The 56,053-nt window shown below is 55.0% G+C and carries 61 protein-coding genes (2 of these 61 running past the window's edge); 38 read left to right on the forward strand and 23 right to left on the reverse strand.

Annotation, left to right across the window (positions count from 1 at the left end; genetic code table 11):
* On the reverse strand, positions 1-2,344 hold the 5' portion of the coding sequence (locus tag N655_RS0111380) for a carboxypeptidase-like regulatory domain-containing protein (protein WP_069955825.1). Its footprint begins 1,100 nt before the window's first position; 2,344 of the gene's 3,444 nt are visible here — the first part of the coding sequence; its start codon is at positions 2,342-2,344; the stop codon falls past the left edge of the window.
* 281 nt (positions 2,345-2,625) lie between these two features.
* Here N655_RS0111380 and N655_RS0111390 point away from each other — a divergent pair, with 281 nt between their 5' ends.
* Entirely contained in the window at positions 2,626-3,762 is a 1,137-nt protein-coding gene (locus tag N655_RS0111390) for a DUF7544 domain-containing protein (RefSeq protein ID WP_026443097.1), read from the forward strand.
* 55 nt (positions 3,763-3,817) lie between these two features.
* Here N655_RS0111390 and N655_RS0111395 read toward each other — a convergent pair whose 3' ends face one another.
* The 8 genes from N655_RS0111395 to N655_RS0111430 all read right to left on the reverse strand — a co-directional run bounded on the left by N655_RS0111395 (position 3,818) and on the right by N655_RS0111430 (position 10,342).
* Positions 3,818-4,168, reverse strand: coding sequence for an STAS domain-containing protein (locus N655_RS0111395; protein WP_026443098.1), 351 nt, complete (start codon positions 4,166-4,168; stop codon positions 3,818-3,820).
* Positions 4,169-4,187: 19 nt separating this feature from the next.
* On the reverse strand, positions 4,188-4,628 hold the full coding sequence (locus tag N655_RS18550; protein WP_044934523.1) for an ATP-binding protein: 441 nt from the start codon (positions 4,626-4,628) through the stop codon (positions 4,188-4,190).
* 243 nt (positions 4,629-4,871) lie between these two features.
* The gene (locus tag N655_RS0111405) at positions 4,872-5,630 is read right to left on the reverse strand and encodes a cytochrome c oxidase subunit 3 (protein WP_026443099.1); all 759 of its coding nucleotides are present in this window, start codon (positions 5,628-5,630) and stop codon (positions 4,872-4,874) included.
* Positions 5,631-5,655: 25 nt separating this feature from the next.
* Positions 5,656-7,383, reverse strand: coding sequence for a cytochrome c oxidase subunit I (locus N655_RS0111410; protein WP_238324692.1), 1,728 nt, complete (start codon positions 7,381-7,383; stop codon positions 5,656-5,658).
* Positions 7,347-8,168: a cytochrome c oxidase subunit II gene (locus N655_RS0111415; protein ID WP_238324693.1), complete on the reverse strand. Its 822-nt coding sequence runs from the start codon at positions 8,166-8,168 to the stop codon at positions 7,347-7,349. The genes N655_RS0111410 and N655_RS0111415 overlap by 37 nt, the downstream gene beginning before the upstream one ends.
* A gap of 14 nt (positions 8,169-8,182) precedes the next feature.
* Positions 8,183-8,899, reverse strand: coding sequence for a pyridoxal 5'-phosphate synthase glutaminase subunit PdxT (pdxT, locus tag N655_RS0111420; RefSeq protein WP_490327959.1), 717 nt, complete (start codon positions 8,897-8,899; stop codon positions 8,183-8,185).
* Positions 8,856-9,806, reverse strand: coding sequence for a pyridoxal 5'-phosphate synthase lyase subunit PdxS (pdxS, locus tag N655_RS0111425; RefSeq protein WP_026443103.1), 951 nt, complete (start codon positions 9,804-9,806; stop codon positions 8,856-8,858). Before pdxS ends, pdxT begins: the two co-directional genes overlap by 44 nt.
* Before the next feature lie 89 nt (positions 9,807-9,895).
* On the reverse strand, positions 9,896-10,342 hold the full coding sequence (locus tag N655_RS0111430) for a PaaI family thioesterase (protein WP_044934526.1): 447 nt from the start codon (positions 10,340-10,342) through the stop codon (positions 9,896-9,898).
* Between the two features lie 137 nt (positions 10,343-10,479).
* Between N655_RS0111430 and miaB the strand changes: the two genes are divergently transcribed.
* From miaB to N655_RS0111445, 3 genes are read left to right on the forward strand one after another with little or no spacing between them, the layout of a single operon-like run.
* Positions 10,480-11,850 (forward strand): tRNA (N6-isopentenyl adenosine(37)-C2)-methylthiotransferase MiaB, encoded by a 1,371-nt coding sequence (miaB, locus tag N655_RS0111435; RefSeq protein WP_238324694.1) that lies wholly within the window; start codon positions 10,480-10,482, stop codon positions 11,848-11,850.
* A 13-nt stretch (positions 11,851-11,863) separates the two neighbouring features.
* Positions 11,864-12,349 carry a bifunctional nuclease family protein gene (locus N655_RS0111440; RefSeq protein ID WP_026443106.1) on the forward strand — a complete coding sequence of 162 codons (486 nt, stop codon included), beginning with the start codon at positions 11,864-11,866 and terminating at the stop codon, positions 12,347-12,349.
* Positions 12,350-12,404: 55 nt separating this feature from the next.
* A complete protein-coding gene (locus N655_RS0111445; protein ID WP_026443107.1) occupies positions 12,405-13,925 on the forward strand; it encodes a lipopolysaccharide biosynthesis protein in 1,521 nt (506 codons plus the stop codon).
* A gap of 37 nt (positions 13,926-13,962) precedes the next feature.
* On the opposite strand, the gene N655_RS0111450 is transcribed toward N655_RS0111445, so the two are convergent.
* A complete protein-coding gene (locus N655_RS0111450) occupies positions 13,963-14,376 on the reverse strand; it encodes a hypothetical protein (RefSeq protein WP_026443108.1) in 414 nt (137 codons plus the stop codon).
* A 224-nt stretch (positions 14,377-14,600) separates the two neighbouring features.
* On the opposite strand from N655_RS0111450, the gene pyrE reads away from it, so the two are divergent.
* The 25 genes from pyrE (at position 14,601) to flgL (ending at position 32,513) form a co-directional block, all read left to right on the forward strand.
* Positions 14,601-15,200, forward strand: a complete 600-nt coding sequence (pyrE, locus tag N655_RS0111455; RefSeq protein ID WP_044935793.1) for an orotate phosphoribosyltransferase — start codon at positions 14,601-14,603, stop codon at positions 15,198-15,200.
* Between the two features lie 73 nt (positions 15,201-15,273).
* On the forward strand, positions 15,274-15,621 hold the full coding sequence (locus N655_RS0111460; protein WP_026443110.1) for a FliM/FliN family flagellar motor switch protein: 348 nt from the start codon (positions 15,274-15,276) through the stop codon (positions 15,619-15,621).
* Between the two features lie 24 nt (positions 15,622-15,645).
* Complete coding sequence (locus tag N655_RS0111465) at positions 15,646-15,912, forward strand: flagellar biosynthetic protein FliO (RefSeq protein WP_026443111.1); 267 nt, start codon at positions 15,646-15,648, stop codon at positions 15,910-15,912.
* Positions 15,909-16,610, forward strand: coding sequence for a flagellar type III secretion system pore protein FliP (gene fliP, locus N655_RS0111470; protein WP_026443112.1), 702 nt, complete (start codon positions 15,909-15,911; stop codon positions 16,608-16,610). The genes N655_RS0111465 and fliP overlap by 4 nt, the downstream gene beginning before the upstream one ends.
* Complete coding sequence (locus tag N655_RS0111475; RefSeq protein ID WP_026443113.1) at positions 16,610-16,879, forward strand: flagellar biosynthetic protein FliQ; 270 nt, start codon at positions 16,610-16,612, stop codon at positions 16,877-16,879. The genes fliP and N655_RS0111475 overlap by 1 nt, the downstream gene beginning before the upstream one ends.
* Positions 16,880-16,882: 3 nt before the next feature.
* Positions 16,883-17,677, forward strand: a complete 795-nt coding sequence (locus N655_RS0111480; protein ID WP_026443114.1) for a flagellar biosynthetic protein FliR — start codon at positions 16,883-16,885, stop codon at positions 17,675-17,677.
* Positions 17,674-18,774 carry an EscU/YscU/HrcU family type III secretion system export apparatus switch protein gene (locus N655_RS18555; protein ID WP_044934529.1) on the forward strand — a complete coding sequence of 367 codons (1,101 nt, stop codon included), beginning with the start codon at positions 17,674-17,676 and terminating at the stop codon, positions 18,772-18,774. Before N655_RS0111480 ends, N655_RS18555 begins: the two co-directional genes overlap by 4 nt.
* Complete coding sequence (flhA, locus tag N655_RS0111490; RefSeq protein ID WP_026443115.1) at positions 18,774-20,888, forward strand: flagellar biosynthesis protein FlhA; 2,115 nt, start codon at positions 18,774-18,776, stop codon at positions 20,886-20,888. Before N655_RS18555 ends, flhA begins: the two co-directional genes overlap by 1 nt.
* Positions 20,889-20,923: 35 nt before the next feature.
* Positions 20,924-21,802: a FliA/WhiG family RNA polymerase sigma factor gene (locus tag N655_RS18560; protein ID WP_238324696.1), complete on the forward strand. Its 879-nt coding sequence runs from the start codon at positions 20,924-20,926 to the stop codon at positions 21,800-21,802.
* Positions 21,775-22,758, forward strand: a complete 984-nt coding sequence (locus N655_RS0111500; RefSeq protein WP_026443116.1) for a flagellar motor switch protein FliM — start codon at positions 21,775-21,777, stop codon at positions 22,756-22,758. Before N655_RS18560 ends, N655_RS0111500 begins: the two co-directional genes overlap by 28 nt.
* A gap of 17 nt (positions 22,759-22,775) precedes the next feature.
* Positions 22,776-23,507, forward strand: a complete 732-nt coding sequence (locus N655_RS20345; protein WP_238324697.1) for a FliM/FliN family flagellar motor switch protein — start codon at positions 22,776-22,778, stop codon at positions 23,505-23,507.
* Positions 23,495-24,385 carry a cyclic di-GMP-binding domain-containing protein, MshE-related gene (locus tag N655_RS0111510; RefSeq protein ID WP_026443117.1) on the forward strand — a complete coding sequence of 297 codons (891 nt, stop codon included), beginning with the start codon at positions 23,495-23,497 and terminating at the stop codon, positions 24,383-24,385. The genes N655_RS20345 and N655_RS0111510 overlap by 13 nt, the downstream gene beginning before the upstream one ends.
* Before the next feature lie 55 nt (positions 24,386-24,440).
* The gene (locus tag N655_RS0111515; protein WP_026443118.1) at positions 24,441-24,824 is read left to right on the forward strand and encodes a response regulator; all 384 of its coding nucleotides are present in this window, start codon (positions 24,441-24,443) and stop codon (positions 24,822-24,824) included.
* Between the two features lie 34 nt (positions 24,825-24,858).
* Entirely contained in the window at positions 24,859-25,344 is a 486-nt protein-coding gene (locus tag N655_RS0111520) for a chemotaxis protein CheX (RefSeq protein ID WP_026443119.1), read from the forward strand.
* 71 nt (positions 25,345-25,415) lie between these two features.
* Positions 25,416-26,147, forward strand: coding sequence for a flagellar hook-basal body protein (locus N655_RS0111525; protein ID WP_026443120.1), 732 nt, complete (start codon positions 25,416-25,418; stop codon positions 26,145-26,147).
* Between the two features lie 18 nt (positions 26,148-26,165).
* Entirely contained in the window at positions 26,166-26,714 is a 549-nt protein-coding gene (locus N655_RS18570; RefSeq protein ID WP_432757646.1) for a flagellar hook-basal body complex protein, read from the forward strand.
* Between the two features lie 5 nt (positions 26,715-26,719).
* On the forward strand, positions 26,720-26,953 hold the full coding sequence (locus N655_RS21200) for a flagellar basal body rod C-terminal domain-containing protein (protein ID WP_432757654.1): 234 nt from the start codon (positions 26,720-26,722) through the stop codon (positions 26,951-26,953).
* Between the two features lie 6 nt (positions 26,954-26,959).
* Entirely contained in the window at positions 26,960-27,403 is a 444-nt protein-coding gene (locus N655_RS0111535; RefSeq protein ID WP_026443121.1) for a flagella basal body P-ring formation protein FlgA, read from the forward strand.
* A gap of 35 nt (positions 27,404-27,438) precedes the next feature.
* Complete coding sequence (locus N655_RS0111540; protein ID WP_238324698.1) at positions 27,439-28,113, forward strand: flagellar basal body L-ring protein FlgH; 675 nt, start codon at positions 27,439-27,441, stop codon at positions 28,111-28,113.
* Between the two features lie 42 nt (positions 28,114-28,155).
* Positions 28,156-29,244: a flagellar basal body P-ring protein FlgI gene (locus N655_RS0111545; protein ID WP_044935797.1), complete on the forward strand. Its 1,089-nt coding sequence runs from the start codon at positions 28,156-28,158 to the stop codon at positions 29,242-29,244.
* The gene (locus N655_RS0111550; protein ID WP_026443124.1) at positions 29,241-29,576 is read left to right on the forward strand and encodes a hypothetical protein; all 336 of its coding nucleotides are present in this window, start codon (positions 29,241-29,243) and stop codon (positions 29,574-29,576) included. Before N655_RS0111545 ends, N655_RS0111550 begins: the two co-directional genes overlap by 4 nt.
* Positions 29,577-29,620: 44 nt before the next feature.
* A complete protein-coding gene (gene flgM, locus N655_RS18575) occupies positions 29,621-29,914 on the forward strand; it encodes a flagellar biosynthesis anti-sigma factor FlgM (protein ID WP_049961389.1) in 294 nt (97 codons plus the stop codon).
* A 264-nt stretch (positions 29,915-30,178) separates the two neighbouring features.
* Positions 30,179-30,991, forward strand: coding sequence for a flagellar hook-associated protein FlgK (flgK, locus tag N655_RS18580; RefSeq protein ID WP_044934532.1), 813 nt, complete (start codon positions 30,179-30,181; stop codon positions 30,989-30,991).
* A 17-nt stretch (positions 30,992-31,008) separates the two neighbouring features.
* Positions 31,009-31,590 (forward strand): FlgK family flagellar hook-associated protein, encoded by a 582-nt coding sequence (locus N655_RS18585; protein ID WP_044934535.1) that lies wholly within the window; start codon positions 31,009-31,011, stop codon positions 31,588-31,590.
* Between the two features lie 20 nt (positions 31,591-31,610).
* Positions 31,611-32,513, forward strand: coding sequence for a flagellar hook-associated protein FlgL (flgL, locus tag N655_RS0111570; protein WP_026443126.1), 903 nt, complete (start codon positions 31,611-31,613; stop codon positions 32,511-32,513).
* Positions 32,514-32,515: 2 nt separating this feature from the next.
* Here flgL and N655_RS0111575 read toward each other — a convergent pair whose 3' ends face one another.
* Entirely contained in the window at positions 32,516-33,655 is a 1,140-nt protein-coding gene (locus N655_RS0111575; RefSeq protein ID WP_162173540.1) for a glycosyltransferase, read from the reverse strand.
* 136 nt (positions 33,656-33,791) lie between these two features.
* On the opposite strand from N655_RS0111575, the gene aroA reads away from it, so the two are divergent.
* From aroA to N655_RS0111590, 3 genes are all read left to right on the forward strand, one after another.
* On the forward strand, positions 33,792-35,093 hold the full coding sequence (aroA, locus tag N655_RS0111580; protein WP_026443128.1) for a 3-phosphoshikimate 1-carboxyvinyltransferase: 1,302 nt from the start codon (positions 33,792-33,794) through the stop codon (positions 35,091-35,093).
* 99 nt (positions 35,094-35,192) lie between these two features.
* Positions 35,193-35,651 (forward strand): VOC family protein, encoded by a 459-nt coding sequence (locus N655_RS0111585; protein WP_026443129.1) that lies wholly within the window; start codon positions 35,193-35,195, stop codon positions 35,649-35,651.
* A 40-nt stretch (positions 35,652-35,691) separates the two neighbouring features.
* Positions 35,692-36,282, forward strand: coding sequence for an FmdE family protein (locus N655_RS0111590; protein WP_026443130.1), 591 nt, complete (start codon positions 35,692-35,694; stop codon positions 36,280-36,282).
* A gap of 18 nt (positions 36,283-36,300) precedes the next feature.
* Here the strand turns inward: N655_RS0111590 and N655_RS18590 are convergent, their stop codons facing one another.
* Positions 36,301-37,611: a DNA polymerase Y family protein gene (locus tag N655_RS18590; protein ID WP_162173541.1), complete on the reverse strand. Its 1,311-nt coding sequence runs from the start codon at positions 37,609-37,611 to the stop codon at positions 36,301-36,303.
* A gap of 80 nt (positions 37,612-37,691) precedes the next feature.
* Here N655_RS18590 and N655_RS18595 point away from each other — a divergent pair, with 80 nt between their 5' ends.
* The gene (locus N655_RS18595) at positions 37,692-38,654 is read left to right on the forward strand and encodes a carbohydrate kinase family protein (RefSeq protein ID WP_044934538.1); all 963 of its coding nucleotides are present in this window, start codon (positions 37,692-37,694) and stop codon (positions 38,652-38,654) included.
* Here N655_RS18595 and N655_RS18600 read toward each other — a convergent pair.
* The 6 genes from N655_RS18600 to N655_RS0111630 all read right to left on the reverse strand — a co-directional run bounded on the left by N655_RS18600 (position 38,637) and on the right by N655_RS0111630 (position 46,484).
* A complete protein-coding gene (locus tag N655_RS18600) occupies positions 38,637-39,548 on the reverse strand; it encodes a hypothetical protein (RefSeq protein WP_049961391.1) in 912 nt (303 codons plus the stop codon). The genes N655_RS18595 and N655_RS18600 overlap by 18 nt on opposite strands.
* Positions 39,549-39,551: 3 nt before the next feature.
* Positions 39,552-40,115, reverse strand: coding sequence for an anthranilate synthase component II (locus N655_RS0111610; protein WP_026443131.1), 564 nt, complete (start codon positions 40,113-40,115; stop codon positions 39,552-39,554).
* Positions 40,116-40,132: 17 nt separating this feature from the next.
* Entirely contained in the window at positions 40,133-41,671 is a 1,539-nt protein-coding gene (locus N655_RS18605; protein ID WP_049961392.1) for a glycoside hydrolase family 43 protein, read from the reverse strand.
* 85 nt (positions 41,672-41,756) lie between these two features.
* Positions 41,757-42,299, reverse strand: a complete 543-nt coding sequence (locus N655_RS0111620; protein ID WP_026443132.1) for an outer membrane beta-barrel protein — start codon at positions 42,297-42,299, stop codon at positions 41,757-41,759.
* Positions 42,293-45,130 (reverse strand): TonB-dependent receptor, encoded by a 2,838-nt coding sequence (locus tag N655_RS0111625; RefSeq protein WP_162173542.1) that lies wholly within the window; start codon positions 45,128-45,130, stop codon positions 42,293-42,295. Before N655_RS0111625 ends, N655_RS0111620 begins: the two co-directional genes overlap by 7 nt.
* A gap of 100 nt (positions 45,131-45,230) precedes the next feature.
* A complete protein-coding gene (locus tag N655_RS0111630) occupies positions 45,231-46,484 on the reverse strand; it encodes a hypothetical protein (RefSeq protein ID WP_026443134.1) in 1,254 nt (417 codons plus the stop codon).
* A gap of 79 nt (positions 46,485-46,563) precedes the next feature.
* Here N655_RS0111630 and N655_RS21055 point away from each other — a divergent pair, with 79 nt between their 5' ends.
* The 4 genes from N655_RS21055 to N655_RS0111645 are packed head-to-tail and all read left to right on the forward strand — an operon-like array spanning position 46,564 to position 49,923.
* Positions 46,564-46,689 carry a hypothetical protein gene (locus N655_RS21055; protein WP_285222253.1) on the forward strand — a complete coding sequence of 42 codons (126 nt, stop codon included), beginning with the start codon at positions 46,564-46,566 and terminating at the stop codon, positions 46,687-46,689.
* A 14-nt stretch (positions 46,690-46,703) separates the two neighbouring features.
* Positions 46,704-47,768, forward strand: coding sequence for an aspartate-semialdehyde dehydrogenase (asd, locus tag N655_RS0111635; protein ID WP_026443135.1), 1,065 nt, complete (start codon positions 46,704-46,706; stop codon positions 47,766-47,768).
* Positions 47,765-49,237, forward strand: coding sequence for a lysine-sensitive aspartokinase 3 (gene lysC, locus N655_RS18610; protein WP_044934541.1), 1,473 nt, complete (start codon positions 47,765-47,767; stop codon positions 49,235-49,237). The genes asd and lysC overlap by 4 nt, the downstream gene beginning before the upstream one ends.
* A gap of 2 nt (positions 49,238-49,239) precedes the next feature.
* Entirely contained in the window at positions 49,240-49,923 is a 684-nt protein-coding gene (locus N655_RS0111645) for a 4-hydroxy-tetrahydrodipicolinate reductase (RefSeq protein ID WP_026443136.1), read from the forward strand.
* Here N655_RS0111645 and N655_RS0111650 read toward each other — a convergent pair.
* Positions 49,895-50,494 carry a putative colanic acid biosynthesis acetyltransferase gene (locus tag N655_RS0111650; RefSeq protein ID WP_026443137.1) on the reverse strand — a complete coding sequence of 200 codons (600 nt, stop codon included), beginning with the start codon at positions 50,492-50,494 and terminating at the stop codon, positions 49,895-49,897. The genes N655_RS0111645 and N655_RS0111650 overlap by 29 nt on opposite strands.
* 72 nt (positions 50,495-50,566) lie before the next feature.
* On the reverse strand, positions 50,567-51,088 hold the full coding sequence (locus N655_RS0111655; RefSeq protein ID WP_026443138.1) for a DUF6982 domain-containing protein: 522 nt from the start codon (positions 51,086-51,088) through the stop codon (positions 50,567-50,569).
* A gap of 186 nt (positions 51,089-51,274) precedes the next feature.
* On the opposite strand from N655_RS0111655, the gene N655_RS0111660 reads away from it, so the two are divergent.
* Entirely contained in the window at positions 51,275-52,969 is a 1,695-nt protein-coding gene (locus N655_RS0111660; protein ID WP_026443139.1) for a tRNA nucleotidyltransferase/poly(A) polymerase family protein, read from the forward strand.
* On the opposite strand, the gene N655_RS0111665 is transcribed toward N655_RS0111660, so the two are convergent.
* The 3 genes from N655_RS0111665 to N655_RS18615 form a co-directional block, all read right to left on the reverse strand.
* Positions 52,966-53,607, reverse strand: a complete 642-nt coding sequence (locus N655_RS0111665) for a precorrin-2 dehydrogenase/sirohydrochlorin ferrochelatase family protein (protein WP_026443140.1) — start codon at positions 53,605-53,607, stop codon at positions 52,966-52,968. The genes N655_RS0111660 and N655_RS0111665 overlap by 4 nt on opposite strands.
* Before the next feature lie 9 nt (positions 53,608-53,616).
* On the reverse strand, positions 53,617-55,290 hold the full coding sequence (locus tag N655_RS0111670) for a nitrite/sulfite reductase (protein ID WP_026443141.1): 1,674 nt from the start codon (positions 55,288-55,290) through the stop codon (positions 53,617-53,619).
* Between the two features lie 250 nt (positions 55,291-55,540).
* Positions 55,541-56,053: the 3' portion of a lysophospholipid acyltransferase family protein gene (locus N655_RS18615; protein WP_049961393.1), read on the reverse strand. 117 nt of this gene lie beyond the right edge of the window; 513 of the gene's 630 nt are visible here — the last part of the coding sequence; the start codon falls outside the window, past its right edge — the gene reads right to left on this strand; it ends in the stop codon at positions 55,541-55,543.

Below are 56,053 nucleotides of genomic sequence, written 5' to 3' on the forward strand. Positions count from 1 at the left end.
CGCCCAGGCGATCAAAGTAGCGGCCGCCGCCTGCACGGAGTACCGTTCTTGGATCCAAAGAATAGGTGATACCAACGCGCGGCTGGATGTTGGTCCAGACGACGGGGTTATAGCCCCGGTCAAATCCGTGGAAGAGTGTTTTGTAATAGCTGTTATTCAAAATGTTGTCTGGAACGTGGCCCTTGGCCGAGTCAGGAAATCCGCTCCCCGGAATCACAATGCCATCCATCAGATTTGATCCGGAAACAAAACCGGTTGTGGGATTGACTGTGGGTGCTGTAGCCGGGTCGTAAACGGCCGGGGAAAAGAATGTCTGGTTTCCCCACTTCGCATAGTAAGGAAGCATGATGCTATGCCGGACACCGTATTCAATCACCAGATTGGGCGTGGCGCGCCAAGTGTCCTGAGCAAAATACTCGTACATATTGCTCAGATAAATTGTGTAAGAACGAATACCGATTTCGCCATAAGTATCAAACAAGCCAAGGGCAGCGTTGGCGACCGCAGCCTTTGAGGTGGGAGCGCCACCATGCGTATCCGTAAAACGGAACAGACCATTTTGGTTGTTGGTCGCTCCGGGCGTAGTTGAGCTGACGTTAATCTGGTCAAAGTCATTCTGGCTTTCACGTTCATAAAGAAACCCAAACTTCCACGTATGTTTGCCAATGACCTTCGTCAGACTGTCTCCGAAGTCCCAGACCACCCCGCCTGAATGGGACGGATAAGGGCCGCCGTCGAGCGTATCGAAGTTTGCAATGTTAATGGTAGGAATTTTGTTTGGAATTTCCTTGTCTGCTGCTGGGAAGAGATAGGGGTAATTGATGCCGTACTTTGTGCGATCGTACAGTCCCTTGGAAAGGTCATAGCCGATCCGCACGTGGTCTGCACTGCCGGAAACATACGCATCATTCACTGTGGAGGGGTTTATTGTCCATGTGTAGTGGACGACGGCAACCTGGTTTGGCCGGTGCCAGACCTGCGGTGTGCGATTAAAGTTGCCATAGTGAGGAGAAACGCTGTCATAGTTATAGTTCAGTAGCGAAAACCGCAGGTGATGGTTGTCGGCAGGAACATAATCTACAACCAGCGTGTCTTTGCGCTGATCTTCAGGATAAATGGCAGCGTCAATCCAGTTATAGCTAGGATTGCTCACATTGGGTGCCGGATAAGCATTCAGAAGGCCCAGGCCGTTGCTGCTCCGTTCATTTGCAGGAATGAGGTTGTTTGGATAATTCGCGCCTGTATTCGGGTCAACAAGCTGAATGGATTTTCCATAAAAAATATTACTGGGATTCAGGAGTTCGCTGAAATCGCCCTGTCGCATCAGTAGCGTCGGTACTTTACGAGTGACGGTGTCGTCATGGCGATATCGCAAATACTCCTGACCAGCCAAAAAGAAAAGTTTTCTACGGCCCTCATTGAAATGAAGTCCAGGAATGTAAACGGGCCCGCTAAAGTTCCAACCGAACTGATTGAAACGAAAAGCGGAGGGGTGGTTGCGGATGTTCTCCGGGTTCGAGGGAAGCTTGCGGACCCAGGTATTTGCATTAAAAAACGAGTTGCGCAGATATTCAAAAAGTGAACCATGAAACTCGCTGGTACCGCTTCGCGGAACAATGCGGATGAGCCCTCCGGACGCCCGGCCGTATTCAGCGGGATATGCGGCGGTGAGAATCTGCATTTCTGACGTGGAATCCACATCAGCTACGCCGACACTGGTCCCATTGCCGCGACTGCGTACCATGGGCGCTCCGTCCCATATCTGACCGTTCTCACGATAATTTGAGCCATTGATATTGAATGGGTTGTCCAATCCAAAACCAAAAGCTGAAATTGAGTTGCCACGGCGTACACCAGGCTCAAGTTGTGCCAGATAGATCGGGTTGCGTCCGTTGAGTTGGATGGCCTGCACCTGTTGTCTGGTGACTAGCTGGCCTACCGCAGCAGTTTCTGTCTGGACCACATTCGCATTTGCAACCACATTGACCGTGGTAGAGGAACTGCCAATCTTCAGGGCCGCATCCACGCGAAGCCCAATGCTGGGGTCGAGATGGGTATGTTCCTGAACGAAGGTTTGAAAACCCTGGGCCTCGATGTGGATGGTATAGTTCCCCGGTGGCAAGTTAGAAGCTGTGTAAAAACCAGCATCATTGGATATCGCGGTCCGGGACTCTGATGTGGCTTCGTTCCTTATCGTGATGGTTGCATGCGGAACAACGGCCCCTGCTGAATCGGTGATTGTTCCGGAAATGGATGATGAATCAGACTGCGCCAGCATCATTGGAGTCAATCCAAAGAATGCGAGGGCAAGCAGCGTCAGGCGAGTCCGCCAGCGGACAGGCATCGTGGTCCTCCTCGTGGAAAATAAAATCCGGCCATCTTTCGGCCAACATGGAAACGCTACCCTTTTGCCTTTTGCAGGTCTGGAATCGTTTCCAATTTTCCGCCGCAATGTAATGGCTGGCGAAGACAATTGTCAAGAGGTACAGGAAAAAGAAGGCTAAGCCTATGTAAATCTTTCACAAATTTTTCTTTGCCAAAATGCCGTGCTTCTTCCTGAAGAGGCGGGAAACGAAGAATTCCTGATTGCGCTGTAGACGCGAATGCCGTACTCTCATCAACAAAATGAAGATACTTTCTCCTACAGAAGCGGTTGGCCCGGCATTCCGGCGCACCCGCGAAGTAATGGCAAGCCCGTTCCACCTTGGTTTTTTTCTCAAAATTGCCGTTGTCGCGGCTTTAACGCAGCCCGCATTTTATTCCGTTATGGTCTCGTATCCATTGCAGGCTGTGCAGGTTGTCGCTGGCAGTATGGCTGCAAGACACCCGCTCAGGAGCGGTTTTAACGCAGCGTGGCAGCCAGGTATGAGTACGGTTACTGGCGTTGTCCTCCTTGCGGTCCTGCTCCTGCTGGGCCTCTTTTTCTGGGCCGCAGTGGTCTATCTTTTCTGCCGTTTACGCTTTACGCTGTTTGACCTGATTGTTTACAAGCAGGGTAGCATCCGCCGGTCCTGGATCAAATATGGGTCGCAGGCGTGGCGGTATGTTGGGGTGATGCTGCTTGCTTCTCTGGCTTTTTTCCTTGTCGCTGCCATTTCAACCGGCCCGTTTTTTCTGAAAATGCTACGGGCCATGAGGGCCGAGGCGCTGCAGGGTTCCAATCCCAACCCTCTGCCATTGTTGGCCGCGATGCTTCCAGTTTTGGTAGTCCTTTTTTTGCTTGCACTCTGCTGGATGATTGTGGACACCGTCCTGCAGGATTTTGTGCTGCCGCCGATGGCCCTCGAAGACGCCCCGATTGGAGGAGCGTTTCGCAGATTTTTCCTGCTGCTGCAGGAAGGCCCAGCCATGTTTTTGGGATATCTGCTGGTGCGCTTCGTTCTGTCGATTGGCATAAGCTGGGTATTGCTTACTCTGGTAGGCATTGTGCTTCTGGTGGCCGGGGCAGGATGCGGTCTGGTCAGCCTGCTCCTTTATCGCACGATGTGGCATGGTGGGGTGGTGATGCAGTTTGGCTTTGTTCTTATCGTAGCAGTCCTGGCTGTAGTTTTGATTGCACTGTATCTGATGGCGATGGTCTCGATATACGGCACGGTAGGAGTCTTGAAGGAGTCCTATGCGGTGTTCTTCTATGGGTCCCGCTATGCAAGGCTGGGAGACCTGTTGGAACCTCCTGAGAAAGACAGAACGGATGTCCAGACAGTATTTCCTCAGGATCTTTCTGGTTCATTGCCGGAAGCGTCCCCGCCGGACGTAATCTAATCCGCAAAAAAGCACAGGCTGCGCATCTGCGCAGCCTTATGAGAAAGAACAGACCTTATGCGCGAGAATAAGATGCGATGGCGCTTGCCTCATCGTCTTTGATATCAAAGACGGTATACAGCTTGGTAATTTGCAGCAAGTCGTGGACTTTCTTGGTCAGATTCAGGAGCTTCAGCTCACCCCCCTGATTCCGGACAGTGGTGTAGGCGCTTACCAATTCGCCGATCCCCGAACTGTCAATATAGTTCACGTCGGCCAGATTCAACAGGATCTTTTTCTGGCCTTTACCCAGCAAATCACGAATGGCGTCACGCAACTGGACACTGCCTTCGCCAAGGGTAATACGGCCACTGAGATCAAGAATGGTTACACCGTCAACCTGACGGGTGCTCAACTTCATGCTCACGTAAAATTCCTCCTTAAGACTAACTGCCGGTATGGGCGGGCCCCAGATGTTTGATGAGCGTCAGCTCGGTTCCTGGATGCAATTGTTTGAAGTGTACCTCATCCATGAAAGAACGGATAAGAAAGATTCCGCGTCCCGACCCGCGCAGGAGATTTTCTGGTGCCAGGGGGTCAGGGAGCGTGCTGGGGTCCAATCCTTTTCCCTGGTCGGCAATACGGATGACCAAAGAGTCTCCTGTATTTTCAAAAGATGCAGTAATTCTCTTTTCGGGATCGTAGGAATTTCCATGGAGGACAGCGTTGACTGCTGCCTCGCGGACGGCCATGGCAACCCGGAAGACCTCATCTTCCTCCATCCCTGCCTTTTTCGCCATCTGTTCGGCGGTTTGTTCCACCCGGTTCACGCTGTCCAGCGAGGATTCGAGTGTATAAGTGATCCGGCTTGCCTTCGATCCTGTCAAATGGTCTTCCCTGCCATGGTGCCTGGACATCCGCGTATTTACCCCCACGAGCCGAAATCACGCAAGTTGGGGAGTCCGGTGATATTACCTATTGAGGGCAGTTTGCTTGCTTGGAAGAACAATGTCAAGCGGGAGGATAAAATTCCCACAAAAAATAAGCGTTAGAACGGATTTTATTTTGAAGATTCAGACAAGCGTTTGGACACGAACGAAATCTGGATTCGCTGTCAGGGAGGCCCTCGTTTACTGAAAACAAGCGAGCAGCACAAAGATAAAGATCCAGAAAATTCCCATGGTATGCCAGTACCAAGCGGTGCAGTCTACAGCAATCTGGCGCATTTCCACCTTGCGCAGGAAAAACAGAGAGCAAAGAGCAATGGCCAGGGCCAGAATTCCCAGCGCCAAGTGAAGGCCATGCGTTGCGGTGACCAGGTAGAAGAAGTGGCTGTTCTGGCTGGTAGCAAAAAATTGTCCCTGTGAGGCCAGCTGCTGCCATGCCATCCATTGACCGGCCAGAAAAAGGCCGCCCAAAATGGCTGTGCTGATGAGCCAGGGAGCTGCGCGACGAACCGCAGGGCGACCGAGGCCGAGCCACTCCTCCATAATGTCTATTTCATGAAAGAGATGGCGCCGGGCCATCTCCATTGTCAGACTGCTGAGAAGCAGGACAGCGGTATTGATCCAGAGGATGGGAGGAATCGCAAGTGGGTGCCAGTCAGAAACATAGTTGTCGCGGGCATCGAAGTGTCCCGCAGTTTGACGGACGAAGAATGCGCTGACCAGTGTGATAAAGAAAACCAAGTCGCCTGCAAGCGCGAAGAAAAGGCCAAGACGATAGCGGGAGAGTAACTCACGTGGGCCGCGCCGCCCTTGTGGGTGATGATCCCAGTTATCATCGCCCCCTCCGCCACCGGTCGGCCTGCGGTCTACGGGTGGTTTCCCCCCGATTCCAGTGTCTTTCCGATCGATATCCGTAGTGGAACGGGTGAAGGTGGCGGGCATGGCGCAAATCCCTCTGCCAATCAGCTTACTCCTGTTTTTGAGCGATGGAGCATTGCATCACAGGTTTCCATGCATTTCCATCAAAACGGTATTCGTAGGGTGCGTGACTGACCCGGCAAGGGCTTGAGCCGAAAGCGGTCCATTCAAGGGTGGTTGCCTGCCAGGGGTTTACAGAAGCGAGGGAACCGCGGCGTGCGCTCCAGGCCAGGTTGATCAGGAAGAGAAGCTGCGCGCTGGCGAGAAAAAGTGCCGAGTGTGTGATTCCAGTCTGAAGCGGCACGAGCGCTGCCAGAGAGGAGGTACTTCCCGTGAGCTGGGCAAAGTGACGGGGCATTCCGGCGAGTCCGGCAAAGTGCATGGGGAAGAATGTGCCGTAGGCACCAAAGAGCGAGAGCCAGAAGTGCCATTTTCCAAGGCCCTCGTTCATCAGGCGGCCTGTCATCAGAGGAAACCAGTAGTACACGGCCGCGAACAGGGCGAAGACCCCGGCCATGGCCATAATGAGATGAAAATGCGCGACGACGAAGTAAGTGTTGTGCAGATATGCATCCAGGATAGGCTGGGCCAGGATAGGACCGGTCAGTCCTCCGGCAATAAAGAAGGAGAGAAAACCCAGGGTGAAGAGCATCGGTGTGGGCAGGGGATGGATACGGGTTGAGCGTCCCCGAAGCAACATGGCCAGCCAGCCCAGGACTTTTCCGGAGCTGGGGACGGCAATGGCCATCGTGATAAGCCCGAAGGCAGTCCCAGCATAGGGATTCATGCCGCTGACGAACATGTGATGTCCCCAGACCATGAGGCCAAGCGCGCCGATGGCGAGGGTGGTCCCAACCATGAACCGATAGCTTATGGGCGGACGGCGTAGAAAATTTGCCAGAAGGGAAGTCGTGGTCCCCATCGCTGGCAGGATGGCAATGTAGACCTCAGGGTGGCCGAAGAACCAGAAGAGATGCAGCCAGAGCATCGGGGAGCCGCCCGGATGCGGGTGCATACGGTCGTATAGCATTCCGTTAACAACTTCGCCTTTAGGAATGAAGAAGCCAGTGGCGAAGTGGCGGTCGCTGAGCAGGAGCACGACGGCGACAAGAAGAATGCTGAAGGCGAAGAGCATCAGCACCGCAGTTACGAGCCATGACCATGCGGTGAGCGGCAGCCGCATCAACGTCATCCCTGCGCAGCGTTTGGTGATGATGGTGGTAAGCAGGCAGATGGCGTTCAGTACGGATGCAACGCAGAAGATGCCGATGCTGAGGAGCCAGAGGTCCATTCCAGTGGCCTGACCGGGGCCTGCGGCGGCGATTCCGCTGAGAGGGGGGTAGCTGGTCCATCCGGAGATGGGTGCGCCGCCGGGAACCAAGAAGGCAGCGAGCAATACAACGAGTGAAAGTGCCGTGAGCCAGAAAGACAGCGCATTCAGTCCGGGCAAAGCCATGCTGCGGGCGCCAATCTGCGCAGGGAGAATGAGGCTGGCGAATCCGTTGACCGGGGCCGAGGTGAGTACGAAGAAGACCATCAGTGTGCCGTGCATGGTCACCAGCGCAAGATAGCCCTCTGGCGGAACAACGCCGAAGAGAGGCAGCTTCAGTTCCGGCGCAATGATGTGGACCCGCATGAAAACAGAGAGCACGGTGCCCATACTTACCGCGCAAAGGGCGAGCAGGAGGTAGTTCATCCCGATACTGTGGTGGCCAGCGGAGAGGGGGCGATAGCGCTCCATCAGCGTGACTCCTTTGGTAGATGGGCAGCGAGCCATTTTTCATATTCTCTTTCTGGAACCACGCGGAGATGCGCCTGCATGCGGGCGTGGCCCAGTCCGCAGACCTGGGAGCAGAGAATGGGGTAATCTCCCGGAACGGTGGGGGTGAAATGAATGTGCATCTCCATGCCGGGGACGGCGTTCTGTTTGACGCGCATGCCGGGGATGAAAAACCCGTGAATGACGTCAAATGAGCGGATGCCGAGGTCAACTTCTCTTCCAGCAGGCAGGACGAGGGTGCTGGAGACGATGTCGTCTTTGCCCTGCGGATCGGTGGGATCAAGGCCGAGCGGGTTTCCCGCAGGTGCGTTGACCAGATCAGGACGTGTGGCGCCAAAGGCCGCATCCTGCCCGGGATAGCGAAAATACCACTGGAACTGCACACCGGTGACTTCAACCTGAAGGGCCTGTGGGGATGCTCCCTGAAAGCGGTTGGCGGCCCAGAGACGCTGGGCAGCAATGGCCAACCCGGTGTAGAGGATGGTGAGCGCGATGAGCGGGAAGAGTTCGTATTTCCAGAAAAGTATTTTTGCACGGGAGAAGAAATGCAGGTCCTTCAACTCCGTTTTCTCCCGCTCTGGAGAACAAAAGTTTTGTTGGTTCCGGCGAAACAAGCTGTAGGCGAGCAGGACCTGTGACAGTAGAAACAGCAATCCTAACCCCACCAGGTTCAACCACATCAGGTGGTCGGCGACAGGGCCATGTAGAGAGCCATCAGGAGGCATCCACCAGATACGGCTGCCGCTGTAACTCATTACGAGAAAACCTGCGGCCGCACACATATTTTGATTTTCACTCAGACGGGCCGAATTTGCTGCTCGCGTACCAAATTCAGAAATAACTGATGGACCCGTCGGTCAGAAGAGAGCTCCGGGTGAAACGTGGCCGCCAGAAGATGTCCCTGTCGGATGAGGACTGGAAAGCCATCACGCGCAGCAAGCACTTCGACGTCCGGACCCGTCTTAAGGATGCGCGGCGCGCGGATAAAGACCATTTCCAGGGGTCCTCCGGGGAGCTTGGTTTCCAGTGTCTGGATGGAGCTGTCAATCTGGCGACCATAGGCATTGCGCTCGACAGTAGCATCTAAGACGCCAAGGCTCTCCTGCGCAGGGTTGCGGACCTCTCCGGCCAACAGGATACAGCCGGCGCACGTGCCGAAGGTGGGTTTGTGGCCCACGAAGGACTGGAGTGTGTCGAGGAAGCCGTCCCGGGCAAGAAACTTGAGGAATGTTGTGGACTCGCCGCCAGGGATAATGAGGCCGTCGATGTTGGCGAGTTCTGCTGGCTTGCGGATGAAGACCGCATCTGCGCCAACGTCGCGTAGCGCCTGGCCATGGGCGTCGTAATCGCCCTGAATGGCGAGAACGCCGATGAGAGGTGCTTTTTGTCTAGCGATGTCCAGAGTACACCCTCCCCTTGTTCCTAAGGAGTTCGTTTGTTTTGCTTCAGCGCTTGCCTGAACGGCGGGTTCACCAGCCGCGGGTTTGCAGCAGCTGTTCCTGTTCGAGAGCAGTCACCGCCAGGCCTTTCATCGTGCCCGTGACTTGTTCTGAGGCCTCGGCTACGATCTTGGGGTCGTTGTAGTGCGTGGTGGCGATGACAATGGCACGGGCGCGAGAGACGGCCTCGGCGCGCTCTTCCGGGTTGTGTTCCACGTCGAGCGGAGTAGCGCGCTCCTTCATAAAGATTCCTGAGCCAACGAAGACCGATTCGGCACCGAGCTGCATCATCAGGGCCGCGTCCGCTGGAGTGGCAATGCCTCCGGCAGAGAAATTGGGGACGGGCAGTTTGCCGTTCTTCGCCACCATGCGGACCAGTTCGTAGGGCGCGCGAAGCTCTTTAGCGGCAGCATACAGTTCGTCTTCGCCCAAAACCGTCAGGCTGCGGATTTCCTTCATAAGGGTCCGCATGTGTTTGACGGCGTGGACGACGTCCCCCGTGCCGGCTTCGCCTTTGGTGCGGATCATGGCTGCGCCTTCTGCGATGCGGCGAAGGGCCTCGCCGAGGTCGCGTGCGCCGCACACAAACGGTGTGGTGAAGGCGTGCTTGTCGATATGATGTTCCTCATCAGCCGGGGTCAGGACCTCGGACTCGTCAATGAAGTCTACGCCGATTTCCTGCAATACCTGGGCTTCCGCAAAGTGACCAATGCGGGCCTTTGCCATCACGGGAATGGAGACGGCGCTCATGATCTCCTTGATGAGTTTTGGATTCGCCATGCGGGCCACGCCGCCCTCTGCGCGAATCATGGCGGGGACACGTTCCAAAGCCATAACGGAAACAGCGCCAGCTTCCTCAGCGATGCGTGCCTGCTCGACGTTCATGACGTCCATGATGACGCCGCCTTTGAGCATTTCGGCCAGGCCGACTTTTAGGCGAAGAGTGGTGCTGGAAGTTCCATGATTTGTATGTTGTGTCATGTGGTCCCTCATGTAGCGGCGCAGATCTCTGGCACGCGACGAAAAGTTGTTCTGAACCTATTAGTTTAGCAGCTTTAAGAGAGCACAGTTTATGCCCGAGATGGGGTAAGCTTGCTGCGGTCCACTGTGACAAACAGAGCTTTTCCCCGGGCAAGGAGCATACCCGACGCATCGTGAATTTCCGCTTCACAGAAGTTTCTGCGCCCTTGGCATGAGGTGCGCCTTGCCGTCAATGTGAGTGGCTGCTTCAGCGGAACGGGGCGAAAATATTCGACTTCCATCTGGCGCGTCATGGCAATGGTTCCATGAATGCGGTTGGCCTTGCTCATGGCTTCGTCGAGGAGTGTGGCGATGATGCCGCCGTGCGCGTGTCCGGGAGGGCCGGCAAAACGGCGGGCCAGACGTACAAAGCAGACAATCTGCTGCTGTTCATCTACCTGAAAGCGCAGACGTAGACCGGCTTTGTTTCCCATGCCGCAGCCGAAGCAATCGTTCAGGGAGCTATGTGCTAGAGGCAGTAACTTTAGGAATTTCATTCCGTGCGTTCTTTCCGGACAATCATGACAATGACATAGGAAAAGCTAGCTGGGCAAGGAAGGGCCTGTTTCGGTATCCATCATGTTCGTGGCCCGATTCAGGCTGTAGACGAAGGCCGGCGATATAATCAGAGTGAATGATGGCGGAACCTCAAATCGTGGATGCCCTGCAGGAAAAAGAAGTGCCTGCGCGCTCCAAAACCTTCTACCTGGAAACCTTTGGCTGCCAGATGAATGTGCATGACTCGGAAAAGGTCATTGGCACCCTGGTGCAGCAGGGATACCGGCAGGTGGAAACGGAAGAGGATGCGGACCTGATCCTCTATAACACCTGTTCGATTCGCGATAAGGCGGAGCAGAAGGTTTTTCATCGCCTCAACGACTTCAAGAAACTTACCGACCAGGGAAAGCGCTTTGGCGTGCTGGGGTGCGTAGCGCAGCAGGAGGGCGAGCATATCTTTGAGCGTGCTCCGCATGTTTCGCTGGTGGCCGGGTCGGCTTCCTATCGCAAATTGCCGGAAATGCTGGTACGCCTGGAGCTTGGTGACCGGCGCATCACCGGGCTGGACGATCGCCAGACAGAGGAGACATTTGAAACCGAGTTCACGGTCCGGTCCAACCCCCATCGGGGCTATATCACGATTATTGAAGGTTGTGACAAATTTTGTGCGTACTGCGTGGTCCCATTTACGCGCGGCAAAGAGCGGAGCCGGACTTCAAGCTCTGTCCTGGCCGAGGCGCGCCGCATGGCGGATGCAGGTTATACCGAGATCCAGTTACTTGGACAGAATGTAAACTCTTATCGCGATCCGGAAGGAAAGAAGTCTTTTGCGGAGCTGCTGGCGGCCGTGGGCGAGGTCCCAGGCATCCGGCGCGTGCGGTTTACGACTTCGCATCCGCGCGATTTTACGCGAGACATTGTCGAGGCAATGGATGCCGTTCCAACCCTTTGCGACCACGTACATCTTCCGGTCCAAAGCGGGTCATCCCATGTGCTGAAGCTGATGCAGCGAGAATACACGCGCGAATGGTATCTGGAGCGCATCTCATGGATCAAGGCGGCAAAGCGCCAGATCAGCATGACGACAGACATCATTGTCGGCTTTCCCGGAGAGACCCCGGAAGACTTTGAGCAGACGATTACTCTTTTGCATGAAGTGCAGTATGACGGTGTGTTTGCGTTCAAGTACTCTCCGCGTCCCAATACTCCGGCGCTTTCGATGCCAGACTCAATTCCGGACGAGGTGAAATCACAGCGATTGCAGATTTTGCTCGACCGTCAGCGCGAGATACAACGCGTAAACTATAGCAAACATATAGGACATGTTCTTGAAGTGATGGTTGAAGGTTATAACCAGACCCGGGGACAGGTAATCGGGCGTACGTCACAGAACAAAACGTTGAACTTTACATCCAGCCAACCGATCCTTCCTGCGGCCGGCAGCTATGTGCAGGTAAAAGTGACAAAAAGTTTTCCGAATAGTTTGCTGGGAGAAGCAGTAGCGTAAAGGGGGGTGCCAGATGGAAATTGAGATGAAAATCCGTGGCCTGATGGTGGATCCCTCGACGAACGCTCCCATTGTGATTTTGAAGGATGTTCAGGGAGATACTGTGCTTCCCATCTGGGTGGGTCTGTATGAAGCCAATGCCATTGCCCTGGAGGTAGAGAAGGCAACCACGCCGCGCCCCATGACCCACGATCTGCTGAAGAATGTCATGCAGGGGCTGAATGCGACCCTACAGCGTGTAGTAGTCACGGAACTTAAAGATGACACCTTTTATGCCGTGCTCTGGCTCGAACAAGATGGAGAGACGGTAACGATTGATTGCCGCCCTTCGGACGCAATTGCATTAGCACTGCGCGCCGACTGCCCCATCTATGTGAATGAAGAAGTACTGCGTGTGGCGAAGGTCATTCCCAATCCTGCCGATCAGGCAACGCAGGAAGAACTGCGACGTTGGCTGGAAAACCTGAATGATGAAGACCTTGGCCGCTACAAGATGTAGGCAACAGCTTCTTCCTGCCGGCAGGATCACCGCCTTCTCTGCCTTTTAGGATCCCATGAGTTTACGCCGCATCGGAAAGCTGTTTGCAGCCAATAATTTGGGACAGATCATTACGGTCCTCACACAGCTTCTGCTGCCGCCAGCCTTTCTGCATGCGTTTGGTGAAAGCCTTTATGGACAGTGGCTGGCCCTGAGTGCGGCCATTTCTTACCTGATTACTTTTAATTATGGTCTGCAAACCTACACCAATATGCAGATGACCATCCACTACAACCGTGGTGAGCTGCAGGAGACAAGGGAGGTCCAGTCGGCTGGATTAAGGATTTTGCTGACGGCAATGCTGCTGTTCAGTTTGTTACTGTTGATTGTTTTCTTTCTGCCTTTGGATCGTTGGCTACGCCTGACGCTGCCGCTGAGAGAGGCGCAATGGACGGTCTATATCTTAGGTTGTGAAGTAGTTGCCAATATGTTCTTAAGTTTTTTTGGCAACAGCTATATGGTGATTGGCATTCCGCACCGCGGGCAGAATTTCGGAAATCTTTTCCAGTTTCTGGTGTTACTGCTGCAAGTCCCGCTGGTGATGAAGCATGCCTCTTTCCCAGCCATTGCGGGAGCGCAACTGGCCATCACATTACTGGGTGCTCTCTGGTTGATTGTCGATTTCAGCCGTCTCGCTCCCGATTTGCGCCCAACGCTGCGCTATTGGAAAAAGGGGTCCCTGGGGAGCACCCTGAGGCCCTGCGGGCAATACACATTGCTGTATTCCTCAAATGTACTGGTATACCAACTACCAGCAATTCTGATGCAGAGATTGCTGGGTCCGGCTGCCGTAGTCGTTTTCAGTGTCACTAGGACCATTTATTCCATGAGCAGAAGGGTCCTCAATTTGCTGACATACTCAATTGGGCCGGAAATCACCATCAATTTTGGTCAGAGAAACTGGCAGAAGCTGCAAAAGCTATATGAGTTTTCTGAACGCATCATTCTGCTGTTGATACCTCCTCTGACACTCGGGTCATGGTTAGCGACCCCGCTATTACTCCAAATATGGCTTCATAAGGGGGCCCTTTACCAGCCGCTCTTTTGTATGCTGTTAGGACTTACGGTTTCCATTCAGAGCATCAAAGAACACAAATATCAATTCCAGTTTTCCACCAACCATGTAAAGGAAATCTCCTATCTGGCAATTACAGCATACTCAACCATGCTTCTGATTGCGGTTCCCATGATTCGCTGGATACAGCTGGACGGGTTTACGATAACCTGGCTGCTGTTTGAAACCGTGCAATTGCTCTATTTACTGCATCTGAATGCAAGGCTATTTGGCAGGCAAGCGCAACTGGATCGGGCGCCGGTTTATCACCTTTTCGGCATTATGCTGGCCGGATGCGCTGTTTTCTTCTGGCCGGCCTATCATATTGCCCAATTCACGTATCCGCTGCAGGGATTGATTGCAGTAGCCGGGTTTCTCGTTACATTTGTGGTTTCCTATCGGTTTTTCAAGGTTGATGAAGTACGCGCGCTCTTATGGGGAAAGTTCAGCAAAGCTTTCCCATTACAGGATGCAAACGGATAAAACTCCATCCAGACGAATGCCTGGCAGTTTCTAGATCCTAGTCTTGTAACAATCCACCACGATGGTACCTGCCAGCAGCATAGCGGGTCTCGTAAGCTTCAACAGCGGCTGCCTTTTCGATGAGGTCGGGGTCCCAGGTCTGGCCCAGTCCGCGCGCCTGAGGAAACTGCGTAGTTGGGATGACCGGCTTACCGCGGCCTTCCCATCCGCCGGGACCGCCCAGTGCCAGACCATGCAATCCTTCGACGTGTTCTGTTCCCACTACTCCGAGACGCGGCACGCTTGGGTCTGTACTGAGCGCACTGATTTTTTCATCGAGAGTCATGCGTGAGAGCAGATCAGAAATGCGGACTTCTACAGGCAGTGCTGGATTCCGGAATGGGTAGCTCTGGGCCGGTAGAGAAGCGGCAGAGCACAACAAAGCGAAGAAATAGAGTCGACGGTAAGGCATGGCAGTATCGCGATAACTAAAACGCTTTATTCCTCCAGAATTCTTTAATAAATTTCTGCTGAATGTCAAAAATTGCATTTTGTTTTGTTTCCTAGGAGACAGGTCCGGTTTTGTGCCGGGTCAAGAAATCGGGCCAAAACGTCATGTCTTTTCTTTGTGGGGTGAGCACACTGGATGCAAACAGCTTTTTATCTTCCGGGATTCTGCCTCTACAATCGTTCTTGATGACTGAATATCGTGATGCACTCCTGAAGCTGCTGGCCCGTTTCTCTTTCAAATTGGGTGAGTTTAAACTCTCTTCTGGCGGAACGAGCGACTATTACATTGATTGCCGTTTGACTACGCTCCACGCAGAAGGCGGAAGGCTCACGGGACTGGCTCTGCTGGAGCTGCTGCAGGAGCGCAGGGTGCACCCGGCGGCCGTAGGAGGTCTGACACTAGGGGCCGATCCAATCGTTTCGAATGTAGCATCGGCCAGCGCCTGGTACGCGCAGCAACATCCTGGATCACCGCTGATTCATGGGTTTCTGGTGCGCAAAGCTGAAAAGACGCACGGCACAGGACGGAGGATTGAGGGGTTCCTGCAAAAGGATGCCCCCGTGCTGATCGTAGATGATGTTTGCACGACAGGCGCCTCCACAATTACGGCAATCGAAGCCGCACGCGAGGCTGGGCTGAGAGTGATTGCGGTGGCCTGCCTGGTTGAGCGTGAAGAGGCAGGCGGCCGCTCCGCAGTGGAGCAGGCGGCGCAGGATGCTCCTTTCTTCTCCTTATTTACTGCAAAAGACGTGCGCGCGGCCCATCTTCGGCAGTTGGGGCGGTGAGGATGCGCTACAAGTAAAATTTTTCTAATCCTGCTGTCCTGTTTCCGGTCAGCCGCTTGCAAATTCAAGCGGCATGACAACAGACTCTACATCTGCTGAAAATGCAAGCTCTGCTGCCGGGGCTGCCCCCGAGGAGGCCCAGGTCCATGCTGCCCTTACATCCGTCGAGGGTGAAACAGCGCTGGGTGTAGGCGCAATGGTGGAGTTGGCCGGAAAACTTCCTTTACAACTGGACCTCCGGGTGCCGGTGCCATCTTTTCGCGTACAAAACCTCCTGTCTTTGGAAAAAGGGAAGATCGTTGAAACCGCGTGGCCCCACACGGAAGACCTTCCACTTTGGTGCGGAGATGTGCAACTGGTCTGGTCTGAATTTGAGGTCGTAGACCAAAAGCTTGCCGTTCGCGTGACGAGGCTGGCCTGAGCTGTGGTGGGAGTCATGAAAGCTATGACGACAAAAGAAACTCCACTCGCAGGAAAGGGCCTTTCGCTGCGGCGAATCTTTGCTTTGCTGGCGCAGTTTTTCATCCAGAAGAGGGCAGGGGAAAATGGGGTCCTGCGAATCGAGGAGCGGCTTTCTCTTGGTCCGAAAAAGATGCTTTTTCTGATTGATTGCGGTGGAAGAAAGTTTCTTCTAGCTGCTGGGGCAGAGACGATTCATTCCATTACAGAAGTGAAGGCGGAGGACGAGCAGAGGAGGAGCAGATCGCGATGAGTACGGTTCTGCTTTTATTTGTGAAGCTCCCATCGCTGCTTCCTTTGCCTGGCCAACCCCAGCATCTGGCAAACAATAATGGGGTCCCCTGGACGATTGTCTTTGGGCTGACACTACTGACTTTATTGCCGGCGATCCTGCTTTCTATGACGCCGATGGTGCGGCTGCTGGTGGTGTTTCATTTTCTGCGCCAAGCACTCGGCACACAGACGGCACCAAGCAATCAAGTATTGATGGGGCTGGGGCTGATGATGACATGGTTTCTGATGCAGCCCGTGTTGAACGCAGTTGATCACCAGGCCGTGGAGCCCTTCCGTCAGGGACAGATTTCCGGAATGGAAGCGATACAGCGAGGGGTAGAACCTCCCAAGCAGTTCATGCTGAAATATGCACGCGAAAAGGACCTGGCTTTGTTTGCCTCCGCCGCGCTCGCCGAACGCCCAAAGGACCCGAACAGTTTGCCTCTGCGGGTGATCGTACCCGCCTACATGCTTTCTGAACTCAAAGCTGGTTTTGTAATCGGTGCCGTATTGTTCCTGCCTTTTTTGCTGGTGGACTTGGTTGTGGCTTCCATAACTACGTCAATAGGAATGTTTCAATTGCCGCCGGTCGTTGTTTCCACGCCGCTCAAGATTTTGCTCTTTGTGATGGTCGATGGATGGAACCTGCTGGCCGGTTCTTTGCTGAGGAGTTTCTGATGGGACCGGACCAGGTAGTGGATCTTATGCGGCATTTGTTGAAAGAGGCCCTGATTGTCAGTGCGCCGGTGCTCGTGTTGGCTTCGATCACCAGCTTTTGTATCAGCCTGTTTCAAACACTGACTTCGCTTCAGGACCAGACCCTCAGTACAGTTCCGCGAATTGTGATTGTGGCAGTGGCGCTGCTGGCAGGACTGCCGTGGTTCCTTCGTCGGCTGGTTTTTTATACGGTTGCACTTCTGGGCGATCTTCATCGCTATATCAGCTGAGATATGGAAGAACTATTTACGCGTGGAAGTCAAGACTGGGAGCATTTTCTTGCTGCCATGGTGCTGGCGATGGTCCGCTTAAGCGGAGTCGTCGCTGTGGCCCCGTTCTTCTCTTCGCAGGTCATTCCTCGGCAGGCAAAGGCCCTCTTCGTGATTGTTGTTGCGGCACTGCTGGCCCCAGCCATCGCCTCCTTGCCCAGTGCGCACGCGGTATTAGGAGTGATGCCCGTTGCTGGGGAGCTATGTGTTGGGCTGCTATTTGGTTTTTGTCTGGGACTTTGGAGCGAAATTCTTCTTTTTGCCGGTCAGGTGCTGGGGGGGCAGTTCAGTTTTTCCCTGGTGAATCTGCTGGATCCGAATTCCCGGATTGAAACGCCACTGATGTCCCAGATGCTTTCTCTATTTGGAGTCATGGTCCTGCTGACGGCCGGCATGGACCGCACGCTGCTGGCTGCTGTGATGCGGAGTTATGTCGCGGTCCCTTTGGGAGCGGCCTTGATCGGCGGAAGAACAATGCTGGCCGTCGTGCCGATGATGGGCGGAGTTTTTTTTGCTTCACTTCAGCTGGCGGCACCGGTACTCGCCGCGACCATGCTGGTGGAAGTGGCCGTGGCGTTGATCGGAAAGATGTCGCCGCAGCTTCCGGTGATGGCCATTACCGTTCCGGCAAAAACGATGATGGGATATCTGCTGCTACTGGGGTCCCTGGCCCTATGGCCGCATATGCTGGAGGCGCATTTTGTCCGATTTCTGGACCTCGCTGAAAGAATCCTGCGGGAAGGGGCCCTGCAAACATGAGCAGCGAACGCACAGAAAAGGCCACTCCGCGGCGTCGGCAAAAAGCGCGTCAGCAAGGCGACCTGGTTTTGAGCCGGGAGGCAACAACAGCCTGTGCCATGCTGGCAGGAGTGGTTGCATTGGGAATAGCAGCGCCCCACTGGGTTTCTCTATGGTCTGGAACCATGACTCAGATGCTTGCTTCGGCCATGCCCAGGGTTTGGGAAAGGGAAGGCGGAATGCGGCAGGCGTTTGCCTTGCGACATCTTCTCGCTATTTCTCTCTCTCCTTTGCTTTTGCTGTTTGGTGCTTCCGCCACAGGAGCACTGGTGGCTGGTGTGGCGCAAAGCGGCGGTCTGCGCTTCCATGCACAGTCATTGCAGCCAAAATTCTCTCGGCTCAATCCAGGAACAAGCCTGCGGCAGATCTTTTCGTTTCAAGGCGGGGCGCGGTTGCTGAAGTCGCTTCTGCCCGCGGCCCTGCTTGTAGTTCTGGTCGTCAAGCAGGTGCAAAAGCAGATGAGTCTTCCGCCGATGAGTGTTGAGCATCTTACCCGCGTGTTCTCCTCCACCTACACACTGCTTTTTGATTCGGCTGGCATCCTGGCGGGCTGGTCGGCGCTGGATTATCTGGTGCAATGGCGGAGCTGGGAGAGCAGGCTGCGCATGAGTAAACAAGAGATGCGCGAGGAAGTAAAAGAGAGTGAAGGCAGTCCACAGGTGCGCTCCCGGATACGCGGGCTTCAGCGGCAGTTTCGCCGGCGCAAGCTGAGGGGAGACATTCAAAAAGCAACAGTGGTGATTACAAATCCGACACATTATGCCATTGCGCTGAGTTTTGACTTTGAAACGATGGAAGCCCCCAGGGTGCTTGCCAAAGGGAGGAACCTGCTGGCTGAGCAAATCAAATCCGAGGCGCGCTGGGCCGGGGTCCCAATTGTTGAGAACCCGCCACTGGCGCGTTCGCTGTATCGCTCGGTTGAAGAAGGGCAGTCCATTCCGGTGGACCTGTATGCTGCCGTGGCTGCGATTCTGGCATGGCTTTATCGGAAACAGGTCGAAGAAAGAATCCAACAAGAGCGGGCAGCCGCCCAGCAGATCAAGGAGAAAACAAAATGATGAGTGCGTCGGCAGCGGTCCCGGCGGCTGGAAAATCTTCGCGGGTACAGGGGAGGATGGCACGTCTGGCAGGCGCGGGAAAAGACCTGTGGCTGCCCGTTGCGGCCATCAGCATTCTCTTTGTCATGCTGGTTCCGGTGCCTGCAGCGGTGCTGGACCTTCTGTTGGCCTGCTCGTTTTCCGCCTCTGTGCTGGTCTTTCTTTCCGCAGTCCAGTTGCGGAGGGCCGTCGACTTTTCCGTCTTTCCCAGCCTGCTTCTGCTGCTTACACTCTTCCGTCTGTCCCTGAATATTGCCTCCAGTCGTCGCATTCTATTGCACGGAAATGAGGGCACTGCTGCGGCAGGCAATGTGATTGAGGCTTTTGGCCAGTTCGTTGTGGGCGGCAACTATGTAGTCGGATTTGTGCTGTTTCTTGCTTTGATCGCGATTCAGTTTCTGGTAGTAAGTCACGGCGCTGTGCGTACAGCAGAGGTCACGGCGCGCTTTACGCTCGATGCTCTTCCTGGCAAGCAGATGGCCATCGATGCAGATCTGAACGCAGGACTGATTGATGAGACCGCAGCAAGGAAACGCCGTCAGGCCATAGCACAGGAGGCAGAGTTTTATGGGGCCATGGATGGTGCAGCGCGCTTTAATCAGCGCGATGCCTTGGCAACGATTCTGATTACTGCCATCAATATTGTCGCCGGACTTCTGATCGGAGTCTTTCAGCAGGGCGTTGCGTTAGCTGAGGCGGCCCGTACCTATACAGTGCTGACCGTAGGCGACGGATTGGTCACGCTGATTCCATCCCTGTTGGTTTCTGTGGCTGGCGGAATGGTGCTGACCCGCGCCAATACCACCTCCGGACTGACGGTGGATCTGGGAACACAACTGCTGAGAAAAGGAACGACGCTTTACATTGCCAGCGGTGTATTGGGGCTATTGGGACTGGTGCCGGGATTGCCGAAGCTGGCATTTTTATTGCCCGCCATCGTACTTGGATATGCGGGATGGCGCACGGGAAAGAGCCATCTGCCGGAGATGGCCGCCGAGCCGGAGCAGAAGCAGAAGGGCGGCGGCCAAACAGAGAACTTCGCTCCACTGCTCAGAATGGATGACCTGAGCATGGAGATTGGCTTCCAGTTGATTTCACTCGTGGATGAAAAACATGGAGGGTCCATGCTGACCCGCATCCGTGCCTTGCGAAAGCAACTTGCATCCGAGTTGGGCTTTGTGGTGCCTGCAATTCATATCTCGGACAATTTGCGTTTGCGGCCGCGTGAGTATGTATTTTTCCTGCGCGGGATGGAGCTTGGCCGCTGGCAGATAGAAACGAATGCCCTGCTTGCGGTACAGACCGGACCTGTTACGCAATCGGTCCCAGGTAAGGAAACGATTGAGCCGGCTTTTCATTCTCCCGCGCGCTGGATCGCTTCTTCCTTGGAGAGCCAGGCCATTGCCGCAGGTTATTCGGTGGTCGACGGAGTAACGGCCATGACGACGCACGTGGCAGAAATGGTCCGACAACATGCTCATGAATTGCTGGGACGCGCAGAAACCAAGCGTCTGTTGGATGCACTGAATGAATCGCACCCAAAGCTGGTTGAAGAACTGGTGCCGAAGGTGCTGACCCTGGGTGAGGTACAGAAGGTGTTGCAGCAGTTGTTGCGCGAACAGGTCTCCATTCGCGACTTAGGCACCATTCTTGAGGTCCTGCTGGAAGCCGCGCAGACGAACAAGAGTTTCCCTCATCTGGTGGAGGTTGTACGTCAGGCGATGGGAAGAAGGATTGTGCAGCCGCTGCTAGAAGAAGATGGAACGTTAGGTGTATGGCAGATTGATCCTGGACTGGAAGAGGAGATGATGGCGGCCTTTTCCAGAGAAACAGGCGCATTGCTGCTGGCCGACGGGCGTCCGCGCGGGGTGGGATGGTTCCGACGGTTCGTAGATTCTGTGAAACAGCTAATCGCAGAATCGCCTGCTGTGGCAACTCCCGTGCTTTTATGTTCGAGTCCGGCGCGCTTTTATCTGCGCCGCTGGTTGGAGCCGATCTTACCGAGGGTTACAGTTGTTTCGCCCTTAGAGGTCCCTCCGGATGTGCGCGTGCGGTCTTTGGGGACGGTGCGCTGAAGAATGGATGAGCTGGGATGCGGAATCTGGGGACTATGGCACAGAAGCCATCGCGCGTAGAGACGACGGAATGGGAAGCGGCCATGCTTTCCTTGGCTGGACAGCAGGAAGAGAAAAAAAGGCACCAGGAAACGACAGCTTCTATCGAGCGGCCCGGTCACGGGTTGACTCCGGAGCAGGAGCAGATGATGCTCGAACACCTTCCGGTCGTGCGATACATTGCACGGCGTATCCATGAACGTCTGCCGCAGCACGTGGAAATGGAGGAGTTGGTCAGCGCGGGAGTGCTGGGATTGATGGATGCATTCCGGAAGTTCGATCCGGCCAAGAAGGTGCAGTTCCGCAGTTATGCCCAGTTCAGGATTCGCGGGGCAATTTTGGACAGCCTGCGGACGCTGGATTGGAGCCCGCGTGAGTTGCGACGCAAGGGTAGAGCTGTCGAGCAGGCAATCCGTACCTTGACCGCGCGACTGAGGCGGACGCCAACAGAAAACGAAATTGCATCCGAGCTGGGCATGGAACTGGGTGAGTATCACCAGTTGCTGGGCGAGCTCAAGGGACTGGAAATCGGGACGTTGCATCTGGAGCGGTCCGAGGATTCTGGGGAGGAAGAGCTTGCCTATGTACCGAACCGCGAGGAAGATGATCCCCTCTTCCGTTGTCTGGAGGGAGAATTGCGGGCGCGCCTGGCCGAGGCCATCCGTAATTTACCGGAGCGGGAACGCCTCGTAATGACGCTTTATTACTACGAAGAAATGACGATGAAGGAAATTGGTCTGACGCTGGGCGTGGTGGAGTCGCGGGTCTCGCAGATTCATGCTTCAGCTGTGCTGCGACTACGCGCTACGCTGGCAGACCTGGCGGTGGGAACAGTAAGGGAGAAGGGATGGAAGGCGAAAGCAGCAGGAAAGTAGAGAAAAGCCTGAAGCAGGACGAAATCGACGCCCTTTTTCAGGCAGCGCGGGCCCGCTCCAAGGCGGCAACCCAAGATCCGCGTGCCCGTGTGGAACCCTATAGCTTTTCCCGGGCCGGGCAAATCAGCAATGAGCAATTGCGTGCCATCAGCCTGCTGAATGATATTTTTGCCCGCAATTTGACCCACAATCTGGGAGTCTGGCTGCGCAGCCGCTTTCGCGTAAATCTGGTTTCTGCCGAACAGATGCCGTTCAACGAATTTATGATGCGGATTCCCGATCTGGCCTATGTCGGTTCCGTGCGGCTGGAGCCCCTCCGGGCCTTATCTGTTTTGCAACTGGATCTGGCACTTGCGCCCCCGGTGGTGGACCTTCTGCTGGGCGGAGAGGGGCGGACTGACAAGGTCCGGGAGCTGACAGATATCGAAGAATCCATATTGACCAGTGTGGCTGAGGTCATTTGCCGGGAGCTAAGCACTGCCTGGCAGCCGGTGGGCCTGAGCTTTGTTTTTGAGCGTCGGCAATTGCATACGCAAATCGCCCGCATGATGCCGGTTTCTGAAAAGACATTGTGTCTGAGCTTTGAGATCCAGATGCCGGGGGCAAGCGGGATGCTGAATCTGGCCTTTCCTGCTGTTGTTTCCAATACCGTGTTGCGTCGTCTCACCGGAGACTGGAGCCGACAGCACCGCCATTCTGCAGAGAACAGACAGCGGATGCAGGAACGACTCAAGTTGGTGAAAGTGGGAGCTTCTTTACAGTTGCCACCGATACGGATCCAGGGCAGAGACCTGGACGCCCTGTGTGAAGGGCAGATCCTGCGGCTGCCGCTCATGGCCTCGCGCCTGGCCGAGTTGCGGGTTGCGGGTGTTCCTCTCTTTGAGGCGCATCCGGTGCAGATGGAAGAGCAGCGGGCGGCCCACCTGGCGCGTCCTGCGGCTTCGGTAAGAACATAACGATTCAGGAGAAGAAGGTGAAAACATTTCTTGATGCATGGCTGCTGGAGGCGCCGCCCGCCTTCAGTCAGGAACTGGCAGGTACGGTGAAATTGGTTTCATGCACCTCCGGCCTGGAGCCGCAAAAGGCACTCTGTTTTCAAGCGGAATACCGAGGAGGGCTTTCCGGGACCTTCTGGATAATGGTGGAGAAGGAGAAACTGGGAGGGTTACTGAAGGCTGCACACCTGGTTTCTGAAAGTTCCGACGAACGGCAAGGCGAGCAGATCTGGGAAAACATTTTGCGACAGGTGGCCGACAGGGCCGGCAAAGCGGCCGGCAGATGGGCCGGAGCTGTGGTGTCCGTTGTGACTTTACGGCAGGTGCCATTTCCGGCCGGAGAGGCCTTTCAGTCTTATGAGCTTTGCTTTGGAGAGGAGAAGGTGCTGCTGGGCGTGGCAGACAAAGCGGAGAGTCAGGAAAGGGACAATCGCATTCCTCCGCGCGGGGTGGAGCTTTTGCTCGATGTAGAGCTGGATGCCTCGCTACGCTTCGGATCGCGAGAGATGCCTCTGGGAGAAGTGTTGGAACTGGGACCAGGAGATGTGGTGCAACTGGAACGGCATGTTACGGACCCGGTGGACCTGATTGTTGGAGATAAAATTGTGGCCCGCGGAGAGGTTGTGCTGGTGAATGGAAATTTTGGACTACGGGTGACAGAAGTCGCTGAGCCCCGCAAGTCGCTGGAGAGCATACGATGCCTGTTCTGATGACAAGCCGCCCGACAACTTCTTCAGAGAGCAAATCGTCTGCATTGCTGCCGCAATGCGGAAACCCGAAATGCAAGAGCGGATGGCTGCGGCTATGGCGCAGCCGGGAGGTCCCTGTTTTTGAAGGAAAATGGGCCTGCTCGACGGCTTGTGTGCGGGAGATGATTGAGGCCGCAGTACTTCGCGAAAGGCGCGATGCTGCCATACCGCCAGCCACGCATCAACATCGTGTTCCTTTAGGGTTGCTGCTGCTTTCTCAGGGGCAGATTACGCAGGCACAGTTAAAACGAGCACTCGATGCACAAAAGCGGGCGGGATCGGGCAAGCTTGGGGAGTGGCTGGTCCGTCAGAAGTCAACTGGCCCGGAGCAGGTGGTGCGCGCGCTGGCAGCGCAATGGGGCTGTCCTGTTTTGTCTGTAGACGCTTTTCATGCCGCGTCCATGGCGCCGGCGCTGCCTCGTCTGCTGGCAGATAGTTTTGGCGCACTGCCTTTGCGGGTGGCTGGGCGTACTCTTTTGTATCTTGCCTTTGAGAGCAGACCAGATCCATGTCTGGCGCTGGCTGTCGAGCGGATAACGGGCCTCAAGTGTGAGGCAGGACTGTTGCGAGATTCTGAGTTTCAGCGGGCCAATGCGGCCCTGCTTCGTGCTGTCTTTCCCAGGGTCCGGCTGCTTGAGGCGTCCAGCCTCCGCGGAGCAGCACATGCGATGACAGCAATGGTTGAGGAACGCAAGCCAATCGAGACGAGGCTGGTACGCGTCCACAACTATTTCTGGATGAGGCTATGGAAAGAGAAATCCTTTGCAGGATCGAAGATTCCGCTGCCCGGGGCCGGAGAGGTCGAAGATATGGTCTGTGCGTTTTCCACAGAGAGCTGAATCGGCTCGCGTAGGGCGTAAAGTTGCCGATAAGGGCATTGAACAAGGAGTAGCAATGGTCCATATCAATGCCCTTATCGTGGATGACTCTTCGGTCATGCGGAAGATTGTTGAGCGTGCTCTGCGTCAGGCAGGGATCTCTCTGGACAGGGTGTATGAGGCATCCAGCGGTGCAGAGGCCCTGGACGTGTTGAAGAGCGAAGCGGTTCAGCTGATTCTTTCCGATATCAATATGCCCATCATGGATGGTCTTGAATTCTTGCGGCAGCTGCGCGCGCAGGATTTGGCCCCGGAGGTGCCCGTAGTGATGATTACCACGGAGGGAAGCGAGGAGCATGTAAAGGCAGCCATTGCCGCAGGTGCACAAGGATATATTCGCAAACCTTTTACCCCGGAGCAGGTGAAGGACAGAGTCCTGCCTCTGCTCGATCTCAATTAGCCCTGCTGGACTTTACAAACTTTGGAGAGTGATTATGGCGACGCCAGCCCGGGAGCTGCATCAGGAAAGCGCGTATGCGCAGAACTTGGACAGCGCCGTAGAAGAGGTCTTTCGTTTAATGATGAATGTCACCTGTGTGCCGGTTGAAACTTCTGGACCGGAAAACGGAGAGATGATTACCGCGGTGATCGGGCTTGCGGGAGCGATGAGTGGTGCGTGTACGCTCCGCTGTGGGCTGGATGCGGCGCTGCGTATGGCCGAGTCCATGGTGGGGGTTCGCCCTGAGCAGTTGGATGATATGGTGAAAGATGCGATTGGAGAGGTTTGTAACATGGTGGCCGGTGCCTGGAAGGGACGGCACTCTCTCCTCGCTTCCGGTTGTATGCTCTCGACTCCAGCTGTCGTCACTGGTACAAACTATCAACTCCACATGCAGCAGCCGGAATTTCGGGTAGATCGTGGTTATCGCTTCGATGACCAGTTGATTCATATCAGCCTTGTGTGTGAGTCCATTCAATAAGTTTTCTCTTATCTGCCGCTCCTGATTCTGGCCCTCATTCTGCAAGATCCTCTGGTAAAGAGGAGAAAGAAGTGGACAGCGGGTATTACGCAGCCTTTTCCGGATGGTTGGCGCGCTCGGAAGCTTTGGATGCAGCGGCCAGCAATCTGGCCAATGTAAACACCAGCGGCTTCCGGGCGCAGCGGGAATATTTTCGTAACGCGATTACTGGCCCGGAAGCGCTCCAGTCCCAGGTCAATCAAATTGTCAACAATTATGGTGTGCTTGGTGGAAATCTGCCGTATCTGGGGCAGGGGGCGCTGACGCACACTGGGAACCCTCTTGATCTTGCGATTGAAGGGCAGGGTTTTTTTGCTGTTCAGACCAGGCAAGGCATTCGTTACACCCGGGATGGCTCATTTCGCCGGGCTTTGGATGGAACCCTTGTGACGGCATCGGGTGAGCCCGTGTTGAATGCGCGGAATCAGCCCATTCTGGTCCCGAGCGGAGAGGTGGAAGTGGGTGTAGATGGAGTAATCTCCGTGGCCGGTGCTGTGGCGGGAAAGGTGGGGGTCTTCGATCTTCCCGCCTCGGCGCTCGTACCCGAGGGGGCAAACCGGTATGCGATTGCGGCCGGTACGAAGCCAGTAGTGACTGCTGCGGCCATTCATCAGGGAGCGCTGGAGTCTTCCAATGAAGATGTCATTCAAGGGACCTTGAATCTGATTCTGGTGCAGCGGCAGGCCGAGATGATGCAAAAGACCTTGTCGAACTTTTATAACAACTTCGACAAAACGGCGAGCGAAGACCTTCCCAAAATCTAAGTTACAGGAGAAATGAGGATGATTCGGGCACTTTATACGGCTGCCAGCGGAATGAGCGCGCAGCAGCTGAATCTGGACACGATCGCCAATAATCTGGCCAATTCATCGACTTCGGGTTTCCGCCAGCGCAGGCTGGAGTTTGAAGACATGATTTATCAGAACCTGGTAACACCGGGAGCTGCGCAGAGCCAGCAGACGGTCTCTGCCGGGCTACAGGTCGGTCTTGGAACAAGGTCGGCGGCTACGGAAGTCATTATGACGCAAGGGGACCTGAACCAGACAGGCAATCCGCTGGATCTGGCGATCCAGGGCAGCGGCTTTTTTCAGATCCAGCGCCCCGACGGGACGATTGCCTACACCCGCGCGGGCAGTTTTCATCTGAACAATCAGGGGCAGGTGGTCACTATTGACGGCGACCCCCTGATTCCGAGCATCACAATTCCGCAAAATGCGACTTCGATCACCATCACGCAATATGGTGTCGTCAATGCGACTCTTCCCGGGCAGCAGAACCCCACGCAGCTGGGCAAATCCAGCTGGCCACCTTTGCCAATCCAGAAGGGCTGAACAGTATAGGCAATAACCTTTTTGAGGCCACGCTTTCTTCCGGGCAGGCTGTGCTGGATACTCCGGGTGGGACGCAGGGGTTGGGGACGTTACAGCAGGGATATCTCGAAAATTCGAATGTGGATGTTGTGACAGAGTTTGTGCAAATGGTGCTGGCACAGCGTGCTTATGAGAGCAATTCCAAGGTCATTCGCGCGGCAGATGATATGTACAGCCAAGTGAATAACATGACGCGGTAGGTACCAATGCGGCCTGGGCTTTTTTTGTTGTTGCTGTTGACGGCATTTCCGGTACAGGGGGCCGAATGTAGTGTCCGCCATGAGGGCAAGGCCATCATTCGCTACCTTTCCGATGGGGTTCTGCACCGCCGATGGGCCCTTGTGGCCGACTGCGCACATCCGGAGCGGCCATGGAAGCTGGAAGAAGCGGCAACGGATCTCCCGACTGAGGGTAAAGAGAGTTCCACTGGAGGCAGATCTGATCCAGTCGTGGTCAGGACCGGTGCGAAGGTGGTTCTCGTCATGAGCGATGCCGGCTCCCGAGTCGTTCTCACCGTCACGGCGCTCGGTCCGGGACAGAAGGGAGACCTGATTCATGTTCGCACTGAATTGGGAGCCATTCTGCAGGCCAGGGTCCAGTCAGCGGGACAGGTCGAATTCATGAATAGACCAAAATGGAACCATCCATGAAGAGAAAATGCCTATGGATATCAGGGGTTCTTTGCTTGCTGTGCGGAGCAGGGTACGCCGCAGGCCATAAAGCAGAAAAGGGGCCCCGGCCTACTCCGCCAGACCTGGCTCTGCACACATACATCGAACGTGTGCGTGCGGAACATGCGGCCGAGGAGCATACACCGGGGGCCATCTGGACAGAGAATGGACGATTGGCGAGACTATCGGCGGATGTAAAGGCATGCCGTATCCACGACCCGATTGCGATCGTTGTTTCTGAAAGCCTGGCTGCTTCTACCGATGGGACGGTAAAAAACTCGCGGTCGTCCAGTGCAAGCTCGCAGGTCTCCTCGCTCCTGGGCAAGCTTTCAGCAGGCAACGCCCTGAACAATCTCGTCAATCAGACATCGGCATCGGGTCTGAATGCACAGGGTGAGAGTGTCACAAATTCCAGCCTGAGTACAACACTGGGCGGAGAAGTGGTTGATGTGCTGCCCAACGGAATGCTGGTGGTCCAGGCCGTGCGGCAGTTGACCTTTAATCAGCAGACACAACTGATCAAAATGAGAGGGCTGGTGCGCCCTGAGGATGTGGACGCGCAGAACCAGGTGCTGTCCACAGCCATCAGTAGTTTGGAAGTCGAGGTGGTCGGCAAAGGGATCATTAATGACTACACCTACCGGCCGAATGCGGTTGTGCGCTTTTTGCAGAAGCTGCTCATCTTTTAAGGAAAGAGGGATATGCGTTCGGCAGTATGGATATTCGTATGGATGCTGTTCCTGCCCCAGCAAATCCAGGCAGGTGCGCAGCGTGTGAAGCTGGCGCGCATCAAAGACATTGCCAGCGTTGAAGGCGTGCGCGATAACCAGCTTGTCGGCTATGGAATTGTAGTAGGACTGCGCGGTACTGGAGACAGCCAGCAGACAGTCTTTCCCTTGCAGACACTCGTATCCACGCTCCAGCGCATGGGCGTGAATCTGCAGCAGTCGCCTCAACTATCGCAGATGCGTACGCAGAACATGGCGGCGGTCTTTCTTTCCGCCACGCTTCCGGCCTTTGCCCGGCCTGGAAACAAGATTGATGTTACGGTCTCCTCGGCGGGTGATGCGCGAAGCCTGGAAGGCGGACTTCTTTTGTTGACACCTCTTTACGGGCCCGATGGGCAGATCTATGCTGAGGCCCAGGGTCCGCTGGTGCTCGGTGGCTATGCGGTGGGTGCCAATGGCAACCTGAAACAGTACAACCATCCCACGACAGGTCGTGTTCCTGATGGAGCGATGGTGGAACGGGCCGTGCCTTTGGACCTTGCGCGGATGCGGACGCTCTCCCTGCTGTTAAATGATGCAGATTTCCGTACGGCGGAAATGATGGCAGCGGCCATCAATCGGGAGACAGGCAGGCCCCTGGCCCATGCGGTGGACAGTCGGCGCATCACTCTGGCTGTGCAACCCTCCGAGGATGTGCCTTCTCTACTTGCCGAGGTGGAATCGATAGAGGTAGAGACGTATCCGCGGGCCAAAGTTGTGATCAATGAAAGGACCGGAACCGTCGTCATCGGGGGTGACGTACGGTTGCAGCCGGTTTCCATTCTGCATGGCGGACTCTCTGTCAATGTGGTCACGGAATATCAGGTTTCCCAACCAGGCCCCTTCTCTCAGGGGACCACCCAGATTGTTCCGCAAACTACGATACAGACGCAGGACCAGCCGGTGAACCGCATTGAATTAAAGCAGGGGGCAACTGTGGATGAACTGGTCCGGGACCTACAGCAAATCGGTGCCTCGGCGCGGGACGTGATTTCCATTCTCCAGGCGATGAAAGAGGCCGGGGCGCTCGAAGCAGAGTTGGAGGTGCTGTGAATCCCATCTTGTTTGAGAATACTGCGGTCCATGCAGGGGGGGCGCAGCCGAATCCCCGGCTGGAGTCGGCGGCCCATGAGTTTGAAGCCATGCTGATGAAGGAAATGCTCAAGCCTCTTCAGGAAGACGGCCTGTTCCCCGACGAAAGTAGCACCGAAGGAAGTGCCGATACCCTGATGAGCTATGGCGCTGAGGCAATGGCCAAGGGCATCTCCGAGCATGGCGGGCTGGGCATCGCCACTCAGATCCTGAAGCATTTTCAGGAAAGCATGAAGGACATGAAGGACATGGATGAGAATTCTCACAGAATCGAAAATGGACAACGACTATAATGGGCTTCTGTTCTGCCGATAAGCCTCAGTGAGGAGCAAGATCCATGAATATACGTGATGGCCTGCACCAACTCCCGGAGGTGGCTGGAGTCACCGAAACTTCTGGCGTTTCAGGGATACAGCGGCAAACATCGGAAACAGTCACAGGCACAGATGCAACAGCGCAGGACACGACTGAACTCAGTCCGGAAGCCCGGTTTGCAAGCCAGGCCATGCAAGTGCCCGATGTTCGTCTGGACAAGGTTGCTGCCGTGCAGCAGGCCCTGAGCAGCGGGAACTATCAGGTAAGCGCTGAAGATGTAGCCGAGAAGATGATTCGGCAAATGGTCGGCAAGTAATCTGGAAAATCCTATGCAGCAGATGGAGCATCAGCCGGCGTCCATCGTTGAACTTTTGTGCCGTGCCATTGAAGCCCTGAAGAAGGCAGATGTCACGTCTATGGAGGACGTGTTGTCTTCGTGTGCAAGAGTGGAAAGGGCCGTCTCTTCACAAGAACAGGGCCAGGCGCTGGCACAAAGAAGGACACTGCAAAAACTTCTAGAGCACACCAGGCATAACCTCCACATTTTGGGGGGCGAAACGGGAAGAACGAGGGCAGAGAGATGGCGACACTAAACGCAGCGTTCAGCATTGCGACGGGAGCACTGGAGGCGGCGCAATCTGCAATCAATGTGATTGCCAATAATGTATCCAATGCAAACACGCCTGGATACACAACAGAACTTCCGCAATGGCAGGAGAACGACACGATCAGCATTGGCGGCGTGAGCTACGGGCAGGGATCCACAATGACCGGGGCCTCATCGCAGCGCGACCTTGTGCTGGAGCAGCGTATCCAGCAACAGACGCAGCTTCAGCAGGACACGAATGCGCGTTACACGGCGCTTGACCAAATGCAGAACATCTTCAGCGCTTCCACGTCCACTTCTACGTCTTCTCCTTCGCTCGATATAGGGCAGAGCATCACTGGATTTTTCAGTTCGCTTTCGCAGCTGCAGGCCAGCCCGTCGGACTCATCCTTGCGGCAGTCGGTGCTGACAGCGGCCCAAACGCTGGTCAACGCGTTTCATTCGGCCTCCTCACAGTTATCGAGCCAACAAAATTCACTGGACCAACAGGTCGGCACCATTGTTTCGCAGGTGAATGCGCTTACGCAGAGTATTGCACAGTTGAACCAACAGATCGCGCAAGTCTCGCCTAATGGAGATGCAGGGCAGCTGGAGGACCAGCGGCAATATGACATTCAGCAGCTTTCGCAGTGGATTGGCATTCATCAGATCAATACAGAGGACAACGGACTGACGATCACCACATCGAGTGGTGCTCCGCTGGTTGTGAAGGGACAGGCATTCTCGCTTCGTACCGGGCTCTCGGGGGGACGACCCACATCTATGATGCTGAGGGTAACGATCTGACTTCCGAACTGGCTGGAATGGGAGGACAACTCGGCGGGGTTCTGACCGTGCGAGACCAGGACATACCGCAGATGCAGAGCGCTTTGGACACGCTGGCCTACAACCTCGGAAGTGCGTTAAACAGCGCCAACCAGGCCGGTACGGATGCAAACGGAAATGCGGGAGGCGATCTGTTTACCCTGCCCTCTTCGACGGCAGGGGCTGCGAGTCAGATCGCTGTAGCGATCACATCCGGGTCACAGATTGCTGCGGCAGCAACTGGAAACGGCTCTTCTGACAGCACAAATCTGGTGAGTATGTTGCAGATCCAGAACCAGTCGATTGTAGGTGGAACCACTGCCACCAGTTATTATGCGAGCTTTGTCTCTTCTTTGGGGAGCCTGGTCTCGGAGGTTTCCACGGAGAACGCTGCACAGCAGGCCTCTTTGACACAACTCACCACACAACGGGACTCGCTTTCCGCAGTGAACCAGAATGATCAGGCGGCCTTGCTTGAAAACCTGCAGCAGACGTATCAGGCTGCAGCGAAGGTCTTCACGATTCTGGATGCTGTCATGGCCTCGGCATTAAATCTGGGTGTTGAGACAACGGTGGCATAACCCACAGAAAGGGCAAAATTGTGAGGTTTGATCCCCTTTATCTGAACCATGCGATTGCTGCGCTGGACCAGACATCTGCACTCCAGCAGCAATTAACGAATGAGCTTTCGAGCGGTAAGCGTGTCAATGTACCCGGTGATGATCCGGTCGCAGTCGGGCAGAATGTCCTGCTGTCGGCGCAGTTACAGATGAATGACAGCTTTTCCCAAACGGAAAGTTCTCTTGTAGGGCGGATGCAGGTGACAGATTCGACCCTGGGCAGCGTTGTTTCCCAGCTGACGCAGGCTGTATCGCTTGCGACGCAAGGGAATAACGGGACCTTAAATGCAAGTGATCTGAAGTCGATAGCCAATGAACTTGCTGGCATCCGCGACGAGATCGTTTCACTGGCAAACACTACCTACATGGGGACGTATCTGTTTTCCGGAAGTCAGGGCAATACAGCGCCCTTTTCTCTGGATACGTCCGTATCTCCCAACACCGTCAGCTACAACGGCGATTCTGTGATTTCTTATGTGGTGACCCCAGATGGACAACAGATACAAGTCAATTTGCCAGGAAACACCATCTTCAATGATTCGGCAAATGATGTGCTGGGTATTCTGAACAATCTGATTGCGGAATTTTCTTCAGGCAGCTCCAGTGCAGCCAGCCAGGCGGATGCCACGGCGCTGGGCAATGCGCTGAACTACGTCAGCCAGCAGAGGGTTGTACTGGACAACTCCATTACCAGGCTGCAGGCAGCCCAGAGTTACACCCAGACGCAGGCAGCCCAGATGACCGCAGTGCAGACGGACCTGATGCAGACGGACATGGCCCAGGTCTCAACCCAGCTCAGTACCGCGGAGACCCAGCAATCCGCACTGATCCAGGTAGTGAATCTGCTGGAAAAGAACAATGGAGATCTCTTCAGTCTGTTGTAATTTCATGCCGGCTGCATTGATTGGGTGGAAGGGGACTTTGTTCCAAGCACCTGTTCATAAATGGCCTGAAGCGAAGACAGGTTCACCTCTGGACTGTATTTCAAGAGAAATTGCTCTCGGGCCTTTTCTCTACATTGAAGATAGTCAGGATGTGCATGGAATTCCCGCATACACGCAACCATGCTTTCTGGATGATTCGGGTCAAACAGCATACCGGTTTGATACGGAGTGATCATTTCAGGATAGGTCCCCAGGCGCGAAGCCAGCACGGGGGTTCCAACCGCAAGTGCCTCAATCACTACACGAGGCATCCCTTCATACCATAAGGAAGGACAGACCAGGGCCTTGGCCTTTCCCATCAAGTCCACAACTTCTTCGCCACTCCGGGGACCGAGCCATTCAACATTGCTGAGAGTGCTGGCTGCCTGCCTTACTTCCTCTTCCAGAGGACCCGCGCCGGCGATGCGAAGGAAAGGCAGATCCGGTCCGTTTTTCCAGCATTCCAGCAGTACCCGGATACCTTTTTCTTCTGTCAACCGGCCAGCATAGAGAAAATACCCTCCGTCCCCAGCGCGCATACCTGGGTCATTATCCAGACAGTTGGCCTTTACGATGACCTTGTCGGAAGGTAACCCGCCCTCTACAAGCTTGTTTTTTGCGAATTCTGACAGAGCAATCAATCTGTCTATGGCTTTCCACCAAGTCCCAAGCTTCCAGTGGGAGAGCATTCCAGCAGTTGCTGCGGCAGTTCCCGCGCGGCTTTCCCGATAGCAGCCGTGCAGAACTCCGGAAATGCGGAGAGCTTTTCCTAAGCAGTCCTCACATATCTTGCCGTCTCGGAAGAACGAAGCTTTGGCACACAGCAGGCGATAGTTATGCAGAGTATGTACCACGGGCACGCGCATTTGCTTGCACGTCCAGAAAATGCCCGGGGAAAACGTAGGGAACCAGTTGTGAACATGTACGATGTCAGGGCGGAAACGGACAATGGATTTTCGCAGCGCATCCGTCCCTTGGAAGCTGTAAAAGACGGCCAGGGCCGCCTCCAGCTTTCCCCGAATCCCAACGATGCCGTCGTTGTTTGCCTCCAGCAGTTCTACAGCAATGCCATTTTCCGCCAGCAGTTTTCTTTCGGACTGCACAACGGAATCCTCACCGCCTTTTTGCTGGTATCGGTTATGAACAAGCAGGACTTTCATTGCGATATTGGATGTATACCTTCAGAAATGGATTTCTACAACTTCGATGTCAATCTGCGACCTGTTACGATAAAAAGAAATGCTTGCTACTCAAACGGAACGTACCATCCGGCCTGCGCGCAATATTCTCGGAAGCCTGCGTCTGCCCGGCGACAAAAGCATTTCGCACCGCTATGCATTGCTGAGTGCATTGGCCTCCGGAACTACGAAACTCACCAATTTTTCCACGGGCGCGGACTGTGCCAGCAGTCTTGCGTGTGCTGAAGCACTCGGCGCAAAGGTCTCAAGCCTGGAAAACGGGGTCATTGAAATCACAGGGACCGGTGGACAATTCCAGGCGTCTGCCGTGCCGCTGGATTGCGGCAACTCGGGATCGACCATGCGAATGCTGACTGGCCTGCTGGCTGCTACGCCCCATGCATACACTCTGGTCGGCGATGAGTCACTGAGCCGTCGCCCCATGGAGCGCGTGCGCAAGCCCATCTCGCAGATGGGAGCAGAGATCGCATTGACCGATGGTCATGCTCCAATCACAATCCGTGGCGGCAAGCTCAAGGCCATTGATTACGCAACGCCCGTTCCCAGCGCACAGGTGAAGACAGCGGTACTTTTCGCTGGGCTGCAGGCTGAGGGCACAACAACAGTTCGCGAAACTGTGCGTACACGTGACCATGGTGAGCTGGCTCTAAGGGCGTTTGGTGCCGAGCTGGAACGCCGGACTGATTCGGTCAGCATTAAGGGCGGCCAGTCTCTGCAGGGAATTGAGGCCGTTGTGCCCGGGGACATTTCCTCCGCAGCTTTCTTTCTCTGCGCGGCTGCACTTTTTCCAGGCTCAAACCTCGTCTTGGATGCCCTTGGCTTAAATCCAACACGGGCCACCCTGCTGGATGTACTTACAGCTCTGGGCGCGCATATTGGAGTACTGAATCTTGAAGAAAAGCATGGCGAGCTCATCGGCACAGTGCAGGTAAACGCCCCTGCCCAGGGACTGACAGGAACGACAATTTCCGGTGGACTCGCTGCCCAGTTGATTGATGAGCTGCCGGTACTGGCGGCCATCGCTCCCTACACGCAAAATGGGATTCGCATCCGCGATGCAAAGGAGCTGCGCGTCAAGGAATCGGACCGCATCGCACTGGTTGCCCGAAATCTGCGGGCCATGGGGGCTGAAGTTGAAGAATTTGAAGATGGCCTGGACGTTCCCGGTGGCCAGCAGCTCCATGGGGCCGAAATTCATTCCGGGGGAGACCATCGGATTGCGATGGCATTTTCTGTAGCGGCCCTCCGTGCCGAAGGCGAAACCCTCATTCAGGGCGCAGAGTCTGCTGCTATTTCTTTCCCCGAATTTTATGATCTGCTGGAGCAAATTGCTGAGAGGTGAAAGAGGCAGGTTTTTTCATAGTGCGAAAGATGGTCAGATTTTTACAGTAACTCTGGTTCTTCCTCAGCTACGATGAACAAAATCAGGGAGGAAGAAAGAATGACCAAAGTAAAACCGGTTCCGGAAGGGTACCACAGCATCCAGCCCTACCTGTATATTCGCGGAGCAGCCGCAGCCATTGAGTTCTATAAACAGGTATTCGGCGCTAAGGAGAGGATGCGCATGCCGGTGTCCGATGGCCGCCTGCAGCATGCGGAAATTGAAATTGGTGACTCCTGCCTCATGCTTGCGGATGAGTACCCTGAGAAGCAAATCTATAGTCCGAAGCATCTCGGGGGCACTCCCGTCAGCATTATGTTGTATGTGGATGACTGCGACGCTACCTATCAAAAGGCGCTCGCGGCCGGGGCAAAAAGCCTGCGTGAACCGCAGAACCAGTTCTATGGTGATCGACTGGCCGGGATAGAGGACCCGTTCGGTTTTCAGTGGTGGCTGGGGACCCATATTCAGGATGTGTCTCTAGAAGAAATGCAAGCTGCTGCCATGCAGACAAAGTGATTCATTCCGCTAAGGCATCTGGAGGAATACCATACAAGCTATGGATTCGCTCGATGAGCTTCTTCATCAAGCCGAACGAGCACATGGGCATCTGTGTGCAGGGCAGATTCTTGGTGTACGAATGGCCATACTTGGCTGCCGCCGCTTGGGCATCGAGGACCCCAGAGGAAAGGATCGCAAGCGCCTGGTGACTTTCGTGGAGATCGACCGCTGTGCCACCGATGCAATCGGTACTGTCACTGGATGCCGCCTGGGCAAGCGGGTGCTGAAATTCCGTGACTGGGGCAAGATGGCAGCCACATTTGTAGATCTTGCCTCAGGTCGGGCCATCCGCATCTGCGCAAGAGAATCTTCCAAAGTTTTAGCCAAAGAAATGTACCCGCAGATGGAAGACAAAAACCAGCAGCAGATGCTTGCCTACCGGGAAATGAGTGACTCTGACCTGTTTACTGAGCAATGGGTGCGCGTGACGATAGGTCCTAGCGAATTGCCGGGGTATAAAGGTGAGCGTGTGGTGTGCAGCCTTTGTGGAGAAGGCATTAATTTCAACCGCTTTGTGCGCCGGCAAGAAAAGACATTCTGCCTGAGCTGCGCGTTTCCTGAGGACCGGTATTATCAGCCAATCCCCTGATCCAAAGGATGCCTGCTCCTATACGGACGAATTCCCGGACCTGGGCCTGGCTGTTTTTTTTCCGGTTGCGGCACTTCTGGTTGAAGCGCTGTCTGGAAAGCTTTTTGGGTCTGGAATCGAGGCAAAGGCGACCTTGGCCATGTCGGTATCACGCACCACGTGTGTCCCTCCCAGATACAGCGCATTTTCGCCGAACTGTGTGCGGATGCTGTCCATCGTCAATGAAAGTTTCTGGCGCTTTTGCTCTTCAGGAAAAAATACTTCTGAATGCTGTACCCCAGGAACAAGATCAGAGAGCTGAATTCCTACGAATACCGGCGTACCGGGCGGGCAATTGGCCCAGATCCTCTTGAAAGCCTCTAAGAGTGCAAAGATATTCTGAGTTTCCAGCGTGCGGGCATGGCCTTGCCAGCTCCTCGGTTGATTTTCTTTGCTGAAGCCCAAGGAAACAGAGAGACTGCGTGCCCAGAGGTTCTTGCTGCGCAAACGCGAGGCTGCCTGCGCCAACATCTTTTGCGCAACCGCTTCAGCTTTTTCCAAAGTGCGCAGGCGAGGAGGCAGAACATGTTGGTGCCCGACGCTCCGTGGAACCGAAGCAGGCCCGTCGAAGTCATAGCCACGAAGCCAATACCAGTAGCGTTCCCCATACAGGTTGCCCCAGGCTGCCCGCATTTGTCTGGTATCGAATGCCAGCAAGTCCCGCATGGAACAGATGCCTTTTGCTCGTAGCCTCGCCTCCATGCGGCGGCCAATTCCGGGAATGTCCCGAAGTTGAAGTTGACACAATATTTCCGGTAGGTCTTTGACATCCAGCAGCACCAGGCCGTCGGGTTTTTCCATGTCTGTTGCTATTTTGGCCAGCAAAGAGTTGGGGGCGAGCCCAATCGAGCAGCGAAGACACTCTCCTACGTCCATGCGGATCCTTTCTTTCAGGCTTCGTGCAATGGCAAGGGCCTTTTCCGGCTGACACTGGCTTCCTGTCAGACGGCAGCCGATTTCATCCACAGAAAACACACGATCCACAGGAAGGCAGCGGTCGACTGCGCCAAGAACAAGATGATGGAAGCGCGCATACTCGCGATGCTGTGCCAGAACAAACACAATTTCCGGACAGAGCCTTCGGGCTTCCTTCACCGGGGTGCCAGTCTGGACACCAAAGGCCTTGGCTTCGTAGCTGGCCGCGATGCAGCAGGTCGTTTCAGCCTCCACTGGGATGACGGCCACTGGCCGATTTCTCAGTTCAGGACGCAATTGCTGCTCGACGGAGGCAAAATACGAGTTCAGATCAAGATAGAGCCAACGCACGAGGCCGGGTACCGGAGGCAGCATGTTTCCAGAATAGGCGAAGATAAGGCGAAAATAAAGGCCTCCTGATACCCCAAATTTTTCTTGCATGTAAATTAGGAAAAGTGGCAGATTTTGGCAACATCTCTCAAGTTGATCTGGTGGGCGTAGGACTGAACGCTACTGACACCCTGATTCCTCTCTCGCATTATCCTGCTCCTGGGACGAAGGCTTCCTTCCGCTCGACTACGATTCTTCCAGGCGGACAGGTGGCCAGCACGGTGATTGCATGCCAGCAATGGGGTTTGCGCACGCGTTATGTAGGAAAGCTAGGGGATGATGAGGCAGCTGTGCTCCATCAGCGCGAATTTGCTCGCGCTGGAGTGGAGACCGAGATCATTACTGTTCCTGAGGCCGCCAGTCTGCAATCGTTAATTCTGCTGGATAACAATGGTGAACGGACCGTTCTGAACCGGCGCGATGAGCGCCTTGCACTCAAGCCATCCGAGCTGCGCCGTGAGTGGATCGTGAATGCGCGCGCTCTGCACGTAGACGGCTATGACACATCTGCTGCGACTCTGGCTGCACAGTGGGCCCGCGAGGCGGGCGTTCCGGTGATTGCCGACCTCGATGAGTTGTACCCTGGAGTCGAGGCGCTCATTGAAAAGATTGACTATCTCATTGTCAGCCGCGATTTTCCTTGCCGTCTGATGCAGACGGAGGACCTGGAGCAGGCGCTTCGCCGGATACAGCAATGCTTTGGCTGCAAACTCTCAGCCGCGACGCTTGGCGAGGATGGAGTCTTGGCCTGGGATGGGGTGCAGTTTCACTATACCCCCGCCTACTGGGTGGAAGTGGCCGACACCACCGGAGCTGGGGACATCTTCCATGCGGGGTTCATCTATGGCCTGCTGCAAGGCTGGCCACTAGACCACCAGTTAGATTTTGCCTGTGCTGCGGCTGCTCTGAACTGCACTGCGATTGGCGCTCGAGGCGGTATTCGTCCGGTAGAGGAGATTCAAGCGCTGATGGCCGGCGGAAAGCGGCACCCTGAGGCTTATCAGGCGCAGCTACTTTCCACCAAATAGCCTGGCGAAAAAGTGGCCGATCTTATGGAAAAAACCATGTGGCGACGCACTCGCTGGCTTCGCCGCTTGTTCTGGTGAGGAAGCTACTGCTGGAGCAGGCGGGGCCGGAGTTGCCGGAGCACTCTGTCCGTCGTAAGAAAGCGGCACATCTACCTGTGCGTGAGGAGTTCCGGCGGGGACTACCGGTTTTTCAGGCGCGGCAGGCGGCGGTTTGAGTCCTTCGCTGACTGCAAGAGGGAAGGCCGTATCTTCCGGCGTTGAGGATGGCCCTCCTACCGGCTTTCCGTTGGCGTCTGCCATCGCAACAGGTTTATCAGGAGGGCAGCCGCAGGGTTCCGGTTCGTTGTCCACCACCTGATTCAGGCTGCCATGCTCAAAGAGCACCCGCTGGTTGGGCTTCACGCGATAAACACCGCCTTCAAACTGGCTTGTGACTGTAATATAGGGCGCGTTCTCACCGTGATTCTCAATGCAGGTGTCACCCTGTTTGTTGACGCGCACTTTCAGATCCGCATCGCCTGGGCCAGAAATCAGTATGCGTAGATCCGGTGTGAGCAGCACGTCAGAATACTTCTGCGGCTTATAGGTGGCCTCGATGGCGCCGCGATCCAGCGCAAACATGAGTGCGGTGGAATCCGGTGCGATGGACTGGTCGGCGGTAATGTGAATCTGGGTGGACGCACAGAGACGGAGCTCGCCACCTCGCGCCAGCGTAATCTGTGCTGTCTTGTCTCCTGCCGTGATGCTCCCACGATTGCCGATTGCTGCTCTGCCATTTGCCACCTCAAGAGACCCGGATACCGTTATCCCCTCGGTAGGGACATAGGCAATGGGTCTCTGTTGCGCCTGGGTCATGAGGGCTGCGCTGAAAAGAAACAGAAGCGGCCACTTCACGAGTCACAGCTCCAGGAAATTCCGGATCAGATGTTTGCCATCCTGCGTAAGCACGCTTTCAGGATGAAACTGAACGCCTTCCACTGGATACTTACGATGGCGAAGGCCCATGATGGTGCCGTCCGCAGTGCGTGCCGAAACTTCAAGATCAGAAGGCAGCCCCTTTTCAGAAACAATCAGCGAGTGGTAGCGGGTGCAGGTCAGGGGATTGCTGAGGTCTTTGAAAATCGTCTTACCATCGTGACGGACCTCGCTTGTTTTGCCATGCATCAATTGGGCTGCGCGGACTACCTTTCCGCCGAATGCGGCGCCAATTGCCTGATGGCCCAGACATACACCCAGAATTGGGAGTTTTCCTGCGAAGTAGCGAATGAGTTCGATGGATATGCCGGCCTCCTGGGGAGTGCAGGGGCCAGGGGAAACAACAATGCGTTCAGGCCGCAGGGCTTCGACTTCGGCCGGGGTCAGCTCGTCGTTACGGCGCACCACCATGTCGGCCCCCAGCTCTCCCATATACTGCACGAGGTTGTAGGTAAAAGAGTCGTAATTGTCCAGAACAAAAACCATAGCGGCCTGCTACCAGTCTATCTGAGCGGAGCATATCTGACCCAGTCGAAGTCCACATAGCCGCTGCTGCCTGCAGACACGGTTGTGCCGAAAGCAAACAGGGCAGGCCGTGCTCCCTTCCACCAACTGAAGCTGAGCCTGACGGGCGGACCCGCGGGCTGAAAGCTGGCCCCCTGATTGAGACTGTAGAAGTAAGACGCAGAGTCTCCCATTACGCGAATGCGCAGTTCCAGTGTTTTGCCAGAAATGGCAGCGAGAGGCTGGTCTGTTGCATTTTCTGAAAATAAGAGTACATTGGCGCCAGCATGATGCAGCACCGCGAGGTAGCTTTGCGCCTTGTCCAACATGGCTACGCCAGCCCTCTCTCCGTCCCGCAGGTGGCTGACGTCCAGACGCGCGGTAAACACAAAAGAATCATCCTGCATGGTCTCCGTCAAGGTATTGCGGGCGTGCAGCAGATCGGCGGCCAACCACGGATACAAACGCAGGAATCCGGGCCGTTCCGTCAAAGACCAGCGAGGGTTGTCAGGATTATGGTTCCACTCCCACATAGGAGACAGTCCAGAGTGGTTGAAATCATCTGAGGTTTGCGGCGAGATGCGGTCAGCCCCAGGAACGAGAATGGGCAAGGGACCTTCCAGAACGGGACGACCTGCATCTCCCATGACCGGCCAATCGTCCACCCAGCGTACTGGTTCCAGATGAAGGATGCGTCCGTGCGCACCGCGAAGCTGAAAATGAAGGAACCACCCCTGACCGTCTGGGGTTTCCACATACGCACCCTGATGCGGTCCGTTGATGGCCGTATCAGCCTGCGAGAGAACGATGCGATATTCATAAGGGCCTTCAATATGGCGTGAACGCAGAACAGCCTGCGAACCATTTCCCACGCCGCCCATGGGAGCAAAGATGTAATACCAGCCGTGCCGTTTGTAAATTTTTGGCCCTTCCAGAACGGGAAGATTCTTCGCATCCTGAACGATCACCCTGCCGGCGTCGAGTACCCTCTTTCCATCCGGGGACATGCGATGCAGGATCAGTGGCCCAGCGTGAAGACGGGAGTGGACCAGGTATGCGCGGCCATCATCATCCCAGAAGGGGCAAGGGTCTTCCCATCCCGGACCTGAGATGACAACTTCCGGGGCGCTCCAGGGGCCTTTCATACTGCGTGCAGTGCTGACAAAGATGCCTTCATCGGGAGTCGGGAAATATACGTAGAAAAGTCCATTATGGAAGCGCACAGCCGGGGCCCATACGCCTCTGCCATACCGGGTTCCTCCCTGCATGTCATACTCCGGGCCAAAAGGGAGCCGGGGCAAAACATGCCCGGAAATCTCCCAATGCACCAGATCCCGCGAATGCAGAATCGGGATTCCGGGGGAGAAGTGGAAGCTGGAAGCAATCAGATAGAAATCCTTGCCTTCCCGAATGACGTCCGGATCTGAGTAATCAGCAAAGAGAACAGGGTTATGGTATTGGTGCTGGGAAGTGGAAGATGCAAAGCAAAAGGCCGAGGGTACAGTACAAGCCAGAGCAAAGAGAAAAAAGCGAAACATGATTCTCCTGAGCAACTTTCATGTCCGTCCAAAGAAGGTCCCATCCCTTCGCGCGAAGACCTGCGAAAGGATGGGAAAGGAAATCTTAAAATTGCAACTTGAGAGACAACTGCCCGATGCGCGGGTCGCTAGCGGAGGTAATCCGTCCAAACGCCGCGTTTGTCTGCGAATTCTGCGGGTCCTCGAAATTTGTATGGTTCAGAACATTGAAGAACTCGGCTCTGAACTGGAGCTCCAGGTTTTCATGCAGGCGAAAGATGCGCATGGCGCTTGCGTTCCAGTCTGCGTATTGCGGGCCAACAAAGCTGCCCTTGACGATATTGCCATAGGAAAGGGGCAGATTGACCTTATAGCTCGGGTTTTGTGAGAAGGAAGCAGGGTTGAGGTAAGATTTGCAGGCGCTGGTGGCCCCGCCACAGGCATTGCCGCCATATGGGTTTTGACCGTTCCAGACAGCACGGTCGCGATTCAGGTTGGTCCCATCTACATTCGCTCCCGTGATCGTGAGCGGATCACCGCTGCGGAAGGTGAAGATTCCATTCAACTGCCACTGGTTCAGCAGCGAGCGCACAAGCCAGCTCTGACCAGTGAATTGCGGGAGCGCCCACACATACGAGATGGTCAGCACATTCCGATGGTCGTAATCTGAAGGCCCACGATCGAGCCGTTTGTAATTGGGCTCATAGATGGGCAGCACGTAAGAGGAGCCAGGAACCACGGCGGTGACGGTGGCCCCCAAGGGAAGTTATCAATTGCCTTGGACCATGTGTAATTAACAAAAGCCGTCATCCCTTTGGATACGCGCTTCTGGATACTGGCCTGGAGTGAATGGTAGCTCGCGTTGCCTCCTGTATCTACCGTCGCGATTGGATTTGGATAATTTTGTACGGAGTTAGAGGAATAGTAGTAACGTTTGCCAAGATTCGGCCCCTGGTTCCAAACCGGATTGATGTCTGTCGGATTGATCTGGTGGAAGCTCTGCGATCCTACATATGCTATCCGGCTGGAGATGGAATCTGTAATTTGCTGTTCCACCGCAAGGTTGAAGGCATAAGTTACCGGAACACGAAAAGTATCCGGATTAAAGGTAGAGTAGCTGGCATTCTGATAATTTGCCAAGGTGAAGTAATTTGCCGGTGGAGGCTGTGGCGCTGGAAAGATATTGCCGCCAGGAATATTGGCATATGGATTCGAGAAGTCTCCCAGACTTGTGGGAGCATAGGTCACATTGACGGAAGCCACAAATGGGACGGTATTTGCAAAGATATTGTCGAAGACCCCAGGCAGACGTGTGTCATAGAACATCCCAGCGCCTCCACGAAAACTGGTCCTGCCATTCCCAAAGACGTCATAGGCGAAGCCAAACCGCGGCATGAAATGTGTATAGACCGGCCGCACCATGTTTTTCACGAAGCCCGGATCGCCGGGAAATAGCAGTCCGGCAGGTGCAGTAGGGTGGGTCACAGAGACCTGACCTGCAGCCCAGGCCGAAGGGCTGAACATGCCTTCGCGCCCCAGCTTTTCATGCTGCGGAGAAAATGGCTCGTAACGCACACCATAGTTCAGCGTCAGGCGGCGGGAGGCCTTCCAACTATCTTGCGCATAGTAGCCCGTAATGTGATAACGATTGTTAAAGTACTGGCCGGACGCCTGTTGAAAGACTGTTAGACCTCCCAGAAGAAAATCTGCCATCGGATTGGCAATTGTGGCGTTGCTGTTGAACTGGAAAATCCCCGGTTGCTGGAACTGATTGTTTACGTCTACCTTCGCAAGCTCTCCGTGGAATCCAAAGCTGAATGTATGGTTCCCTTCGATCCAGTGAAGATCATCGGAGAGTGTATAGTTATTGCGCCGGAACTGGGCCTGAGGGTTGTCTCCGATGGTGAAGAAACCCACAACCTGGATCTGGTTGATTTGTTTGAATGCCGGCTGCCACACCTTTACCCCCAGATCGTTGACATTCGGCGCGCCCGCGAGCGGACCTCGCGAGGCATTTTCAATTTGATAACTAAGAATGAAATTGTTCAGCAGATTGGGTGAGAAAGTGTGGCTTTCACTGAGGAGGGCATTGTGGTAACGGATGGATGCCTGGTCTGAGTAAGTCAGGAGATCAGAGGTATCCAGCACCCCGGCATTGTCAAAGCGATCATAAAAGTACCGCATCATCAGGTGATCATTTGCTGTAAGAGCGTGATCCCCCCGTGCTGTAATTTCATTGTAGTTCTGGCTTACCGGCTTGAAAAACTGATATGTGCCATCGCTGCCTGTTACCTTTGGCAGATATTGCAACAATGCCAGAGAAGCTGGATTGTAGTCGGCCGGATTTACCTGGCAGGTATAGGTGCTTCCAGAAGGCGTGCACGGATAAGGGACTAAGGTCTTTGGATTGGCGATGGCGGTCGGCGACGAGAGACCTGTGAAAGTGCCATTAAGCTGGGCTGGTGTCGGGAGGAACGCAGTTCCAGCTACCGCCTGGTTTCTGTAGCGCGTGGCTTGTACCCCAAAGGAAAAGAAGGTCTTGTCATGTCCGTTGTAAAGATGCGGAAGGACGACCGGACCATTAATTGTGCCTCCAAACTGATTTCGTTTTAAAAAATCCCGGGTCTTCACACCGTTTTGATAGCTGAAATAATTCGCTGCATTGAAGACCCGATTACGGACATACTCAAAGGCGTCGCCGTGAAAGGCATTGCTTCCGCCAAGGGTAATGATATTGACCACCCCGCCCGCATTTTGTCCGTACTCAGCGTTGTAGTTGCTGGTTTCCACGCTGAATTCCTGCAGAACGTCAGGAAACGGGAAAGGGGCGTTGACGTTCGTGTATTCGTCCACATTGTTGCCCCCGTCCAGCATGTAGTTCACCTGATTAGCGCGTGTACCGTTGATGGTCACCGCAGCGACAACAGGAAATGTCTTTGTCTGGCCCTGATCAATGTTCGTACTGGGAGCCACAACGACCCCGGGCACCAGCGTGGTTAACGTAGCGGCGTTGCGTCCGTTCAAAGGAAGATCGTTGACCCGTCTTTGGTCAATGACCTGAGACAGGGTGCCGGTGGTCAAATCTACCTGGGGGGGAGCCGCAGTTACAGTGACCGTCTGGCTGGAACCCCCGACGGTAAGAGAGATGTTCACGGTGACGGCCTGATCAGCTTGCAACAGAACATTGGTTTGCGTGAAACGGGCAAAGCCGGCAGCCGTTGCTGTGATGGAATACATGGCTGGCGGAAGCGAAGGAAAAACGTAGCTTCCATCCGCGCTGCTGATTGCCGTGACGGTTTCGCCGGTCCCGTTCCGGGTTGCTGAGATGGTTGCACTGGGGACAGCGGCCCCGGTGCTGTCGGTCACGATGCCGCTGATGCGTCCCAGTCCCTGTCCATGGGCCAGCAGGGCAGAGAAGAGAAGAACTGCCGGCAGGACAGTGAGCCTCAAAAGAAGGGTTGGAGTGGTGTTGTTTTTCATGGAAAGACCTCTGTTTGTTTTGCCGCGCCGTTGTACCGGACCAGAAAAACGATTTACGAGACAGACACCGTTTCTGACCGTCAGATTCTGACAAAACTGCTTATTTTTGTGAGGTTTGACCCACGCTGCCGTCGGATGCGGCCAGCACTCGCGGAGGGCCGGCGGTCCCATCTGTCACGGTTGTAGTGAGCACGATCTGTAGATTGCTGTGAGGATTTTTGAGCGCAGGAACTCCGGCGATCGCCGCAATGCGTTGTGGATCCGATAAAAATTCACCCGCGGCTTCCGTGCCATAGGTGTAAAGTCCGCCGATGACGACCACCACCTGCCCCGTATCAGAGTTCCATATCCGTGAGATCAGGGCATAATCCTGCAGGCGAGGGCCGCTGACGGAACCCTGGTTTTCTGTGGGCTGATCTGTTGGCCAGCTCCAGCTTCGGTCCTCGGGATGTAGGTTGTCTTTGATATAGATAAGGTGACGTTCTCGGTCCAGCGCCAGCGTGTAACGAAGTTGCCGCGTAAGCCTCAGGCTCCATTCATTATTAAAAGCGCCGATCAAGACCACGGGGTTCTGCCGCAGGTCGGAGAACGAACTTACTTCTTCCCGGCGGATGATCACAGTCTTTCGGCGACTGCTGAGAATCCCTAGCACGCGGGCAATGGTGACCGTGTCTCCAAAGGGTACGGTCGGTGCCGAGGTCCGGTGAATGACGGGAATCGGCGCGTCATTTACCGGGGTAGGAGGGCCGTCCGGTACATCGCCAACTGCAATCAGCACCGGACCTGGGGTGTCAATGACCGGCTTCCAGAACAAATACTGGGCATCCAGGGGGCGGATCCAGTGATAGAGCAGTGTCCCCGTAAGTAAGCTCAGGGCTGCAATGCAGGACCACAGATAAATGCGTGTTTTCGGACGAGCCGCAGGTTCCGGTGACGGAGTGTCTACTCGGTCTGGAGCGGCCACGGATATTTGTTCTGTCTTTTCGCTGGGTGGTGGCAGAAACTGAGGGATATAGGATCCCGGAACCAGTTGAATGCGCAGCTCGGATTTGTGCTGCTCGTCTCCGTAATAGATGGCCAACCGTTTGCGCAGCTCAATGGCGGCTGTGCGGACAACATGGTCTACATTTGTGTCATACGAAGGATCTCGTCCGAAGACCTCTACGCCAATGGTGCGTTCTTTAATCTGGTCTTCGGCGCCAGCCAGGGTCTTCTCGACGACATAACGGAGGAACTGAACCGACCGCTTACTGGTACGAAAAGCCGGGTCCTGCACCATCTTTTCCAGATGTTCGCGGATGGCTTCGGGGGCCAGTTCTGTGGCTGGCCTCTCCTGAATTTCAGATGTGAACATATTTCCTGACGGGCCTCATTCTAGCACCCGGTGAAGACCTTCGGCATGAGGTCTCTGCTCGGCCCTTGAGAGATCACGAATGTATTTTTTAGTCATGATCCGGGTCGTGAAGATGCGTGACGGCTCGGTAACCAGTTACACTAGTGAGTACAGCGAACAATCCAGCCCAAAGAAAGCTGCGGGCATCGGTGTACATCCTCGCTGAATGGAAAGAGGCACATGCAGCGGCATCAGATAGGCATTCTGGGTGCGACCGGAATGGTCGGCCAGCGTTTTATTCAGCTTCTTGAACAACATCCGTGGTTTGAAGTGGTATGGCTTGCGGCCAGCGACAAATCCTCAGGCAAGCGCTATGGCGATGCTGTGAAGTGGAAGCTGGATACTCCGCTTCCAGCACACATCGCACAGATGCAGATTTCGCCGGCTACGCCGGAAAGCGCTCCGAAGATCATTTTTGCTGCGCTGGACTCTGACATTGCCCGTGAATTGGAGCCAAAATTCGCGGCAGCCGGATGTGCCGTCATCTCCAACTCAAGCGCTTTTCGTATGCAGCAAGATGTGCCGCTGGTGATTCCGGAGGTCAATGGCGATCATCTGCCGCTGCTTGAAAAGCAGACCTGGCGCAAACAGTCGGGCGGTTATCTTGTCACCAACCCGAATTGCTCTGCCATTGGCCTGGTGCTCGCTCTGAAGCCGCTGGAAGAGCGCTTCGGCCTCGATGCCATTTTCGTGAGCACGATGCAGGCCGTCAGCGGGGCCGGATACCCCGGCGTTCCGTCACTGGACATTCTTGGCAATGTGGTCCCCTACATCAAGAGCGAAGAAGAGAAGATGCAGGAAGAGACGCTGAAGCTGCTGGGATGCCTGAAAGACGACCGCGTGCAGCCCCTTGAGGCAAAAATTTCTGCGCATTGCAATCGGGTTCCCGTTGAAGACGGCCACACGGAGAGCGTGAGCATCAAGCTGCGCAAGCCAGCCACGCGCGAGCAGATTCTGGCAGCCTGGCAGGAGTTTCGGCCCCTTGCCGGACAGAATCTGCCAACGGCTCCTGCCCAACCCATTGAGTTTATTCCTGCAGATGACCGCCCACAGCCGCGACTGGACCGGATGAGAGGTCATGGCATGGCAGCAGTCGTGGGGCGTCTTCGCCCTTGTACGCTGTTTGACTGGAAGTTTACGGTCCTCTCGCACAATACGATTCGTGGAGCTGCTGGAGCGGCATTGCTGAATGCCGAGCTTTTGGCAACACTGGGTAAACTTGAACCTGCGGCGGTCCCGGCATGAAGAAACTTGTTGTGATGAAATTCGGCGGCACCTCTGTGGAGGATGCTGTCGCCATCAACCGCACGGCCAGCATTGTGAGCACTCGCCGCAACCAGGGCGTCCAGCCGATTGTTGTTGTCAGCGCAATGGCAAAAGTGACTGATCAGTTGCTGGCTGCCGCCAATGCTGCCTCCCGCGGAGACCGCAATGGCGCTCTGGCCATCACCGCACGTCTGCGTAGTCGCCACAAGGAAGTTGCATGCAGACTGACCGCCCAGGCCGCTGCCAAACCGGGAAATGACTGCGCGGATTTTACTGGGCCCGAATATGCAGAAACGCAGACCTGGATCGATGCCGAGTTTGATGCTCTCGACGAGATTCTGCGCGGCCTCGCCGCCGTGAACGAGCTTACGCCGCGGATTAGCGACATGATTGTCTCCTATGGCGAGCGTCTTTCCAGCCGGATGATCGCCGAAGCATTTGCGCAGCGTGGCCTCGATGGCGTACACGTTGATGCACGCCACTGCATCATTACCGATGCACAGCACGGGAAGGCAATCCCCCAGGATGCTCTGATTGCCGAGCGGCTGAAAGAGTATGTGCTGCCCCATGCTTACCAAGGTAAGACCGTCGTCATGGGCGGTTTTATCGGCTCAACGGAAAAAGGCGTGACCACCACCCTTGGCCGCGGAGGGTCTGACTTTACGGCTGCGCTGGTTGGCGGTGGAATCCATGCCGAGGCCATCGAAATCTGGACCGATGTCAATGGCATTATGACCGCTGATCCACGGGTCTGCCCGGATGCTCTGCGGGTGAAGACCATCAGCTTTGAGGAAGCAGCGGAACTGGCCTATTTCGGTGCGAAGGTATTGCATCCGGCCACGATTCTTCCTGCCGTGCAGAAGAACATCCCGGTGCTTGTCCTCAACTCGCGCAACCCTGAGAACGAAGGCACGCGCATCATCTCACTCGCCCCTAGCTGCCGCAGCCCTTTCAAATCCATCGCAGTAAAGAAAAAGCTGACGATCATTGATGTGGTGGCCAGCCGTATGCTGATGACCCATGGTTATCTGCGGGCGATCTTTGAGGTATTCGACAAACATAAGACTCCCGTGGACATGGTGTCCACCTCCGAGGTAAGTGTGTCACTCACCGTGGACACGACGGAAAAGATCCCCGAGATTGCGGCTGACCTGAGCAAGCTTGCTGATGTGAAGTATGAAGGACGCAAGGCCCTCGTATGTATGGTGGGCGAAAACATCCGTGGGCAGAATGGCATTGCTGCGCGCGTCTTTGGCGCCATCCGACATATCAATATCCGCATGATTTCGCAGGGGGCCTCTGAGATTAATATGAGTTTCATGATCGAAGAAGAGGATGCCGACGAAGCCGTGCGGTCACTTCATGCAGAGTTCTTTGAAGACCCCGATCCGGAGGTCTTCGATGTGGAAGCGCGCAAAAGTGCCGCCGCGGAAACAACTGTGAGGTAGCCATGCTTTTTCTGGTGCTGGGTCGCGGGAAAACCGGGCGCGTTGTTGCAGATGTCGCTGCTGAGCATGGTCATAGTGTCCGGGTGGTAGGGGAAGAAGAAAACCGGAATGCCACGGCTTTGACTGCTCCGTTTCTTGCCGGTTTTGATGCCGTGATTGACTTCACGACGCCTGAGGCGGCTGTTTCCAACATGCGTGCCTGCCTCGCGAATGGGGCGCGAATGGTGGTGGGCACAACCGGATGGTATCAGCACCTGGATGATATGCGTTCCCTTGCTGCTCGAAAAAATGCCGGCTTTCTGTATGGCACGAATTTCTCGCTGGGTGTGCAGGCCGTGCTTCGTCTGGCGCGCGAACTCGCAATGGCCCTGCCGCATTATCATTTCACAATTACGGAAACCCATCACGTTCAGAAGAAAGACGCTCCTTCCGGTACAGCTTTGTCCCTCCAACAGGCGTTGCAATCGGCCAATCCCTCTTTACAGGTGGAGATCACCTCGAAGCGGGAGGGGGATGTCTCCGGGATCCATGTGATTGAAGCCCGTTCTAACGAAGAGGTCATCAAAATCGAGCATGAGGCATTTTCGCGCCGCGCTTTCGCTGAAGGTGCAGTACGTGCCGCTGAGTGGATTGTCGGCAAAACGGGCGTGTGGAACTTCAGCGAGATTGCTGACCAACTGAGCTAAGCATATCTTCGTTTGTGTCTGTCGGGCGCGGACGAAGGACCCTGGCAGGATTCCCCGCGCTGATGGTCATCGGCGGAACATCTTTTGTGACTACACTGCATGCACCCACCACTGCGCCCCGCCCAACCGTCACGCCCGGGGCTACAAAAACATGAGTGGCCAGCCAGACCTCGGGCTCGATCACAACTTTGCGGGCAAAAATATCGAAGGTCGGCTTCAAATAATCGTGTGCAGCTGCGCAGATATAGGAATACTGAGAGACACAGGCGTTATCTCCGATATAGATTTCACCCAGGGTGTAAAGCGTGACGTGGTCCCCGATCCAGACATGATCGCCAATGGTAAGCTTCCAGGGGTAGGTAATCTCCGCTGTTGGCCGGACAATGACCCCCTTCCCAATCCTCGCTCCAAAAAGACGCAGGAGAAAATTGCGCCAGCCATACATAAATTGCGGAGAGCAATGAAAAAGCGTACTCTGCACAATCCACCAAAGCTGCACAAACCATGCAGGCCGTCCGCGAAAATTTGGCGGCAAAGAAAACTTTCCCAGGTCCTGAACACGTGGTTGCATGTGTGTTCAGTTTAAGACATCGTAATTACTTTCTCCTTCATTAATTTCTGTTTCATTCTTCATGCTAGGGATCTACAGCAAGGGATGGGGTGAAGCTCCTTGTGGGAGGAAGAGGTCGCCTTGTTGTGGCCTTTCTTCCGGTAGGGGTTTCTTTCTGGCAGAAGCTCCGATGACAGCAATGACTTCCCAGGAGATGAGAGCGCTGCGCGGAATCCACACTCTCTGGGTATTGCCTCGGAGATCGGGAGGGGTAAGGAAGAATCCTTCGGGTGCCAGAAGGCTGAGATTGTTCTCCGCCAGGCCATCGAGTGCATCGCCATCCTGAAGTTGAAGACGAAGCCATAGTCCTTCCCCGCGAGGACGTCCGGCGAAATTTTTGCGCAAAAGGCGCTCCGGATTCTGAGGTTCGCCAGAATTAAAGTCGCGGACGAAGCATACCCATTTAAGTTGCTGAATAGAAAGAATTAATACTTTTCCAGAAAGGTCCAAAAGCTCTAGGTTGCCTTGCCGGGCGAAGCCCTCGGAGGGAAGATATCCGGCAAGCCAATCCCGGTTCAGTTTGCGAACCACGACCTTTTTGCGGCTGGAGGCCATAAAAAGTTAAAAGATTCTAGAAGTATACGGCACCTGAAATTGTGCAAAGCCGTAGCTATTTCATTCCCTGTATGTTACAGTGTTGCTTTGTATTGTGGGTAGATGTACCTGTAAGCCGTTGGAAATCAGTGGTTTAACTTTCGCTGGCTTCCCGGGCGGCAAACTTTTCATTGCAGACTGTTTACGATGCCCGACTATATTTATCTTCTGGAAAACCGCCTTTTACCTGCCCAGCAAAAAGCCATCCAACAAGTGCGCGACGCCGCCCGCGATGCGGGAATGACGGTTTTTCTCACAGGTGGGGCCGTCCGCGATCTGACCACGGGAACCACTGTTTATGATCTGGATTTCACCGTGCAGGGAAATGCCCTAAAGCTGAAAAAGGCATTAGAAAAAGCTGGCGCGGTACTTTGGGGAGAGCACGAGCCGACCCGGACCCTGTTTTTCTGGTTTCCAGGCAGTGTAAGAGTAGAGGTCTCAAGCGCGCGGCGGGAAGAGTTTCCAAAGCCAGGCAAGCCTGTCTACCACTGGGCGCCGATTCTGGAAGATTTGCGCCGCCGGGATTTTACGGCGAATGCCATGGCGATTTCGCTCAACGAAGGCTCCTATGGGCTATTGCTGGACCCCCTGAACGGAATTGCTGATATCGAGGCCAGACAATTACGATTGATCAGCCCTTACGGCTTTATCGAAGATCCTTCGCGCCTGCTGCGTGCAGTGCGGCTGCACACCCGACTGGGATGGGCCCTGGAAGAGAGGACCCAGGCCCGTTATGAAAATGCCAAAAATGAAGACGTTATCGAATCCATTTCTGCATATCTGAAGGGATACGAACTGGAAGAGATAGGGCATGAGCAGGACGGACTGCGGGTGTTGAAGGCGCTGGAGGCCGAAGGCTGGATGAAGAAGACCTTCCCGGTCTGGACCAGTTCCAAAGCGGATGCTCATGGATTGGAGCATTTACTGGAAGTCTATTACCAGCTTTTGATGCAGGGGGTCCATCCGGACCTTTCTGCGGCCCAGATGGAGCTGCTGACGGCCAAAATGCAGCCCAAAGAGATTGCCTTATTGAAGCGGACCTTCCCCCGACACGGCTTCGTAGAGCAATGGAACCATCTGGAGGCAGAAGCCAAGAAATTTGCCAACCTTCTGACCAGTAAAGATGCAGCCACACCCTCTGCCACGTGGAAGCTGATTACCTCCTATCAACCGGAGCCGGTTCTCTGGCTGGCTTATTCAGGCAAAGGTGCCGCCATCCAGAATAAATTCAAAAACTTCTTTACAGTTTGGCCGGAATCCAGGCAAAAGATTCCGCTTGCCCTGATGCAGGAAATGCGGATCACTCCCGAGATTGAGCGCTACCAGGAACTGCTGCAGGAGCTCTTCTTCCATCTGATTGATGGAAAGTTGCAGACGGAGGAGGAAATGCGCGCCTTCCTGGAACCCTATTCGCCACCGGCACCCCCTCCGCCTGTGAGCCTTCGCCGCTCTCGTCGAAAGGCCGCCGAGCCCAGGATCAAATCTGAAAAGTTTGAAGAGGGAGAGGAAGAGATTGAAGTGCCGAACCTTGAGGACCTCGACCTCGACATAGAAGAAGATGAAGAAGCCACGGAAGAAGAAGATGCGGAGGAGGAAGTGCAGGACGAGCCTGCCGTAAAGACGAAGGCCGCGGCTGCGCAGGAAAAGAAGGAAGCAAAGCACAAGCCTGTACCCGCAAAGAAAACATCGAGTAAAGCTGTCCCGGCGGCTGGTTCAAAAGCTGCGAAATCAAAAAGCTCGAAGAAAAGTAATGCCTCTATGGCAAGCAAGGCATCGAAGGTGAAGCCAGCCAAAAAGGCGACATCGAAGCCTGGAAAAAAGGCTGCGAAGAAGAAGCATTAGAGATTACCGGCTGAGGTTTTTGATAACTCCACCGTGTCTTTAGCCAAACGCCTGGAAGGGCATTGTTCCAGGTCGCAAACCTGCCGTTTGGCGAGCTCATGCAGCAGTTGCTTGCGTGCCTCACCTGCGGGCATCGATCCAAGAACCTCCCGCCGCAGCTTTCCTAAAGAATCCAGCCACTGGCCAAGGTCTTGCGGTAGCTGTTCGTCGATCTCCTGGCGTAATTGCTGGGCCAAGGCAGGACTTTGGCCCGCCGTTGAGATGGCAATTTGCAGGCTGCCTCTGTTGACGATGGAGGGAAAGTAAAAATCACAGTTTGGAGGATCGTCCACAGCATTGCAAATGATGCCGGACCGCGTGGCTTCACGATAGACGCATGCGTTTACCTCAGACCGGTTCGTAGCCGTCACGACAAGGAACATCCCAGTGAGATCTGAGGGCACAAACTCACGACGATGCCACTGGAGGCGGCCTTGCTGGGCCAGTGCCGCAATCTCGGGTTTGGCCTCTGGGGCGACCACAGTGACTTCAGCTTCTGAGGCCAGCAAACCCTCAATCTTTGATTCCGCAACTTCGCCCGCACCCACGACCAGGCATTTTCTGCCTTTCATTTTCAGGAAAACAGGGAAGAGACCCATTCCGTTATCTTACGCAATTTCTGCGGGGACTGGAGTTACAGTCCCTGAAAGTCGGTTGCGTATCTCCTCTACCGATTGCCGAGAGAAATAGGCGCGCAGATTGTCCTCGGGCCTGCGCTCGGCCAGGTAAGCGCGCAGAAGCCGTTCCAATGCCAAAGGCACTTCGCTTGCAGGGACACGATAATTGGTGGGTCGGGCTATGGCGGCATGTTGACCCACTGCTCCGCCAACATGAAAGACATAGGCATCGACCATCTTTCCCTCATGCTTGGCCTTCTTTCCCTCCAGCCCAATGTCGGCAATCCAATGCTGGCCGCATCCATTCGGGCATCCGGTTACGTGCAGCTTGATCTGCTCAGTGAACTCAGGAACGCGTTCTTCCAGTTCTTCTACCAGCCAGCGCAGAAAACCCTTCGTCTCAGTGATCGCGAGTTTGCAGAACTCTGTTCCTGTGCAGGCAATGCCTCCTCGCCAGAATGCTGATCCCTCGACAAAAAGGCCGATCTTGCCCAGTTCCTCAGTAAGCTCGATGGCTTTCTCGGCAGGCACATTGATGAAGAGCAGGTTCTGCATGATGGTTGTACGCAGTTCGCCAGAACCATAACGATCAGCGAGGTCAGCAGCTGCCGCGAGCTGATCGCCGCTGATGCGTCCCCGCAGGACCGAAGCCCCCACGTAGGTCAGGCCTGGTTGTTTTTGCGCATGAATCCCAACATGGTCGCGAAGAATATCAGATGGCGGTACTTCTTCGATGCCAGGGTCGAGTTTGTATCCCAGGCGTGATTCCAGTTCCTCAAGGAAACGCTCCGCAGTCCATCCTTCACGGGTGAATAGGTACTTCAGGCGGGCACGGTCGCGGCTTTCCCGCAACACTTGTTGGTCCCGGAAAATCTCTGTCACTCGGCGGACCACATCCAGGGCCTGTTCCGGGCTGATCAACGCATCTAGTTTGACCGCAAGGTGTGGTTCATTGGAAAGCCCCCCGCCGACTCGCAGTGTATAGCCAACCTGGTCTCCTCGGCGGACAGCCGTGAGCGCCACGTCATTCAGTTCAGGGTAATTGCACCAGACCGGGCATCCGGAGACTGAGATTTTGAACTTGCGCGGCAGATTATAAAACTCAGGGTTGGCAATCAGGGTGTGTGCGATTTCCAGAGCGAGCGGAGAAGCGTCGATGATCTCGTCGTGGGCAATTCCGGCCAAAGGGCAGCCCGTTACATTGCGGACCACGTCCCCGCAGGCCCCTTTGGGAGAGAGACCAACAGCATGAAGAGCATCCACAATCTCGGGCAAGGATTCAATCGTCAGCCAATGAAACTGGAAGTTCTGGCGAACTGTGATATCAGCAAAGTTGCGCGCATATTTTCGTGCAATGTCCGCAATCACGCGAAGCTGGTCCGAGCGCAGAATTCCATTGGGGATACCGACCCGCATCATGAAATATTCAGTTGCCAGCCCTTCTCCCCCCTTACCGCCCACGGCACCGACCCCGTCACCCTGGGTATAAATGCCCCACCATTTGAAATATGCCGAAGCCCACTCCGGAAGGACGCTGGCGCGTCCCTGGCGCGCGAACTCGCGTATTTCTTGAAAGGCCTCCCAGGGATTCTTCTCACGTTTGAGACGTTCCATCTTCTGGGCCTTGGTTTCTTTTACCGTAGGGGTCTGGGCTATCTGGCTCATATTGTTCCTGTGATGAAATTTGGAAATAAAAAACCCGCGTCAGCGAAGTCTGCGCGGGCTATTGTGGCGATTTAAACTCTGGAGGTAGCTGGAATCATTCGCTCACAAGTCCGGCGCGTGCGCAACAACAGGCGCAACACATGACCGGAAAAGTGAAAGAATGAATCATAGAGATCTGTCTATAGGGTAGAGGTCTGCGCCTGAGGCGTCAAGCGCAAAATCCAAGGTTCCAGCAAGACCGGCTTGCTTTTCAAAGCCATTGCCCGGCCATATCGGCATGCGGCAAGCGTTGTGCATTGAGCCGCAATCTGGCGACTCTTTCCCAGCAGTCATTCGCGGCCAGTTTGCGATGAGAGTAAATCTTCGACCTGCCATCAAAACGGACCAACCCAGATACTTGTTTTCGGGCCAGGGTCTCCATCAGGTGTGGAGCAAAATGAATCTCTCCGTAATAGCAAAGGTCTCGTTCTTCGGCACCAGCAGAGCCATAACGGACAGCGGCGGCACTTACAGCAGATTCTGTTTCGATAGCAGGTTCGAACAGGAACGTATGGAAGGGAAGTAATGTGGTCCCATCGGTGCTGGTGCCCTCGGGAAAAAGAACAACGGGAACATTTGAGCGGAGCGCAAATTCTACTTCAATGGCGGCCTCGGTGGCACTAAGACGGTTCCCACGTTTGAGAAAAATGGTCCCTCCCAGACGGGCCAGCAGGCCAAATATCGGCCACGATGCTACCTCTCGTTTGGAAACAAAGACCCGAGG

It is taken from the genome of Pseudacidobacterium ailaaui, assembly GCF_000688455.1.
Lineage (GTDB): Bacteria > Acidobacteriota > Terriglobia > Terriglobales > Acidobacteriaceae > Pseudacidobacterium > Pseudacidobacterium ailaaui.

Coding starts and splice junctions, on each gene's coding strand:
- N655_RS0111390 (WP_026443097.1), top strand. CDS start 2,626: ATGAAGATACTTTCTCCTACAGAAGCGGTTGGCCCGGCATTCCGGCGC.
- N655_RS0111405 (WP_026443099.1), bottom strand. CDS start 5,630: ATGCCCGCCACCTTCACCCGTTCCACTACGGATATCGATCGGAAAGAC.
- N655_RS0111410 (WP_238324692.1), bottom strand. CDS start 7,383: ATGGCTCGCTGCCCATCTACCAAAGGAGTCACGCTGATGGAGCGCTAT.
- N655_RS0111415 (WP_238324693.1), bottom strand. CDS start 8,168: ATGTGTGCGGCCGCAGGTTTTCTCGTAATGAGTTACAGCGGCAGCCGT.
- pdxS (WP_026443103.1), bottom strand. CDS start 9,806: ATGACACAACATACAAATCATGGAACTTCCAGCACCACTCTTCGCCTA.
- N655_RS0111430 (WP_044934526.1), bottom strand. CDS start 10,342: ATGAAATTCCTAAAGTTACTGCCTCTAGCACATAGCTCCCTGAACGAT.
- miaB (WP_238324694.1), top strand. CDS start 10,480: ATGATGGCGGAACCTCAAATCGTGGATGCCCTGCAGGAAAAAGAAGTG.
- N655_RS0111440 (WP_026443106.1), top strand. CDS start 11,864: ATGGAAATTGAGATGAAAATCCGTGGCCTGATGGTGGATCCCTCGACG.
- N655_RS0111445 (WP_026443107.1), top strand. CDS start 12,405: ATGAGTTTACGCCGCATCGGAAAGCTGTTTGCAGCCAATAATTTGGGA.
- N655_RS0111450 (WP_026443108.1), bottom strand. CDS start 14,376: ATGCCTTACCGTCGACTCTATTTCTTCGCTTTGTTGTGCTCTGCCGCT.
- pyrE (WP_044935793.1), top strand. CDS start 14,601: ATGACTGAATATCGTGATGCACTCCTGAAGCTGCTGGCCCGTTTCTCT.
- N655_RS0111460 (WP_026443110.1), top strand. CDS start 15,274: ATGACAACAGACTCTACATCTGCTGAAAATGCAAGCTCTGCTGCCGGG.
- N655_RS0111465 (WP_026443111.1), top strand. CDS start 15,646: ATGACGACAAAAGAAACTCCACTCGCAGGAAAGGGCCTTTCGCTGCGG.
- fliP (WP_026443112.1), top strand. CDS start 15,909: ATGAGTACGGTTCTGCTTTTATTTGTGAAGCTCCCATCGCTGCTTCCT.
- N655_RS0111475 (WP_026443113.1), top strand. CDS start 16,610: ATGGGACCGGACCAGGTAGTGGATCTTATGCGGCATTTGTTGAAAGAG.
- N655_RS0111480 (WP_026443114.1), top strand. CDS start 16,883: ATGGAAGAACTATTTACGCGTGGAAGTCAAGACTGGGAGCATTTTCTT.
- N655_RS18555 (WP_044934529.1), top strand. CDS start 17,674: ATGAGCAGCGAACGCACAGAAAAGGCCACTCCGCGGCGTCGGCAAAAA.
- flhA (WP_026443115.1), top strand. CDS start 18,774: ATGAGTGCGTCGGCAGCGGTCCCGGCGGCTGGAAAATCTTCGCGGGTA.
- N655_RS18560 (WP_238324696.1), top strand. CDS start 20,924: ATGGCACAGAAGCCATCGCGCGTAGAGACGACGGAATGGGAAGCGGCC.
- N655_RS0111500 (WP_026443116.1), top strand. CDS start 21,775: ATGGAAGGCGAAAGCAGCAGGAAAGTAGAGAAAAGCCTGAAGCAGGAC.
- N655_RS0111510 (WP_026443117.1), top strand. CDS start 23,495: ATGCCTGTTCTGATGACAAGCCGCCCGACAACTTCTTCAGAGAGCAAA.
- N655_RS0111515 (WP_026443118.1), top strand. CDS start 24,441: ATGGTCCATATCAATGCCCTTATCGTGGATGACTCTTCGGTCATGCGG.
- N655_RS0111520 (WP_026443119.1), top strand. CDS start 24,859: ATGGCGACGCCAGCCCGGGAGCTGCATCAGGAAAGCGCGTATGCGCAG.
- N655_RS18570 (WP_432757646.1), top strand. CDS start 26,166: ATGATTCGGGCACTTTATACGGCTGCCAGCGGAATGAGCGCGCAGCAG.
- N655_RS0111535 (WP_026443121.1), top strand. CDS start 26,960: ATGCGGCCTGGGCTTTTTTTGTTGTTGCTGTTGACGGCATTTCCGGTA.
- N655_RS0111545 (WP_044935797.1), top strand. CDS start 28,156: ATGCTGTTCCTGCCCCAGCAAATCCAGGCAGGTGCGCAGCGTGTGAAG.
- flgM (WP_049961389.1), top strand. CDS start 29,621: ATGAATATACGTGATGGCCTGCACCAACTCCCGGAGGTGGCTGGAGTC.
- flgK (WP_044934532.1), top strand. CDS start 30,179: ATGGCGACACTAAACGCAGCGTTCAGCATTGCGACGGGAGCACTGGAG.
- N655_RS18585 (WP_044934535.1), top strand. CDS start 31,009: ATGGGAGGACAACTCGGCGGGGTTCTGACCGTGCGAGACCAGGACATA.
- aroA (WP_026443128.1), top strand. CDS start 33,792: ATGCTTGCTACTCAAACGGAACGTACCATCCGGCCTGCGCGCAATATT.
- N655_RS0111585 (WP_026443129.1), top strand. CDS start 35,193: ATGACCAAAGTAAAACCGGTTCCGGAAGGGTACCACAGCATCCAGCCC.
- N655_RS0111590 (WP_026443130.1), top strand. CDS start 35,692: ATGGATTCGCTCGATGAGCTTCTTCATCAAGCCGAACGAGCACATGGG.
- N655_RS18590 (WP_162173541.1), bottom strand. CDS start 37,611: ATGCTGCCTCCGGTACCCGGCCTCGTGCGTTGGCTCTATCTTGATCTG.
- N655_RS0111610 (WP_026443131.1), bottom strand. CDS start 40,115: ATGGTTTTTGTTCTGGACAATTACGACTCTTTTACCTACAACCTCGTG.
- N655_RS18605 (WP_049961392.1), bottom strand. CDS start 41,671: ATGTTTCGCTTTTTTCTCTTTGCTCTGGCTTGTACTGTACCCTCGGCC.
- N655_RS0111625 (WP_162173542.1), bottom strand. CDS start 45,130: ATGAAAAACAACACCACTCCAACCCTTCTTTTGAGGCTCACTGTCCTG.
- N655_RS0111630 (WP_026443134.1), bottom strand. CDS start 46,484: ATGTTCACATCTGAAATTCAGGAGAGGCCAGCCACAGAACTGGCCCCC.
- N655_RS21055 (WP_285222253.1), top strand. CDS start 46,564: ATGTATTTTTTAGTCATGATCCGGGTCGTGAAGATGCGTGACGGCTCG.
- asd (WP_026443135.1), top strand. CDS start 46,704: ATGCAGCGGCATCAGATAGGCATTCTGGGTGCGACCGGAATGGTCGGC.
- lysC (WP_044934541.1), top strand. CDS start 47,765: ATGAAGAAACTTGTTGTGATGAAATTCGGCGGCACCTCTGTGGAGGAT.
- N655_RS0111645 (WP_026443136.1), top strand. CDS start 49,240: ATGCTTTTTCTGGTGCTGGGTCGCGGGAAAACCGGGCGCGTTGTTGCA.
- N655_RS0111650 (WP_026443137.1), bottom strand. CDS start 50,494: ATGCAACCACGTGTTCAGGACCTGGGAAAGTTTTCTTTGCCGCCAAAT.
- N655_RS0111655 (WP_026443138.1), bottom strand. CDS start 51,088: ATGGCCTCCAGCCGCAAAAAGGTCGTGGTTCGCAAACTGAACCGGGAT.
- N655_RS0111660 (WP_026443139.1), top strand. CDS start 51,275: ATGCCCGACTATATTTATCTTCTGGAAAACCGCCTTTTACCTGCCCAG.
- N655_RS0111665 (WP_026443140.1), bottom strand. CDS start 53,607: ATGGGTCTCTTCCCTGTTTTCCTGAAAATGAAAGGCAGAAAATGCCTG.
- N655_RS0111670 (WP_026443141.1), bottom strand. CDS start 55,290: ATGAGCCAGATAGCCCAGACCCCTACGGTAAAAGAAACCAAGGCCCAG.